General features: G+C 55.2%; 27 protein-coding genes (2 of these 27 cut by a window edge). 8 read left to right on the forward strand and 19 right to left on the reverse strand.

From position 1 onward, the window contains the following. Positions 1–8,375 carry the 5' portion of a Calx-beta domain-containing protein gene (locus B5D61_RS06255; protein ID WP_078812460.1) on the reverse strand. 370 nt of this gene lie to the left of the window's left edge, so 8,375 of the gene's 8,745 nt are visible here — the first part of the coding sequence; the start codon lies at positions 8,373–8,375; the stop codon falls past the left edge of the window. A 147-nt stretch (positions 8,376–8,522) separates the two neighbouring features. Here B5D61_RS06255 and B5D61_RS06260 point away from each other — a divergent pair, with 147 nt between their 5' ends. Continuing rightward, a complete protein-coding gene (locus tag B5D61_RS06260) occupies positions 8,523–8,717 on the forward strand; it encodes a hypothetical protein (protein WP_217698926.1) in 195 nt (64 codons plus the stop codon). Positions 8,718–8,815: 98 nt separating this feature from the next. Here B5D61_RS06260 and B5D61_RS06265 read toward each other — a convergent pair whose 3' ends face one another. The 4 genes from B5D61_RS06265 to B5D61_RS06280 form a co-directional block, all read right to left on the reverse strand. After that, positions 8,816–9,508: an SDR family oxidoreductase gene (locus B5D61_RS06265; RefSeq protein ID WP_245846481.1), complete on the reverse strand. Its 693-nt coding sequence runs from the start codon at positions 9,506–9,508 to the stop codon at positions 8,816–8,818. Positions 9,509–9,559: 51 nt separating this feature from the next. Beyond that, positions 9,560–10,852, reverse strand: a complete 1,293-nt coding sequence (locus tag B5D61_RS06270) for a YeiH family protein (RefSeq protein WP_078812462.1) — start codon at positions 10,850–10,852, stop codon at positions 9,560–9,562. A gap of 36 nt (positions 10,853–10,888) precedes the next feature. Continuing rightward, complete coding sequence (locus tag B5D61_RS06275) at positions 10,889–12,274, reverse strand: S41 family peptidase (RefSeq protein WP_078812463.1); 1,386 nt, start codon at positions 12,272–12,274, stop codon at positions 10,889–10,891. A 65-nt stretch (positions 12,275–12,339) separates the two neighbouring features. Beyond that, a complete protein-coding gene (locus B5D61_RS06280; protein WP_078812464.1) occupies positions 12,340–13,776 on the reverse strand; it encodes a protein kinase domain-containing protein in 1,437 nt (478 codons plus the stop codon). Positions 13,777–13,933: 157 nt separating this feature from the next. Here B5D61_RS06280 and B5D61_RS06285 point away from each other — a divergent pair, with 157 nt between their 5' ends. Next, the gene (locus B5D61_RS06285; protein ID WP_078812465.1) at positions 13,934–14,563 is read left to right on the forward strand and encodes a Pycsar system effector family protein; all 630 of its coding nucleotides are present in this window, start codon (positions 13,934–13,936) and stop codon (positions 14,561–14,563) included. A gap of 66 nt (positions 14,564–14,629) precedes the next feature. On the opposite strand, the gene B5D61_RS06290 is transcribed toward B5D61_RS06285, so the two are convergent. The 9 genes from B5D61_RS06290 to B5D61_RS06335 all read right to left on the reverse strand — a co-directional run bounded on the left by B5D61_RS06290 (position 14,630) and on the right by B5D61_RS06335 (position 27,627). Beyond that, on the reverse strand, positions 14,630–16,357 hold the full coding sequence (locus B5D61_RS06290) for an NADPH-dependent assimilatory sulfite reductase hemoprotein subunit (protein ID WP_078812466.1): 1,728 nt from the start codon (positions 16,355–16,357) through the stop codon (positions 14,630–14,632). A gap of 37 nt (positions 16,358–16,394) precedes the next feature. Beyond that, on the reverse strand, positions 16,395–18,191 hold the full coding sequence (locus B5D61_RS06295; protein WP_078812467.1) for an assimilatory sulfite reductase (NADPH) flavoprotein subunit: 1,797 nt from the start codon (positions 18,189–18,191) through the stop codon (positions 16,395–16,397). A 511-nt stretch (positions 18,192–18,702) separates the two neighbouring features. Continuing rightward, positions 18,703–20,694: a heavy metal translocating P-type ATPase gene (locus B5D61_RS06305; RefSeq protein WP_176159255.1), complete on the reverse strand. Its 1,992-nt coding sequence runs from the start codon at positions 20,692–20,694 to the stop codon at positions 18,703–18,705. Between the two features lie 70 nt (positions 20,695–20,764). Continuing rightward, positions 20,765–21,202, reverse strand: a complete 438-nt coding sequence (locus tag B5D61_RS06310; RefSeq protein WP_078812470.1) for a hypothetical protein — start codon at positions 21,200–21,202, stop codon at positions 20,765–20,767. 51 nt (positions 21,203–21,253) lie between these two features. Beyond that, complete coding sequence (locus tag B5D61_RS06315; protein WP_078812471.1) at positions 21,254–24,373, reverse strand: efflux RND transporter permease subunit; 3,120 nt, start codon at positions 24,371–24,373, stop codon at positions 21,254–21,256. Positions 24,374–24,376: 3 nt separating this feature from the next. Beyond that, on the reverse strand, positions 24,377–25,495 hold the full coding sequence (locus tag B5D61_RS06320; RefSeq protein ID WP_139373100.1) for an efflux RND transporter periplasmic adaptor subunit: 1,119 nt from the start codon (positions 25,493–25,495) through the stop codon (positions 24,377–24,379). Positions 25,496–25,510: 15 nt separating this feature from the next. Then, entirely contained in the window at positions 25,511–25,861 is a 351-nt protein-coding gene (locus B5D61_RS06325) for a DUF3147 family protein (protein WP_078812473.1), read from the reverse strand. 20 nt (positions 25,862–25,881) lie between these two features. Beyond that, positions 25,882–27,078: a TolC family protein gene (locus B5D61_RS06330; protein WP_176159256.1), complete on the reverse strand. Its 1,197-nt coding sequence runs from the start codon at positions 27,076–27,078 to the stop codon at positions 25,882–25,884. Between the two features lie 102 nt (positions 27,079–27,180). Next, a complete protein-coding gene (locus B5D61_RS06335; RefSeq protein WP_078812475.1) occupies positions 27,181–27,627 on the reverse strand; it encodes a hypothetical protein in 447 nt (148 codons plus the stop codon). A gap of 106 nt (positions 27,628–27,733) precedes the next feature. Here B5D61_RS06335 and B5D61_RS06340 point away from each other — a divergent pair, with 106 nt between their 5' ends. Beyond that, entirely contained in the window at positions 27,734–38,875 is an 11,142-nt protein-coding gene (locus B5D61_RS06340; RefSeq protein WP_078812476.1) for a tetratricopeptide repeat protein, read from the forward strand. Positions 38,876–38,884: 9 nt separating this feature from the next. Here the strand turns inward: B5D61_RS06340 and B5D61_RS06345 are convergent, their stop codons facing one another. From B5D61_RS06345 to B5D61_RS06365, 5 genes are all read right to left on the reverse strand, one after another. After that, entirely contained in the window at positions 38,885–43,915 is a 5,031-nt protein-coding gene (locus B5D61_RS06345) for a DNA repair ATPase (RefSeq protein ID WP_217698927.1), read from the reverse strand. Between the two features lie 85 nt (positions 43,916–44,000). Then, positions 44,001–46,097: a flotillin family protein gene (locus tag B5D61_RS06350; protein ID WP_078812478.1), complete on the reverse strand. Its 2,097-nt coding sequence runs from the start codon at positions 46,095–46,097 to the stop codon at positions 44,001–44,003. Then, complete coding sequence (locus B5D61_RS06355) at positions 46,094–46,774, reverse strand: hypothetical protein (protein WP_078812479.1); 681 nt, start codon at positions 46,772–46,774, stop codon at positions 46,094–46,096. Before B5D61_RS06355 ends, B5D61_RS06350 begins: the two co-directional genes overlap by 4 nt. A gap of 82 nt (positions 46,775–46,856) precedes the next feature. Beyond that, a complete protein-coding gene (locus B5D61_RS06360) occupies positions 46,857–49,976 on the reverse strand; it encodes a M64 family metallopeptidase (protein WP_176159257.1) in 3,120 nt (1,039 codons plus the stop codon). Positions 49,977–50,008: 32 nt separating this feature from the next. Then, positions 50,009–50,566, reverse strand: coding sequence for a hypothetical protein (locus tag B5D61_RS06365; RefSeq protein ID WP_176159258.1), 558 nt, complete (start codon positions 50,564–50,566; stop codon positions 50,009–50,011). A 265-nt stretch (positions 50,567–50,831) separates the two neighbouring features. Between B5D61_RS06365 and B5D61_RS06370 the strand changes: the two genes are divergently transcribed. From B5D61_RS06370 to B5D61_RS06390, 5 genes are all read left to right on the forward strand, one after another. Then, positions 50,832–51,365 carry an adenine phosphoribosyltransferase gene (locus tag B5D61_RS06370; protein ID WP_078812482.1) on the forward strand — a complete coding sequence of 178 codons (534 nt, stop codon included), beginning with the start codon at positions 50,832–50,834 and terminating at the stop codon, positions 51,363–51,365. Positions 51,366–51,377: 12 nt separating this feature from the next. Further along, positions 51,378–54,152, forward strand: a complete 2,775-nt coding sequence (gene glnD, locus B5D61_RS06375) for a [protein-PII] uridylyltransferase (protein ID WP_078812483.1) — start codon at positions 51,378–51,380, stop codon at positions 54,150–54,152. A 198-nt stretch (positions 54,153–54,350) separates the two neighbouring features. Further along, positions 54,351–55,244 carry a S1C family serine protease gene (locus B5D61_RS06380; protein ID WP_245846482.1) on the forward strand — a complete coding sequence of 298 codons (894 nt, stop codon included), beginning with the start codon at positions 54,351–54,353 and terminating at the stop codon, positions 55,242–55,244. Further along, positions 55,241–57,061, forward strand: a complete 1,821-nt coding sequence (locus B5D61_RS06385) for a hypothetical protein (protein WP_078812484.1) — start codon at positions 55,241–55,243, stop codon at positions 57,059–57,061. The genes B5D61_RS06380 and B5D61_RS06385 overlap by 4 nt, the downstream gene beginning before the upstream one ends. A 19-nt stretch (positions 57,062–57,080) precedes the next feature. Beyond that, positions 57,081–57,671, forward strand: partial view of an FG-GAP repeat domain-containing protein gene (locus tag B5D61_RS06390; RefSeq protein WP_078812485.1) — the start only. 1,692 nt of this gene lie beyond the right edge of the window; only the first 591 of its 2,283 coding nucleotides appear in the window; the start codon lies at positions 57,081–57,083; its stop codon lies beyond the right edge, outside the window.

A 57,671-nucleotide genomic window follows, 5' to 3' on the forward strand; every position in this document is an offset into this window, starting at 1 on the left:
GCCTGCCACAGCTCGAATGGACTACCTTCAACTTGCAGGAGCCAATCGCGGAAGCTGACCACACTTGAATCATCCGCCTGTAGGCGAATCCGATAGTTTCCCGAGGTGCCCAAGAAGGCTTGGGTATCCACAGCATTGGCATCCGTGAAAGTGACCGCAACAGGCCCTTCACGATGGCTCCACTGGGTGGTTAGCTGAGCAGGGAGCGGGAAACCATCGTCGGTGACCGTGGCGTCCAGAGGGTTGAAGCCAAAGGGATAGGTGGCGCTTGTGGCCATGCTGATCACAGGCGCTTTATTCAGCGGCACAATGCTCAGATTGCTGAACGTAACGGTGTTGTAGCCCACACCGCTGTTATTATTGACACTGAAACCCACCATGACGGGCGTTGTCATGATGACGGTCTGAGGCTGGCCAATCTGAGCCCAGGTGCCGGGAGAGCCCCCGACGTCAGGCGCATGAAAACCCGTGATCGTATTGCCACGCCGGATGAGGCGGACCCAACGCGTCGCCTGGGTGAAGCTCGGCACCCCGGTATTGCTTCCACCTGCAATGCTGGTCCAGAAATAGCCACTGTAGGCACTCGTTGGGATACGCCCCACCTGCACACGGGCTCCGCCATCATTCGACTCACGTATGCAGATCCCGCTTGTGGCGCTGCCCGCGCCGCTGGTGGCACTCGCATGCTTCGCGGTGACCATGAGATCGCCATTGAATTGCCAGCCATAAAACACGCCGGTTGGACTGCCCGCAATCGTATAGGTGCCGTTGCTCTCGCTGAAGGTGCCCGGCATGTTAGGTGAGACGTTGGATTCTTCCGCCATCAATGCAGGCCCTGAAGCGGTGGGCGTAAGAGTCATCTGCTCAAAGGTGGCTGTCGCAAGAGCTGATGAAGTATTGCTGGTTGTTGTTAGGCCAAGCGAGCTTCGTGGGGTCGTATAAAGCGCACTCGCTGTGCCTACAGGTACCCAGGCTCCTGGTGAACCTCCGACATCGGGCGCATAGCTGCCGGAAATGTTTCCCGTCGCAGCCTCACGCTCGAGCTTTAACCAGACAGGGGGCACGATACCCGGCACGGAGGCCGTGAGGGTATCGGACGTGCTCACCGTGCTCCGGGTTCGCATCTGCAAGCCCGTCCCACTGAGATAGCCCAAGACCACACGCTTAGAGCCTCGCATCAGCGTTTCACGCATGGTCACACCGGCCAATGGAGTCGTAGCACCGGTGAGCGCGGTTAACCGCACCACCACACTGCCATCCCCATCGGCCTGACGCACCATGACATGCGCGGTATCGTTATTCGTTGAGGCATAACCCGCCCCGGTGCCTTGCAGGGTAAAGACGCCGTCTTTTTCCAGGCCTGCCCCTCGCCGCGCTGTCGTTGGCCCCAGGTCTTGTGTGATCCAAGTCGCTCCGGCCAATGAGGCACCCACCACCACAGTGACCTGATCACTGACGGTGAATTGAGTGTCCGTGACGCTGCACCGCAGCACGTAGGTTCCGGGCTGCGTGAAACTCACTGCGGTGCTGAGAGCGGTGGGCGTTTCAAACGAAGCCTGGCCCGGTCCACTGACACAACTCCATGCATAAGCGAGCGCTGTTGGAAAGCCGTCATCGGTAGCGGTCGCGGTGACGACGATGCCATTGCCCTCAGCAATCAGCGGACCTTGCGCCGTGGGGCCTGAGATGAACACCACCGGAGGACTGTCATTGTCTTCAATAGACACATCATCATAGCCCTCACCTCCGATATCATAGCTCCCCGAAGCAAGCTGGAGCGTCACGACTTCACGCCCTTCCGTGATCGAATCGTCCACAGGCACGACAGCAATCGTTCGACTGCTTTGATTAGCGGTGAAGGTCACGGTGGAACCGATGGAGGTGTAATCCGTGCCATTGGTCGCTGTGCCCGTGCGCGTCAGGTTCACCGTCAAGGAACTGGTGATGGGGTCGGTTCGTGTGAGGGTAAATTCACCGGGATTTCCTGAAGTCTCTGAGGCATCGGGATCGCTCGCCACCAGCGTGACGGTGCTGCGATCGTCATCCGCGATGGTGACTGTTGCGGAAGATGGCGAGCCGACGATGTAAGCCGCATCGACACTTATCGTGAGGATCGTCGTTTCCGGACCTTCGTTCGCCGTGTCTTGGAGCGGCGTGACCAATCGACGCGTGTAATTGAATCCTGGCTGAAAGGTCACGCTCGTGCCGACTCCGGTGCGATCTGAATTCGTCGAAGCCGTGCCGCCCACGGTGTAATAAACGGTTAGCGAACTATCGGTTGGGCCGGTTCGATAAAAGGTAAACTCCCCAGGATCCAAATCAGCTTCTGATGCCAGCGGATCGGTGGCAACGAGAGTGATCACCGGCTTATCATCATCAATGATGGTGAAAGTATGAAGATCGAGGCTGCCCAGTCGAGCGCCTGTCGGGTTGGCAAGCGTCAGGGAGAAAGTCTCATCGGACTCGGCCAGACTGTCGTTCACCAGAGTCAGGGGAATGCTTTTCACCGTTTCCCCCGCTGCGAATTGCAGGGTGCCGGAAGCGGAGACGAAGTCCGCATTCGTCGCGATTCCCTCGGCCATGGTATAGCCCACACTGATGGCAGTCATGGCTGGCGAACTCAGCGTCACAAGGACCTGCTGCCCCACACTCGATTCAACTCCACTCGAAGCCGCTGAAGCAAAACCGACATACGGCACCGAAGACGGCGCATCGTTGTCCTCAATGGTGTAGGTAAACACGGTGTTGGCGCTGGCAAGCTGCGCTCCATAAGGATTCCTCAGCGCGATGTTCAGCTTCTCGGTGTCTTCGTGAATGGTATCATCGATAACGTTAAAAACGAGGTTCTTCGTTTGCTCACCGATGCCGAAATGCAACACGCCGTTGATCAAATCATGATCCAAGCCGCTGCCCGCCGCATCTGTCAGAGGACGTAGGCGATAGATGAACTCGCCGCCTTCATTGAGCTGAGACCCGCAATAAAACATGCGGCCATTCATGTGTGCGCTTTCGCGAGCCATGACACCCGCTTGAGCATTCCAGGTGCCGCCATCGTGGCTGGTCACGCGAGCGATCAACGTGAAGTCACCAGAGATCGGCATCGCCGCGAACTCGCATTCATCGACGTTTCCTCCGATGCTGGCTCCGCTGCCACTCAGAGCATGGGTGCCTCCATTCTGTTGATAGCTGCCTTCGGCCAACACAAAGCCGATGGAGCGCTTGACGAATCGAATGCCTCCCGGTGGTGCGGGTGTGAGGGAGACATTGTCAAACGTGGCGTCACTGACGGAACCATCCAAGCGTGCCGAGACGGCAAGGCCAACAAGCATCTCGGAAGATAAAGCGACGGTCTGACTGTTCCCCACGGTGGTCCAGCTTGAGCCATCATTCGACATGGAGGCCGTGAAGGTTTCCCCCACTCGCTGAAGCTGAACCCAAGCGGGCTTTTTCAGCATGGCAAATTGAGTGTGATACGTATTGTTAGACCCGGGGGTATTGCGTGAGTAAATGTAGAAGCGGTTGTCCAACGCCATCAGTGAGGCGTAGTAGCGCACACTCGCTCCGATGCTTTCACGGAACATCACGCCAGCGCGGGTCGAATTGCCGCCTCCGCTCATGGAGACGACACGTGCTGTGATCGTGCAGGTCGGTGAAGTGCCATTGATGGTGAAGTAAGCCGTGCGGATGTTATCGCTCGATTGGCTCGAGCTGAAACCCGGATTCCCCGCACTGAAGGTGTAGGTGCCATTACTCAGGCTGCTGGTCGAACCGGGATTGGTCGTGCCAATCGTCAAATGGGTGGGGCTCGCAGAGGCCGACGCGCCCAGTGCCAAGTTGGTGATGCTAACGTTGTCAAAAGTCACCGCCGCCGCTTGCCCGCTGGTGCCGGAACCCGCAACGAGAGCCACCAGATAATTGCTGGTGCTCATGTTATTGGTCACAGAACCCGCCACCTGCCGCCAAGTCGTGCCATCGAAGGATATAAAGCTCGTCATGCTGCTGCCATCACGCACGGCACGCACCCAATAGGGTGGAGCATTGACAAATGTGGTGCTGTTCATGCCGGAGCGGCTTGAACCGACAATACCTCCGTCGATTTCATAATCCACGGTCGTCGGTGTCGTGGCGGCGTTTGTGAGTGAAACCGGGATAGAAACTTGCCCGACATTTTCTGAGCCAACCGACCCCGAGCTATCAAAGCTAACCAGTTGGGTGCTCGTTTCATTGTCGGTGATGAGAATCTTCGCGCTGTCATTGCCGATGGCATAACTTCCAGCGCTGAGGTTGAGGATGATAGTCTCCGTGCCTTCAAAGGCGGAGTCATTGGTGATCACCACAGGCACATCCACTCCTTGCGTTCCGGATGGAATGACCACCGTCCCGCTCAAGGTGTTGTAATCCACGCCATTCGTGGCGGTGCCGCTCAGGGTGTAGTTCACTGTAACCGCCACATTTTGCGGTCCGTCACGACTGATCCAAAACTTGGTGGGGTTACTCGTCGTGCCTTCTGTCGCGGTATAGGCGTTGCCGGATGTACCGACCTGAGCATCCACAAACACCGTGGGTTGTTCATCATCGAGAATTCTCAAGGTGGCCGAACTCGTGGGTCCGAAACTTTGATACTGACTTGAAGGCGTAATCGTCAGCGTGACCGTCTCCCACTCTTCTGGCAAACTATCGGCGAGAGGCACTACCGAGAGGTTGCTCACGACCGGCACACCGTCGGCCAAAGTGAGCGTGGTGCTGCCGGAGAGAGCCGTGAAATCCACGCCACTGGTGGCTGTGCCAGTGATGGTGTAGTTGACCGTCAGGGTGCCCGTTCCAGCACCACGAGCCGTGATTCGGAAGTTCCCGTTCGTGGATGGCTCGGCTGCATTCGCGGTCTGGACCACATCCACTTGCGGTGTATCCCCTGGATGATCCAGAATCGTGATCACGGCACTGGAGGCCTCGCCGACTTGATACAGGGTGGAGCCTGAGCCCAGCCTGAGCAGCACGTTTTCAGTGCCTTCTCCCACTTCATCATATCGAGGGAGGATGGTGACACTGGCACGGGTTTGACCCGCAGGGATCACCAACGAACCTGGGAGCGCGTCATAATCGACACCATGGGTGGCAGGGACACCATTGTTGTGAGTGCCTGAGACGGAGTAATAAACGGTGAGATCCTTGCTGATATCGCCGCTGCGGGTGACGATGAAGGACGCTGTGTCCGCTTGAGTGTCTGGCAGAGCGAGATTCACCTCAGCACCTTGAGCATCACCCGCAGATACATTCACAATCTGGACATCATCATCGACGATGCTGACTGTGACAGCATTGGCGAGTGGGTCGGCCAGATGATTGACGCCGCTGGTGATCTTGACGATCACGGTTTCCAAAGCCTCCGCGACATTGTCATTCACCGGGGAGATTTGAAACGTCGTCGATTCGGCTCCAGCCGGAATCGTTATGGAGGGAATCAGCAGTGCATAGTCAGGCCCCATGCTCGCCGTGCCACTGCGTGCAATGGGAATGGATAAGGCCGCATCCACAGGACCACTGCGGGTCAGCTTCAGTACTGCAGGCTCACCCGATCCCTCAAGGGTCGAGGCGTTCACACTGGTTAGGCTGACTTTGGGCAAGGTGGTGTCGTTGTCGTGGATCACCAAAGTGCCACGCGTATTCGCTCCCAAGATGTAGGCGGTGCTCTGACCTAACTCCATCAGCACCGTTTCAGGACCTTCCTCGGCATTGTCGTCAATCGGCACCACATCCACCGCTAACGAAGCCTCCCCTGCAGGGATGGTGAAAGTGATGAAACCTTGGCTGCCAGCGACGTAATCGGGGGAGAACTGGTAATCCGCGCCACGCGTCGCTCCGCCCTGCACGGGGTTCATATTCACGATGAGATCCGCACTCAGATCACCCGTGCGAGTCAGGGTGAAACGCGCGGACACGGCGGCCACATTCTCCGCGGCCTCAGCCACATCCACCGTCAAAGTCACACCGGCAGAAGTGGAAGCATCGAAGTCCGCTCCGGTGAAGTTGGGCCCCACCGTCACGTTGTTGTTAAACAGCTCCGAAAACGAATAGCCATAGAGCAACGGCGTCATGGAATAGGTGGTGGCGGTCAGGTTCGGAATCGAATAGTAGCCGTCACTGTCGGTGATCACCCCATTGGCACTGTTGGCCGTGACCACCACATTGGCTAAGCCTTGTCCCCCCTGAGTCACCCGGCCTGAGATGATGAAACGACCATTGCCATTGCCGACGATGATCAATTGATGTCGGGTGGCCGTGCCGCCCTTCATGTCGCTGACCGTGCAAGCAACGAGATAGGAGCCTGCCGTGGCAAAGGTCCGTGTGATGACCGGCGCATTGGCGTCCACCACCTTGTAGTTGGCATCGCCGAAGTGCTGCCAGGAAAAGGCCAGTTCGTCTCCATCGGCATCGTTGGCCGTGGCGGTGAAGGTCACCGTAGCATTCACTGGAACCACTTCGGCGGAGGCCGCCAGGCTCAGAGTTGGTGCCTGGTTCGTGCTGAACTGTCCCAGATTCACCTGCACGTCCACGCTCTTCGGTGTGGTGTCAGTATTGACCGCGACGGTGGTGATGTGAATGCCGCTGTCGGTATCGCTAAAGGTGCGCCCGAGGGAAATCGCCGCATCATCTTTTCCAAACGGCGAGCCCGGAGTCGTGTCGATGCGTTGCAGGTTGCCGCCACTGCCGCTGGGATAGCGCCAGCCTAACAAGAGGCCCTTGTCGGCCCAGGGGCGTGTGGTGCTACCGGTATAGACCTGTCGCAGTTCCCCCCAATAAACGCGCTGAGCATCCTTGGTGATGTTCAAGGCATAACGCTTGGTCGGTTCCAGCGTCGGTTGGTCATAAGCATAGAGACGATACAGCCCAGTCTGTGTGATGTCTTCGATGTTCCCACGCGGCAGCCAGCGGATCTGGCTCTTGGCCTGCGAATTGTAATGCTCGTTAGGCACACCGCCCCCACCCATCACATCATAGACATCTCCATATTCCTGATTGGTCCCCGCCCCCACCGCACTGGTTCCGGCCGTGTCCCAGAAGTTCGAGTGGCCAAGCCCGAAAGCATGTCCGACTTCATGGGCTGTCAGCGCGGCTCCATCGCCACGAATCCACACCGTGCTGCCTCCACCAAGGCCACCGTAGGAGCCAGGGCCACCGTTGTGACGCATGACGGTGCAGTCAAAGTTGGTGTAGTCGTAGCCCAGCTTCTTTGCCTCTTCACGGGCGTGGGCCATGCTGACCCCTTCGCCATCGATGTCACCGCCGTTGGAGGTATCGCGCTGGATATACCAGTTTTCGGTATGTGGGAGCTTCACCGGAGGTGTGACCGTGGTGAGCAGCGTCAGCCGACCGTAGGAGTTGGTGGCGTAATAGTCACTCACATCCCGCATCATTTGGTAGGCCGTGGCCTCCGTGGCGGGCACGGCGCTTTGGTCGGCATAGGTGGTGGGGATGTAGATCACCCGGACCACCCCCATGGAGGGCGTGGGGGCAGAGGGGAGGATGCCGGTGAAAGCGGTGGGTCCCCCTGTGCTGCCTTCGGCCATGATCAGCGTCTCCCTATACAGCACCACATGGGTGCCATTGCAGAGATAGACGACTTCTTCAGCCGTCTCCACGACGGGCGTATCCTCCGGCACGGGCTCTGCCGCTTCTTCGGCTGCCACGGATTCTCTGCCGGAAACTGGGCAGACCGCGACGGCAGGCTTTTCTGGGTTTGGCACCTCCCCGGCCTCCAGAACACGCATAGGATCTTCGTTGATCGCGAAGTCCGAATCCAGGGCCACGCCGTTCAGGGAGGCGCTCGGTGTCCAAGTGAGCTTTTCCGCACGTCGTCCATACACATGGGCCGAGTAGGTCTTGCCGTTTTGCAATTCCGCCACGTGTTTGCTCACCGGCTCACCCGCCACGGTGCGCCCTCGATACACGCGCAGCACGCCGGTGTCGTTCACGCGATCCTCCAACTGCGCCAGGATGCTCGCAGGGAGTTTTTGCCGAACCACCATGGGCACTGCCTGAGCCAGGGCCTCGCGCGGATCATCGCGGATGAGTTGTTTAAACACCGGACGTCGTGCTGCCGCGAGAGCAAGGCCCTGCTCTTCCAATTGCTCCCGAAGCTGTGCATCCGCCCGCAGATAGCGCCCCGACCAATCCTGGAACTCAGCCACCGCCCCCAAGCGTGACGCAGGAACCGGCAGGGCCTGCCCTTGCCCACCGTTATTGGAAACCTGTTCAGGTCGGGGTGTTGCGCGAGGTGCCAAAGGCGAATCCCAGGGGGAAAAAGCAATCACTGCGACCACGGCCAACGCCAGCAGACCCATCCAGCCGAGGAAAGTGCGAGGATTGAAAAACATAAATAAGTTCCCGATTTGCCATCCTAAAACGCAAAAGGAGGGATCGGCATTGGATCAGATTTTTTTGCATCCTGTAAATGCTAAAGCGCTCCGTTGCGGAAAATCGTCCCTCGCCTGTTTCCCTTTCTCAAACCCCAGGATGTCTGCTTGGACACCCTCGATGTCTGCCCAAGCATCCTCAACAGCTACCTGCTCACTCTGGATGGTTCCATAGTCACTCTCGGTCGCTATTTACTCACTCTCGATCGCTTGCATGCGACCCTGGGTGGCTCGGTGGCCAGACTGGATCGCTGCTTGGCCAAACTCGATGGCTGTTTGGCCCGACTCGATGATCGAGTCTGAGACTGAAGCCACCTTTATTGAGAATGACTCACCCCGAATAAGACAAGATGCCATCTTTTGAAGGACTTTGAAGTCTGCAAGGCTGCACCGGGTGCCTGTTACCCCCAGCGATGAATCCGGCTGTCGAGTTGGAAGACCTGTCCGCTGACGTTTTCCAGCGTATGAAGGAAGGCGATGAAACGGGCCGCATCCTCGGCGGTGTTGAGCCTTCCGAGGGTGTGACGTGATTCCACCTCAGGCCGGTGCTTCGCCAGGAGATCTCGCGTCATTCGGGTATCGAGAAAACCGGGCAGGACGCAGTTGGCGCGAATATTTCGCGGGCCATACTCGGCGGCCAGACTTTGGGTGAAAGCGATGAGTCCGGCCTTGGCAGCGGCGTAGTTGGCCTGCCCGACAGGTCCTGAGAGGGCACTGAAGGAACCGATGGTGACAATGTGCCCTTGACGCTGTTTGACCATGAGCTTCAGGGCGGCCTGGGTGGTGAGAAAAGCCCCTTTCAAATGCACCTGGAGCACCTGCTGAAAGTCTGACTCGGTCATCTTCAGCATGGAGGCATCACTCAACACGCCGGCATTGTGAATCAGCAGATCCAGCCGAGGCAGAGCCCCCATGACCGCCTGCACCTGGGTCTTGTCCGTGACATCCATCTGTGTGCGAGTGGGCGCATGGACCTGCCAGCCTTGCGATTCCAACTCCAGACGAATAGCCTGCGCCAGATCACCCCCACCACCCGTGATGAGAGCGGTGGGAGGACAGGGGGCAGTTTTCAGCGGGCAGTTTTCAGTGTTCACTGGGAATTGCGCCTACTGAACATTGAATACCGCTCACTGAACACTGGCATTTTACTCGCCCATCAGCACGCCGCCGAAGAGCAGCCAAGCGAGGAGGAGTGTCCAGACGATGTTGAAAGCCTGCCCGCCCAGGAAAGCGAGGGCGGGGCGGCCCCCACCGAGCTTGAAGAGATCACCCAGACGAGTTTCCAGGCCGATGCAGACGAAAGCGGCGGTGAACCACAGCTCACGCAATCCCTTGAGGAATCCATTGGCGGCCTTGGCCTCCTCAGGAGACATGGCGAAGGAGAAGGCCAGGGAGGCAGCGATGAAACCGAGCACAAATTTGGGAAAGCGCTCCCAGATCACCCCCACACTGGGGCGCTCCGTCTGGGTGCCGTCTTTTCCTCCACGCATTGTCCACCAGATGGAAATGAAGAAGGCGGCAAACCCGATGAGCACGTTTTGGGAAAGCTTCACGATGGTGCCGGTCTTCGTAGCGGCTTCGCTGATCATTTCGGTAGCCGCGGCGACAGAACCGCTGGTATCCAGTGTGCCTCCGAGCCAAGCTCCGCCGACGGCGTCATTGAGCCCCATGGTCTTGATGAGCGGAGGCATGAGCACCATCATCGGCACGGCACAGAGCAGGACGATGGAGGTGACGTAGGAGAGCTTTTTCCGATCGCCTTGGATGGCGCCACAGGCAGCAATGGCCGCCGAAACCCCGCAAATGGAAACCGAGGTGGAGAGCATGACGCCGAACTCATCGTCCACCTTCAACCAACGGCAGAGGCGGAAGGTGATATGCCAGACCACAGGGATTACGAAAGCGGCCTGGATCAGCCCCGGCAGACCAGCTTTCAGCATCTCTTGAAACAGGATGGAGGCCCCGAGCATGACGATACCGACCTTGATGAAAAACTCCGTGCGCACGGCAGTCATCAGCCACGCAGGCGTGGGCAAGAGATGACTCCAGAGCAGCCCTAGAGCCAGAGCAAAGATCACATACTCAAGGCCCCAAGCCTTCACCGTGGATTGGCCGGAAAGGAACTGCGCCACCATGGCAAGAGCAAACACCACCGCTGCACCGCCGATAAAAGGGAGGACCTTCTTGCCCAAAGAAGCGGCCAAGACGATGGCGGACACTAAAATAAAGACCAAGCCGACGCTGGCCACGGCGGAGAAGTTACTGGCTGTGAAGACCTTGCTGAAGTCAGCACTCGTGGTCCAGCCGAGTTTCGGAATGGACGGGCTCCAGCCCGAGAGCACGGCGGCGATCAACGGCACGGCGGCGATGACAGCCAGCCAATCTTCATTTTGCCACCAAGAGGGTTTCGCGGGAGGGGGAGTCGTATCTTCTGCCATGGGAAAGAAGAGATAACGCGCCTCAACCCGGAATCTTCAATTCGCATCTTCTTTAAGAGGCAGGGCGCGCGGAACATCGGGGGGAGCCACTGGCGCAGCTTTGGCCTGAAAGGTGTCAAAAACCAGCACGCCCTTGAGGGCATCAACGGCGCGCTCCAGTTGCTTATCACCGAGATTGGCAATCTCAATGGCAGCCGCCTCGCCGGTGCCGTGGCTGTTGCGCCATTTGGCCACTTTCATCTCTTCATCGGTGGTCAGCACGGAGACGATGTTCGGCTCCACACCATGCTCGTGAATGGTGCGGTGGCTCGGCGTGTAATACTTAGCCGTGGTGAGACGCATAGCGGCCCCATTTTTCATGGGCAGAATGCTCTGCACGGAGCCCTTACCAAAGCTGGTCGTGCCGACCACGATGGCGCGCTTCAAATCCTGGAGCGCTCCGGCGGTAATCTCCGCCGCACTGGCACTGCCGTGATTGACGAGCACCGCCATGGGATAACGACGGGGCTTTTTGCCATCGCGCACCGGGGTGCGGTAGGGCGGCGGGTTTTGGGAAGCGATGCGTCCCTCCGTCGTTACCACCACAGTTCCCTCGGGTAAAAACTCGCCACAAACCGCAACCGCGCTATCGAGCAAACCACCGGGGTTATTGCGCAGATCCAGCACGAAGGCCTGCATGCCCGCTTTTTCCAGCTCATCCAGAGATTCGCTCAGATCTTTAGCAGTGGAATGGGTGTATTGAGAGATGCGAGCGTAACCAATTTTATAGTCACCGGCCAGTTTGGGCACCAGAAGCATGGAGTCATGCACCGAGGTTTCCGTCAGAGTCTCGCGGACAATGCTGAATTCCAGGAACTGCTTGGTGCCAGGACGGCGGACCGTCAGCTTCATGGTTTCGCCTGAACGGCCTTGCAGGAGCTGGATCGCCTCCGCTACGCCCACGCTATCGGTGAGCACCTCGCCGATGCGCACCATCTGATCCCCGGCCAGCACTCCTGCCCGGGCGGCAGGTCCATCCTCACGAACGGTGATGATGGTCAGGGTGCCTTCGCGCAAAGCGACTGTGATGCCCACGCCTTCGGAGGTATCCGCCTGCTCACGCTGCATGTCCTCAAACAAGGAGCGGCCCATGTATTCGCAATGGGGATCGAGCCGACGCAGCATGCCCTCCAGAGCCCCTTCCACCAGCTCCTCATAGGTGATCTTGGATTCATCCACGTAGTTTTGGCGGATGGTCTCCATGGCCCGGGTCAGCAGTTCCATCTGGCGGTAGGCATCCTCAGGTGGGGGCTTCAGCGCGGGTGGGGTCGCCTTAGACTTAGCGGCCGTTTTGTCGGGTGCTGCACCTGATTCATCCGGCGGAGCGGCACGCAGACCGTGACCAACGGCCAAACAAAGACTGAGGACCAGAACGAAACGCATGGCAAAGAGTGCATCAATCCTGCGGATGCAACAGGAGAAAAACGCAGTTTCGTATGGGAAACCTATCACCGAGTGATGCCGATGCGAGCCTCACGATAACGCTGACGCAGGGCCCTCAGGGTAGCGGGCAGGCCCGGCTCATCCACGTCGGGGATTTCACCGTTGTTTTGCAGCAATTGCAGTTCTTTCTGAAGATAAGGTAGATCATCCAGCCGCACGGTTTCCAGAGCCTGATTGGCCGCCTGCTGCACAGCGGTGACGTATTGAGCCCGAAGATCGGCCAAAGGGTCCTTCGGGGGGGCGGGGGGAGTCGGTGCGGGTTGGATCTCTCCCCCAGAGATTGGCTTAACAGGCGGTGGAGGCTCGGTGATCATAGGTGGGGCCTTCGCAGGCATCTCCATCACGGGCGATTCCATGGGGGGCTCAACCTGAATGGTTTCCACTGCCGCCACCTCATCTTCAGCCGCAGGTTGCTCGATCACAATCCTGTCTTTAAACAGCACGAGCAAAACAAGACTACCGATGCTGACCAGAGAAATCAAAAGATGCAGACCGGTGCTGAACGCCCGCCAGACAAAGGCATCCAGACGCTGGTAAAAGCTCGGCCGATGTTGCCGAACAATCGGGTCCATTTTCCCTGGCTTCAGCGGAGGTGATGTCGGTGGGGTTGGCGCGGACGACTCCACCTGGCTAGGCGACGCCTTAACGCCTGCGGCCACGATCATCTTAGCCTTTCCTCCAGGCTCACCCCGGGCTTGCTCCAGGCGCAAAGCCTCGTGGAGCGCCTCCGCCACCTCAGCCGGGTGATGCAGTTCTCGAGCCGGATCTTGTCCCAAACAGCGGCGTAAGACCGCAGCAAAGCTCGGTGGCAGATCCCTGGAGAGCCTGCCATCCGCATCCAACTCACAGCGTGCAAACATCCAGTGCAAGGTGATGCCTAAATCCCGCATATCTGCATGAGCACCGCCTTGAAAGGGTTCCAGCCACGACAGCTCGCCCTCTTCGGTGACGGCCATTCCCATGCAGGTCAGTTTGGCTCGACCTTCCTGATTGACCAAAACCGTTGCCGGAGAAAGGGCTCCATGAGCGAGTTCGTGATCATGAATCAACTGAAGAGCCTCGCAAATCTCGATCGCCAGAGGAAAAGCGTTCTTCGGTTTGATCTGCCTTTCGACAATCAGGGAGCCTAGCGAGCGCCCTTCCACATGCTCGGTCACGAGATACAGGAAGCCTGTGGGAGTCCGGCCAAAGTCATACACTGCGGAAATGCCCGGATGTACCAAGCGCGCCCGAGCTCGTAAACGATCCATCAACGACGTAATCTCCGCAGCCCCCGGCTCAGGGATCACCTCGATCACCACCATGCGGTCCAGAGCTGTCTGGTGGCCTAGATACAAGGCACTATCTCTCCCGGCATGCACCTGCCGCTCCACCTCATACAATGGCAGCCAGCCTCCCAGCTCAGACAGATCGGGGAAAGACGGAGCAAGAGACTCAGACATCGGTTCAGGAGAAAAGGAGGTTAAGATACCCCCAAACTCCCTAGAAGCCACACCTCAGTCCAGCTTTTTGCAATCCGACTCAACGAGATGCTGTGACGAACTCGTCACATGATTAACCCCTCGAATACATCCACATACAAGGCCGCGAATCCCTCCAATGGCCGACGTTTCCGCTCCCCCAGCGCCTGTTCACTCCAGCGCTCCAGCTCCAGTCACTTCCCTGACCTCAGTCAGTTCAACAGCGGTGGATCTCACCCGGTTGATCTACATGCTCTACCAGGACGTCGAGGCGCAAATCAACCGGGCCGATTTGAAGGCGCAAATCACCCTCAGCACCTCGGCTATTTTAGCCGCCATGGTGGCCAATTTGGGCTTGGGCCTCGCGTCCCCTCACCTTACCGATTGGCGTCTCACGGAGTGGTGTGTGTTAGTCGTTTACGGCGCTTTTCTGCTCAGCATCACCATGGCCATTGGGCATGCGCTTCTAGCCGCATTCCCACGTTCACTCGGCAAATCTCACGCTCCGAATCCCAATCCTAATCTCTACTTCACGGCGGACATCGTCAGCCTGGAGGCTGAGACTTATGTGCGGCTGTTCAGCGACCAATTGAATAGCGATGTGCGGGACAAAGTGCTGAAACAAATCCACGCCAAGGCCCGCGTGCTTGAGATGAAAATCGCTCACATCCGCACCGGATTGAGGTTTCTCAGCTTGGCCATGATGCTCTGGCTGCTGGCAAGAATTGTACTCGTGATTGGATATGCCCGCCTTCCGGCGCATGGGTAGCCCCAAATGAAAACCCTGACCAAGTCAGCTGAACTGATCCAGATCAGGGCTCAAGAAACAAAGGGGTTAGCCCTGCAAGGCTACCGCTTCCGGCTTGATGTTCTTGTGGAAGTCACCCCCTTGGATGGTTTTCTCCACATAACCGGCACGAATGACGAAATCACCGAAGTGCTCACCTTCCTGACGCTCTTTGGCGTAATGCTCAAGGATGGGGTCCAGGAGAGGCTTGATTTCGGAAGCGGGGACGTCTTTGCGATACAGCTTGCTCAGACGCTGGCCAGCGTGGCCACCACCGAGATAAACGTTGTAGCGGTTCGGACCGAAACCAACGAAACCGATCTCGGAGATGAACGGACGACCGCAGCCGTTCGGGCAGCCCGTCATACGCATGGTGATGGAGTCATGACGCAGCCCCACTTGCTCCAGCTTCTCTTCAAGCTGGGTGACGATCTCAGGCAGGAAACGCTCCGCTTCAGCCAGGGCCAGGGCACAGGTGGGCAGAGCCACGCAGGCGATGGTGGCCAAGCGCAACGCGCTGCGCTCATGACTCTTGGCCATGCCGTATTTCTCGAGCAGAGCTTCAATCTGCGGGCGCTTCTCCTTGCTGATCTTGGCGATCATCAGGTTCTGGTTGGCAGTCAGGCGGAAGTCGCCGTCATGGATCTTGGCGATCTCACGCAGACCGGTACGCATGGGGTAATCAGCCGTGTCGAGCACGCGGCCACCTTCCACAAAGAGGGTATAGTGAGAGTCGCCTGTTTCATCTTCCACCCAGCCGAAACGGTCGCCGTTGTCTGTGAATTTGTATTCACGCACAGGCTCCAGGTTGTAACCCAGGTATTCGTTCAGCTTGGCCAGGATCCACTCGGGGCCGTGATCATCTACGGTGTACTTGAAGCGGGAGTGTTTGCGGTCTGTGCGGTCACCGAAGTCACGCTGCACCATGACCACCTTCTCAGCGACATCGACGACCTGCTCCTTGGTGCAGTAGCCGATGACATCTGCAATACGCGGATAGGTGGCTTCATTGCCATGAGTCGAGCCCATGCCACCACCCACGGCGACGTTGTAGCCGACGAGTTTACCGTCTTCGACGATGGCGATGAAGGACAAGCAGTTGGCGAAGATATCCACGTCGTTGCTCGGCGGCACGGCGATGGTGATCTTGAACTTACGCGGCAGGTAGGTTTTGCCATAGATTGGCTCCTGCTCATCGTCTTCAGAGGTTTGCACCTTCTCACCGTCGAGCCAGATCTCGTGATAAGCACGAGTCGCTGGCGTGAGGTGAGCCGAGATGTCCTTGGCCGCTTGCAGCGCGTCGGCATGCACGCTGGAAAGGAACGGATTCGGATTGCACATCACGTTGCGGTTCACATCACCGCAGGCTGCGATGGTGTCCATGGCCACGTCGTTGATCTCCTTGATCGTGCGCTTCAGGTTGGTCTTGATGATGCCGTGAAGCTGGAAGGCCTGACGGGTGGTCAGCTTGATCGTGCCGTTGGCAAAGGTGTCGGCCAGCCAATCGGTCTTCAACCATTGCTCGGAGGTGGACACGCCGCCGGGGAGGCGGATGCGCAGCATGAAGGAGTAAGCCTTCTCCAAGCGGTGCTTGCGGCGGTCCGGGCGGAGGTCGCGGTCGTCCTGCTGATAGCTGCCGTGGAATTTGATGAGCTGCTGATCATCTTCAGACAAGCAGCCGGTGGAGAGGTCGGCCAGACCTTCGGCAATGGTGCCGCGCAGGTAGTTCGACCGAGTTTTGATGCCTTCGTTGGCGGAGAGTTTCTTTTCGCTCATAGGATTCAGGGGGGTTGGGTTTGCGAGCTGCCAGAGATTAATAAACGTCACGCTGATAGCGCTTGGCTTTCTTGAGGTCTTCCAGGTAGGCCTCTGCGGCTGCGTGTGATTTGCCGCCCTGTTTTTCGATGATGTGGAGAAGCGCATCGTTCACGTCGTGAGCCATGCGATTGGCATCGCCACACACATAGAAGTGAGCCCCGTCTTCCAGCCAAGCATAGAGTTCCTTGGCACGCTCCAGCATGCGCTGCTGCACGTAGATTTTCTCAGGTTGGTCGCGAGAGAAGGCGACGTCCAGCTTGGTCAGAGCTCCGCTGGCGAGGTGATCTTGCCACTCCACCTGATAGAGGAAGTCGAACATGTAGCGCTGATCACCGAAGAACAGCCAGGATTTACCCTTCTGCTCAAGCGCGGCTCGATGCTCCACAAACGCACGGAACGGGGCGACGCCCGTTCCTGGGCCAACCATGATGATGGGTGTATCACCGGAAGCCGGCAGACGGAAGTTTTTGTTATGCTGGATGTAAACCGGCACCTTGTCCTCAGTCTTCACCAAATCGGCCAGGTAGGTGGAGGCCACCCCTTTGCGCTTACGGCCATAGCTGTCATAGCGCACCGAAGCCACGGTGAGATGCACCTCATCCTGATGCGCCAGCGGGCTGGACGCGATGGAATACAAGCGAGGTGGCAGCGGACGCAGAATGGAAAGCAAGGTCTCAGGGGGAAGCCCCTTCGGCGCGAAGTCCTCCAGCGCATCCACGATCCCGCGACCATAAAGATACTCCTTCAGCTTATCTTTGGAACCGTCTTCCAGAAGCTTGGCCAGTTTCTTGGACTTGGTCACCTCCTGAAGCTTCACCAGCACGGAGCGGGACAGGGCGGTGATGTCCAAATTCTCTTCCAGGGCCAGCGAGAGTGCCTTGGCACCGACGTCTGGAACTTCGACCTTTTCAGAGCCATTGAGCTTGGCGGCTTTGAGGAAATCCTCGACCACATCGGGCCCGTTGCGGGGCACGATGCCGAGAGCATCCCCGGGTTCATAAGCGAGACCGGAGCCTTCGAGAGAGAACTCATAGTGCCAAGTCTCCTTGGCAGTGCCTTTGCCATTGAGCAACACGCGCTCCTTCAGCTCAGCCCCAAAAGGATTGGCCTTATCATACTGAGGGGCCACGGCCATGAAGGTCGGAATCGCAAAAGCCGGTGCGGCTGATGCCACTGGTTGTGCCGGTGTGAAAGCCGAGAGCGCGCCTTCCAGCCAAGTGCGGTGAGGCTTCTCATACTGCACATCGCAGTCCACACGATCATGGACACGCTTTGCACCGAGAGTCTCCAAGCGGACGTCGAAGTCTTTGCCCATCTGGCAAAACTTCTCATAGGAAGTGTCACCCAAAGCGCAGACCGAGTAGCTGAGCTTGGATAGATCCAGCGAAGCGCTCATGAAAGCCTTGTAAAAGGTCGCTGCTGTCTCTGGGGGTTCGCCATCACCCCAGGTGCTGATGATCACGAGCAGGTTCTCCAACTTGGCCAGCGCTGAAGGCTCAATGTCGGCCATGTTCTTCACCGTCGTCACCAAGCCGCGCTTTTTCGCTTCCTTCGCGGACAGGTCGGCCAGCTTCTCCGAGTTCCCAGATTCGGATCCATACAGAATGGTCAGCTTCACTGGCGCTGCCGATGCGGCAAGGGCAGGAGCCGCGCTGGGGAGCGTGCCTGCGCCGACATCTCCTGCAGAAAGATATCCCCCCAGCCAAAAGCGCTGGGCGGGGGTGAAGCTAGCGATCAAGCCATCAAGGGCCCGGCGCAGATCAGGGGAGAATGGAGCGTGCTCGGGAAGCATTTCGAGGGTGGTCTCTGGGGTGGTATAAAGGGTCAGCCAGCAACGCCGGAGCGAAGCGGGCGCATAGAGTAGCTAAAAACGGGCTGTCGTCGAGTAAACGTATGCAAATAGACGATCTTTCCCATGGGATTTAAGTAAATCCATAAAAAACGTTTTTTGTATGGCCAATTACCTTTCCTAACTCGCCCAGGCAACGAATTCTCAAACCATTGACAATCAATGCTTTAATCCAAATCCACTCGGTGGCTTTGGATGAATCCATAGAATGCGTTGTCACGCTGTTTGGGCGGCCTTGAGCTAAGCGTGCGGGCCCATCAGCAAGGAATTTTTTTCGGGCCGCAGATGATTTTGAATGGTTCCATCTCTCGCAAGGTGGTCTCCACGGAGGAATTCTCATGCGACGACGATCTCATGAGAAGCATTTCGCAGCCAGATGCAGATAGCCCCTTTTCCAAAGGATACAGACCTTAACAATCAGGCATGTTTTAAGTCCCGATTGGGAAATCAAATTTCAGATTCGCGCTTGGCTCCAGCGCCTCAGGCTTCCCGAGTCTTTGAGGAGGCGCAACGCATTCAAAATGACCAACAGAGTGGCCCCCGTGTCGGCAAGAATAGCCAGCCAAAGACTCGTATGTCCGGTGAAGGCTAGGATGAGAAAGAGCGCTTTCACGGAAAGCGCAAACCCAACGTTAAATTGAATGATCTTCAACGTGCGGCGCCCCAACAAGATAGCATCCGATACCCGAATCAAGTCATCCTTCATCAAAGCCACGTCGGCTGTCTCAATGGCGGTGTCGCTGCCGATGGTTCCCATTGCGATGCCTACACTGGCCAAAGCGAGAGCAGGCGCGTCATTGATCCCATCGCCGATCATGCCCACATGTTCATAACGTTCCTTCAGCCGACGAATGTGGGTGATCTTATCATCCGGCATCAGGTCTCCATATGCTTCATCGATACCCGCCTGCTTAGCGATCGCGCTCGCTGTTATCTGGTTGTCGCCACTGAGCATGACCACCTTCTCCACTCCCGCCTTATGCAACCGCTGGAGCGCTGATGGAGCTTCGGGTCGCAATGGATCTCCGATGCTCAGAATGCCTAACACCGCTCCGGGACAGTCGTCATGTGGAGCGTGGCCGACAATGACCAGGGATTCACCACGCTCTTCAATCTCATGTAACTTGGATTCGATGTCTGGGCTACACACTCCCATTTCGTGAGCCATCGCGTGATTTCCTGCAAAGTGGGGATGCCCTTCCAAAGTCGCTCGCATCCCACGTCCGGTGACAGATTGACTGTGCTCCGCTTCAGGCCACGACAATTTTCGCTCCCTTGCCTCGTTGATGACTGCCTGAGCTAAAGGATGGGAGGAAGTCGCATCCACGGCAGCAGCCCGTGCCAAGACGTCATTTTCTGTGAGGTCCGATTGAGGAAAAATACCCGTTACACGCGGCCGCCCCTGGGTGATGGTTCCTGTCTTATCCACCGCCAAAGCACGCAACCTGCCCAGGACCTCCAAATAGGCACCGCCTTTGACTAACACACCACGCCGAGCGAGAGCCGTCAGCCCTGAAACGATCGACACCGGAGTGGCAATGACCAAGGCACAGGGACAAGCAATGACCAGAAACACCAAGGAACGATATCCCCACTGCATCCAATCGCCTGAAACGACCAACGGCGGAATCAGCGCAACCAACAATGCAACCACAAAAACGGTAGGTGTATAGACACCAGCAAAACGATCCACAAAACGCTGAGCAGGTGCCTTTTGCCCTTCAGCCTCCTCAACGAGTCGAGTAATACGCGCCAACATCGAGTCATTCACCCGTTTGGTGACACGGATTTTCAAGGTGCCTTCTCCATTGATCGTGCCTGCGTAAACATGATCTCCCGGCTTTTTTTCCACCGGCATAGACTCGCCTGTAATCGGAGCTTGGTTGACGGAGGATGCGCCGCTAACGATCTCCCCATCGAGAGGAATGCGGTCTCCACTACGAACTTGAATTTCGATGCCTGCCTCGACCTTGCCGACAGGCATTTCTTTATAGCTGCCATCCGCCTGCCGGACATAAGCAACTTCGGGTGCTAGCTTGAGCAAAGACGCGATGGCTCGGCGCGCACGGCCGACGCTCCAGGACTCCAGCAACTCTGACAGCGCAAAGAGGAATACCACCGCCGCACCTTCAGCACCTTCACCCACCATCCAAGCGCCACTCACAGCCACCGTCATCAGCACATTCATATCCAGACGCCCATGAGTCAGCGCCTTCCACGCCGGAGGTACAACCAACAATGCCCCCACACCCGTGGCCGAGGCAAAGCAAAGTAGCGTGAGCGTGAAGCTCTGAGCCTGCAGCCATTGGAGCAGTAGCCCCAAGGCGAGAAGCACTCCTGACGCAGCTACCAGGAAATTCCTCGGCAATGAAGTTTCATCATGCCCGTGCTCGCAACCTCCGCACGCTTGCTTAGCCTCAGGATGGGAATGGGTTTCGGCACTCATAAGCAATAACATTCGAAGCTAGCCAGTCTGGAGCGCGTGATCATCGCGCCCCAGACCAGAAGCGACACGGTCACTCAGCCTTCTTGCACTCGCACACCCACTCGGCCTTGCCGCAACCGCTGCAGGTCTCGGTTTCATAGTGCATGCGAGCCGTGATGGACTTGCTATCCGCGGTGTCTTTGTACTGGACGATGAGCCACTGGCCTTCGGCGACAAGCGGCACGGTGAAGCCTTGGGCATCTTTGGAAACCTCAAGCTTGGTGGGCTTATCGCGATCACCTGTCAGGGCGACCAAGCTCTGTTTATCCACGGCCACAGGCTTCATGTCTTTATCCAGCAAGGCAATGTGGAACTTACCGTCTTTGACAGTGACCTCACCGTGCATGGTTTCGTTTTTGCTGAACTCGAGAATACGGCCTTTATTAGGCCCGAGTTCGACGCCTCCGTGGGCCAGCAGCAAACTTGTGGTTGCGATAAGGAAGAGTGACGTAATCAGTTTGGTTTTCATGGATTAGGTTTGGGTTGGATGGATGGAACACTTGGGTTATTCAGGCCATTTTTAATGCGCTGCAGGGGCCTGATTCCTCACAGCAGATTCAGCGGCCTTGCGGCCAAAGACGGAGAATACAGCGGGTGTGACGGCAAAGTCTAACAAGGTGCTGCTGACCAGACCGCCGACGATACACACCGCCACCGGATGTAAGATCTCTTTACCAGGTTCACCGGCAGCCAACACAAGCGGGATCAGGGCGATACCCGCGCTCAATGCCGTCATGGTCACCGGAACCAAACGCTCCAGCGTGCCTCGCTCGATCATGGCACGGCTGAAACCTTCGCCCTCATGTTTCATCAGATGAAGGTAATGACTGAGCATCATAATACCGTTGCGCGCAGCCACTCCACCGACCGCAATGAAGCCTACCAACGTGGCAATGCTGATGTTATTCACCAGCAACCAAGTGAGGACCAGACTGCCCATCAAGGCCAGAGGTAGATTTAGCATGACCTGGAGAGCCAGCATGAGGCTGCGGAAATACCCCCACAGCAGCATGACAATAACGACGACCACGACTGTAAACAGGAGCACGATGCGAGTCGTCGCCTCCTGTTGTGCCTGGAACTCCCCCTCATAACTGATGTAGTAACCTTCAGGCAGCTTGACGTTTTCAGTCACCTTTTGCTGGAGCTGAGTAACGAGCACACCAACATCTCGTGCGGTGGGTTTGATGCTGATCACGAAACGACGTTGGGTGCCTTCACGCTGGATGGCATTCGGCCCCTTGGCTTCACGCACCTTTGCCACCAGTCGCAGGGGCACCCGCTGCCCGCGGACGGTTTCAATCGGGAGTTCCGCAATCTTTTCGGGTGAATTGCGCAAGGATTCTGGCAAGCGGATGGCAAGTCCCACCGAACGCTGACCTTCCCGCAATTCGCCCACATTTTGACCACCGATCAGAGCGGACAAAACTTCATTCAACCGCCCCGGAGTTACTCCGTAGGCCGCAGCACGCTCACGGTCGGCCTCGATTCGAAGTTGCGGGATCAGCGACTGTTGGTCGAGCTTAGCATCTTGAAATCCAGGAATCTTTTTGGCTTGGCCTTGAACCTGTTCGCCCAGGCTACGCAGCTTCTCCAAATCAGGCCCAAAAATCTTGATCGCCACAGGGGCGGAAACGCCACTCAACATGTGCCCGATACGATCTGCCAACGGCCCTGTAAGCACACTGAAGGTCCCGGGAACGTTGCGGATGCAAGAACGAATATCCTCCAAGATTTCGCTGCGGCTACGCCCACCTCCGTCTGCACTTCGGAAATCGATATCGAACTCCGCTGTACTCACAGGCACGACGTGATCGCCGCGCTCAGCACGTCCTAACCGTCGGCCGACTTGTCTGACTTCCGGGATTTCCGAAATCAAAGACTCCACGATATCCGCTAAACGATTCGTTTCATCCAAGGAAGTACCAGGAGCCGTCGTCATAGAGACCAACGCCGTTTCCTCCTGAAATGCGGGCAAGAAATCTTTGCCCATGCGAGGATAAAGCGTCCCCGCAGCGAGCAATAATACCATGGTGATGCCCAACACTAAATAAGGCTGACTGAGGCTGAACCGCAGGATGGTATTTTTCAGCAGCCACTTGAAGGCACGCGTAAACCGCCCGTCATGATGCGCTCCCGGTTTCGTCTTTAAAAGCAATGAGCAGAGCACCGGAATCACCGTGAGGGACACCACAAACGAGGCCAGCATGGAAATGATGGTCGCGAGTGCAATCGGGCCAAAAAGCCTTCCTTCAACACCCGTCAGGCCTAACAAAGGAAGAAACACCAGGATGATCAACACGGTCGCATAGAGGATTGAGTTCCGCACCTCCCCTGAGGCTTGAGCAATCACCTGCACACGCTCTGTCATAGTGGTAGCACTGCTCTCCCGCAGACGTCGCCAGACATTTTCCACATCCACAATCGCATCATCCACGACCATGCCTATAGCCACCGCCAGCCCCCCCAGCGTCATACTATTGACACTGATCCCAAAAAGCTGAAACACCAGCACTGTGATAGCAAACGACAAGGGCATAGCCATTAGAGTGATGAACGTGGTGCGCGCATTCAGCAAAAAGAGGAAGATGACCACCACCACCATGATCGCTCCGTCTCGAATGGCTTCTTGAAGATTGCCGATGGCATGCTCGATAAAATCTCCTTGTCGAAAGAGCACGCGCGTTTCCACACCCTCCGGCAACGTTAGTTTGAGATCCTCCAAGGCTTTTTCGATCTGGCGAGTCAAGGTCAGCGAATCAAATCCCGGAGCCTTAGTGACACTCATGATCACACCACGCTTACCATTGACACTGGCATCCCCACGCATCGGTTCCACTCCCCAATCCACTTTGGCCACGTCACCGATGGTTACAATGCGATCATCATCATGACGAATCACCGTGCGTGAGAAGTCGTCCAGATTGACCGTCATCGCCAGATTTCGCACCATAATTTCACGCGTTCCCGCTTCGAGAAATCCTCCCGTAGTGTTCGTGGCAGATTCACGCGCAGCTCGTTCCAGATCCTCAAAGGTGACATTGAGGGCTTGCATCTTCATGGGTTCAGGCTGGATCTGCACCTGCTTCACACCACCGCCCATATTCAGCACCTCAGCCACACCCGGGATAGCCTGCAACCGCCGTCGGATGGTCCAATCAGCAAGACTACGAACTTCCATCGCTGGCACTTTGCCATCTGGGCTACTGACGCCGACCAGCAGGATTTCTCCCATCAATGACGCCACAGGAGTCAGAAATGGCTGAACGTCGGGAGGCAGGCTTCCACGGGCTCCTGCGAGACGCTCCTGTACAAACTGACGCGCCCGATAGATATCCGTGCCCCAAGCAAACTCGGCAAAGACCAAAGACAAGGAAATGTCCGAAGTACTGCGCAGACGAGTCAAGCCAGCCACTCCCATAACCGCACTTTCGATAGGTTGGGTGACCAAAGCTTCTACCTCCTCAGGAGCGAGGCCCGGGGCCTCGGTGAGGATGGTCACCGTTGGTTTGGTAAGATCCGGTAGCACCTCAACAGGAAGCTGGGTGACCGTGCGTGCCCCCATGACCAACACCAGCAATGCCACACCAATGATGATGGCCCTGTGATGCAGGGACCCAAGAATGAGACGATTGAGCATGGGTTAGTCACGTGAGGGGTTGCGTTTCCAAGAAACCAAAGCTAGCAGCACAAGCAGGATACCCGTGCTGAGCGCAAAAAGCGTCGTCAGCTCGGTCCATCCGTTGGCTGTGACTTTACCTTCACCTTCATGCTCATGATCGTGGTCATCCTCACCACCTTTGGCATCCTTCTTTTCAGAGCCATCGGCATTGTGCTCATGACCGTGTGCGGCATCCAGTGCTTCTTTCAGACTGGTGGTGCCTCCACCCGCAAAAGACAGTGCATAGGCCCCTTCGCTGACAACTTCATCCCCTGGCAGCAAACCGCTAACCACTTCCACATACTTGTCGTTAGACTCGCCAATCACGACAGCAGCTTTGACAAAGGCATTCGGCAGCTCGAAATCTTTGACAAAGACAAACCGATTTCCCCCTTCCCCTTGCAGGGCAGCCTTCGGAACCACCGGTACATTTTCTCGACTTGCCGTCACGATGCTGAACTCAGCTCGCATGCCAGGACGCAGACTGAGTTGATCATCATTGGGAATGTGAAAGGCAGCTTCCACCGTGCCGCTCTTCTCATCGGCATAAGCTCCCATGTGCGCGAGCTTAGCTTCAATGACCTTCCCTGGAAAACCTGGCAGACGAATGCGTGCCGTCTGACCTTTCTGAAGCCTTCCCGCCAGATGTTCCGGCACTTGAGCCGAGGCTTCGAGCTGTGTCAGATCCACAATTTCAATCAGGGCCTGCTCTGGTGAAATAGGTTGGCCCTGTGCGATGTCCACCTTGGCGATCAGCCCACTCATTGGCGCGGGCAGCATGATCGTCGGTGGTGGATCGCCAGGCTGGCGGCTTTCCACCCAAACGAGTTCATCTCCCTCATCCACCTGTTGATCGGGCAGAGCTAACACACTGAAAGCACGGCCCGCAATACGGCTGCTCACCACAGCCTTGCGGCCTGGCAAGATGTCCAGATGCCCAAGAGCGAAAATCGTTTCCTCAAAGGTGGTTTCCTCAGTCTCTGCGGTTTCCAGATGCAAGTTCTTGACACTATTTTCATCCAGAATGACACGCGCCTCCTCAGCATAAGACACGCATCCCAAAACTGACACGATGCATAATAAAAGTAGCCAATTTTTCATGAGTTCAGGCGTCAATTAAAGTTCCACGCCAGCCATCTTCAGCAGGCGCATGGTGAGAAGATAGAGGAGGACCGTTCCGACGATTCCCACCCCGAAGGCAGGCCAGAATCCACCGAGCTTCTTGATCAGCCAGGGCATCACCAAGAACATCGGCAAGGTTGGCAGAACGAACCAGAAGGTGCCAAAGGCATGTCGGCCAATCAGCCCAGAGTCCTTGGTCTCGACATAAAGCCAGATGAAGGCCAGCAAAGAGGTCAACGGCAGCGAATGGATGATGCTAGCGGCCGCATTGTTGCGTTTGGCGATTTCGGTCACGGTGACGATGACGCCCGCGCTGAGGAAGAGTTTGATCAAATAGTAAGTCATAAACGAGAGGTTTGGGAAAATCAGTAAGCTTTGCCCACCGCGGCTTCGTAACGGATGCGCGCGAGGTGGAAATCACGGATGGCGTCGAGCAACGCGGCCTCGAGTTCGAGGCGCTGATCACGTGCACGCAAGATCGTGAGCAGATCCGTCTGACCGGCTTCATAGGCTTTCTCGAGCCGATCGGTCTGCGTTTTCATCAAGGGTAGCAGCTTATCCCGCGTGTCTCGCACGAGCGTCGCATTGGCTTCCATCTCCTGATGTGCCGTTTGGGCCTCGTGGCTGATCTGTGAAGCCAGCGCTTTCGACTCCAACTGCGCCCGCTCCACACTTGCCCTTTTTTCGGCAATCTCACCCTGGTTACGATTCCAGAACGGTAGCGGCAGGGAGAAACGAATGCCCGCGTAGCCGGTATGCTCGGCGTCCTGTTTCTCACGAGCGGCAAAGACGCCCACGCTCAGATCCTGCCATCGCTTAGCATGAGCGAGATCCGCATCCGTTTGGGCCGCCACGACCTTGGTTTGGGCCAGCTGATAGTCGGAGCGCTTTTGCCAGGAAGCCTGAGCTGGAAAGGTCAGCGGAGGCAAGTTTCCTTGCAGAGTCAGCGACTCCTCCACCGCTAGGCCTAACATCGCTTTGAGCCTGCCTTTCAGACTCACCGACTCCGCTTCGATACGGCGGCTATCCGAGAGTAAACGCTGGGCATCCACCTGGGCCTGCACCGCGTCCAGGGCAGACAACTCCCCAGCCTCAGCACGAGTGGCCGCAAATTCTGAGAGCTTGCGTGCGAGAGCCGTTTGTTGCTCCCGGAGGGCTCGTTGTTTATCCAGAGCCAAGAGCTTGACCCCAAGCTCTAGAGCTTCGCCAATCAGCCGACGCTGCACCTCCATCACCTCATATTCAGCGGCCATGACCAGCTGCGAAGTTAACTGCTTCTCCAGCCGGAGCCGACGCGTGAGGGGAAAGTTTTGATCAATCGAAAAAGTCACTGAGCCAGGACTGACTCGACTTTCATACTGAGCTTCGAGTCCCGCTGTGGGATTCGACAGGCGTCCCGCGCCAAGCTGGCGTCCCTTAGCCTCATCCACCGCCAAACGAGCGGCTTTGAGGCTGGGATGGTGGGACTTCACGCGTCGTGGGATACTCTCCAGATTAAGCGTGAGAGCCGGGGCAGACGCAGCCCCTGAAAATAACAAAAGGAAGATGAATAAACGTGACATAAACAGCGAAACAAATGAAAAGGTCGAACACAGAAAATCCGTGCTTTGATGCGTAAGCATACCAGCACCGCCATCATCGTGGACGGCAGTGTTTCACCTGTCTCAAATCACCAACGCAATGGTGCGTGTCAGCACCTGCGGCCAACTTCGACCCACACCGCCATCTTCACGCGGCGGAATGTACTCGGAGGCCCGATCCTCACTCAGTGAAAGCTGCGGAGTCAGGGGCTCAAGCAAGGCCACAACGACCAAGGCCGGGATCACCACGTGAGCGACCTGACCCAACTGCTTCTGAGCCTGCACCGACTCCTTGTAAGGCTGATGTTCCTGGGAATCATCGCTCTCAGGATGATCCTCCTGATCATGCGCGGATGACAACCCGAGATGGCAGGTCGTTCCATGTGGGCCATGGCAGTGGTCGAATACCGTGATCTCAACCTCACCCCCACAATCACAAATGAATCCTCGATTCATCCCGAAGACTTGAGCCCAACCCAGCGCCAGCAGCGCGAGGCAGACAAAAGTAAAGCGGGTGACGTTTGAGCGCATTCCAGAGCAATTACGTCTATGACATCGGTCTTTGTCAAATGTTCATCTTCAGCGATGACACGCTTGGTGCTTGAAGTTTCCCCTCAATTTCACCTAAAACGAAGCTATGTACCGACGACTTGTTTTTCTCTCATGGCTCGTCACCAGCACTCTTAACGGTCAAGCGCCAGAGATACCCGCCGAGGCTAAACGTTATCATGACCTTTTGAAACGGCGGCCCCAGGCTGGCACTCTCTTTGATCGTTTCCATGATACTTGGTTAGAATCCGCCTCTGCAGATTCCCTGCTCGAGTTTCTCAAAAACCAAGCGGCACGCTCTGATGCCTCGGCTTCAGACCACCGTTTACTTGCCCTTCTACAGTCGCGACGCGGGCAGGACGCCGACGCTCTCCTTTCCTTGGAGACAGCGATCAAACTCTCTCCCATGGATGCTGAGGCCTGGTTCGAAAAAAGCCAACTGCAAGCCCGAGCTCTCGACTTCGACGCCGCGTTACAGAGCTTAAAACAAGCGATGGAGGCCGGTCCGAAAGACCTCCTTCGGGTCGAGATCGCACGTGAACAAGGCAAGTTTTTACTCCGGCTCAATCGCACAACCGAGGCATTACAAACATGGATAGAACTCACCAAACAGCACCCTGACGACCTCGACCTCACTGAAGATGTGATCGAACTCATGGCCGAGGAGGGTCTTTACTCCGAAGCCTCCAGCGAGGCCCAGCACCTGGTCGAACTCACTCGCAATGCCTCGGAAAAACTGACGCGCCAACTGCGCTGGGCCGATCTCCTTCTCCGAGCCGAAAAGCGAGACGAGTCTCTGAAAGTTCTGGAAACCTGCTTGGCTCAAAGTGGGCAGGACTCATGGGTCGAAGCTGATGTACTGGCACGCCTGGATCAAATGTTTCGTCGTGAAGATGATCTCGAAGGACTCAAAACTCGTTTGGAAGCCCTGAGCCAAACCCACCCACAACGTTCTCAAGTGGGCAAGGCCTATGCCAATGCCTTGGCTGAACTCGGGGAAGCCACTGAGGCCGCAAAAATCTTTCGCGACTTGCTGGCTCGTAATCCTGGCAAGCGTAACCTTCAGGAAGATTACATCGCTCTTCTTGAGCAGATGGAGCTTATCCCCGAAGCTGCTGAACAAGCTCAGATTATCGTCAGCCAATACCCCGAAGATAAGGAACTTTTGATCCGGCTGGCTGGACTACAACATCGCCAAAAAGACAACGATGCAGCCGCTCAAGCCACTCTCGACGCCTATCTGGGAAAGAGCCAGGTCAATGGGAAGACTCCTGAAACGGATCAACTGCGGGTGGCTCGGCTGTTAGAAGCTTGGCAATTGCCTGAAGCCACTCGGAAAGCCTATGAAACCCTCGCTTCCGCGTATCCCGAAAGCATCTCAGCCCAGGAGGCTCTGGCTCACTATCTTCATCGCGCCAAAGATCATCCTGCTGCATTGAAAGTCTGGACGGAGCTTGCCAAAAACGGTCAAGTGGAAGACCTGCTTCGTATCGGGCAGGCCCTGCTATCCCATGGACTTACCGTGGAGGCAGAAAAAATCCTCAGCGAGAAAGAACAAGCCTTCGCTCAAGAGCCTCGTTTCCTCACCTTGCTGGCTCAGCTTGCTTTCGCTAACAAAAAGCCTGATCAGGCAGTTCGACTCCATCGAGCCCGACTAGACCTCGGTCCAGATGCCGCACCTCTTCAAGAGTCGGTCCGGCAAGCAGCTCAAGCGATCCGTGATGCTCACGCCTCTGAGAAAACCATCTCCGAACTGCAAACTCATACGGATCGTTTGACGCTACCTTACCGTTGTCTGCTCTCTCAACTTCTCGATGAGGCCGGACAGGAGGACGCGGCTCTGGCAGCCCTGGAAATGCCTCAGGCGTCCCCCAGCGACTCGCTCGCGCTCGGCCTTCAGAAGGTCCGGCTCCTAGAAATGCGCCAAGACTTTACCCGAGCCCAAGAGACTTTAGCCGAAGTCATGCGACTCCCCACCGGCCTAACGAGTGATCACACTCGACAAATGGTCAAACTATGCCGTCTCTCTCAGAGCTATGACCAAGCCATGGTGGCCATCGCCGACTGGAAAAAGCTATCCCCAGGAGCCGTGCAACCCTGGCTCGAAGAAGCCGGCATCCTGATGGAGCAAGCCAACCAGAATGCCGCTTTGGACGTTCTCCGCACCGCCTCGCGCAAGTTCAGTGACAACCTCGAGGTGATGGAGGCTCTAGCCAACGAACTGGCTAATGGCGGGAAAACCCAAGAAGCCTACAGCGCCTACATGGCCCTCTATGAGCAAACGGAAGACCCCATTGCTCGCCTCCGCCTCTTGTATCCGCTCGCACAGATGTCTTCGGTCACCGGAGGCCTGCCTCGTCTTCTCGAGGAGTTTCAGAAACGCCAGCGGCAAAACCGAGCGAGCGCTCTGCCATGGATGGCCTTAGCGGCCATTCATGCGGCGACGAATAATGATGAAGAGCGTCGCCGTTGCCTTTATGAAGCTTCTCGTCTGAGGCCCAAAGATCTCCCCCTGCTAACCGAGATTGCCCGTATCGAGGAGGAAAGCGGCCTGTATCCCGAAGCTCTGCGCACACTTCAAGCTGCAGCTTCTCTGGACAGTACGAATGCCACCAAGAGCAAGATGGCATCGCTCTTGATTGAGACTGGCGATGAGGAAGCCGGTTACCAGCTCATGTTCGAACTCATGAACACCGATCAGGCGGATGCACGAGTCATCGAAAAAACGGCTGATACTTTAGCCGCCAACGGTCGATGGGATCTCACGATCTCTTTTCTGACGCCCCTGCTCGAGCGCTTTCCGAATGACTATCGACTGCATTATCTCCACGCCGTCGCCCTGGAGGAGGATGGCCAGCAAACCAAAGCGATTACGGCCTTCATTCATATGCTTGGCATGCATGAGGAGATTCCATCGATGATCTCTGCGCAAGCTAACTCGAACGCTCAATGGCAAACCTACAGTGGAGAAATACCCGATCTACCTGAAGGCACGTCTGAATGGTCAAAGCTCCCTCAAGTCGCGCAATTAGCCTATCAACACCATCAGAAACAAAGAGGCTATCCTCCATCGACCTTTTCGACAGTGGCACCAGGAGGACAATCCGCACTCACTAATGGGTGGGTCCTGCAGCCAACGAATGTGACGAATCTTTCCGCCATGGCTCTCTATCACTTGGTGGAGATCGGCCAGGGAATGAATGCAGATGAAAAGGCCGCTCTGGCCCGTCGTTTAGAGACCGCTGGCATCCGAGACAGCTCCCTACTCCTGGAGATTCCCATGTTTGAGGGTGCCATAGGTATTCCGCCAGACCTCTTGGCTGCTTATCCTGACCATGCGGCACTCCATGCCATCTGGCTCATGAACATCAATCAGTTTGAAGGGGATGTAGTCCCAGGACTGAAACGTTGCATGTCTTTGTTCAAGGATCGCTACCCTCGTCTGGCAGTGCAAGCAGCGATGGCCGCTCTTCGATTCGAAGACGACAACGCTGCCCAACTTGTCCAAGAGGGACTCAGGATCGCCGAGTCCATACCCAAGGCAGACGCCGTCTTAGTGAACAATGTCTTGAGCGCTCTGATCGTCCATAGTCAGCGTCAAAAGAACGCAAAGCTCCACCCTCTCTTGGATCGCATCACCACACTCGCAATCAAGTGGTCCAAAGATCTTCTCGATGAACCGGTCTCGCCACAATCTTTCTGGAGTGCCTACTCGTTGATTTTGCACCTGGGATTGGTGAATCGCTGGAATGAACTCCCCTCTCTACTAGAACAGGAAAACAGTCGGCAGCTTCAAAACTCTGCGCATCTAATGCTGCAATCCAGTGCTTACGGTCAAGCCTACTTACAGCCGAATTTTCTACAGCCCATCTGGAGCCAAACGGATGTCTCGCCAAATCTCGCCAACATTATTCTTCAACTCGGCTACGCCCGCAACAGCTACCACCCTTTTCGAGGCACCTTAGAAAAAAATTCTCCCGAGGTTCAAGCGGGTCTTCAGAAGGTGCTCGATGGTCTAACCACTCCAGGTTTAAGAACACTGATCCAACTGAGGTTGAATACCGAACCCAAACTCATCATTGAGTCTCTTCAGAAAACACTGACGGACTCCACACTGAGTGCCGATCACTGGATATTCGCCGCATGGGTAGCTCAACAACTTAAAGAGTGGCACCAAACTCTCGCATGGCTCGGCGAAGCGTCTCGACGACACCCGCCGGCACATGTCCAGAAGATGATAGATAACGCCATCTTCATGGCGGGGCAGAACCATAGAACACTTTCCAGCGATGAACAACGCATTGTCCGAGATGCTTTCAGGCGGGCTAAAGCCAACTATTCAGCAAGCCCCCAACGAGACACATTGATTGCCCTCGCAGCAGGCCTTGACCTCCAAGATGAAGCGGAAGATCTCCGACAAGCCCCCCAGAGATCGACATCTGCTCGACAACGCACAAGGGGAGTAAATCCTTATTCACGCCAATTCTCCCAGGCACAGCGATCAGCCTCCCCGACACTGGTCAAACTCCTATCGAAAGAGAATCATGCAGCCGCTTTCAGGGAATTCCGTCGCTCCGTTAAAGCCATCGGTCAATCCTGGTTGAGCCCCTATTCGGGCAACGCGCCCAGCCTGGCGGAGGAATTGAGACGCACGCTGGATAAGCAGCAAGTCACCGCGCGCTTTTTGGAACAACTGCAAAACGAACCGAAATCCAACGGCAAGGAACTGCAAGAACGTGGAGCTTTCTTCGAGCTGTTCGGCCAAACAGACGCAGCGATCCAGTCCTACTCGGCGGCTCTTTCGTTAGCACCTCGAGCATGGGATGTCCGCGCCCGATTGGCCATCTTAACTTCAGAATCCGCACCCCGTGAAGCGCTGACGCACCTGAGCGCCATACCATCCTTCGAGTTACGCCAGATTTTACAGAGATTGAGCAACGATATCAGCTCGGGCTCCGGTCAAGGCAGGACCTTTGCGAAGAGACTCGCCACTATCCGCCTACTCACCGCCTACGTCTCCCAAAAGGCGGACTCGAAAAGGCGCATGGATCCCATGTTGGCGGGTATCTTGGCTCAGATGCCTTATCAAATTCAGCAAGGTGAATACGATCCCCTCCGCTTTCCAAGCCTTTATGAGTCGTCCCTGTCAGAATCTTTGACGGAGGATGCCGTGCACGCTCGGGAGCAACTTCGCGCAGCCTACAAAGAGTTCTGTCTGGCACTCATGAAGGTACCGATGCTGTGCATGAGCGGCTTTGCCCCCTATGCCGGATTGGCGCTAAAAGAGGGTCAGCCCATGCAGACACTCGAACCCGTTGCCCTGGAAGTGCTGGACCGTCAGGCTCTCGCCCTACGTTACACGCCCGCTATGCGCCATTGGTTAGGCCGCTCTCACAACCGCTTCATCACCCAAGGAGATCAAATCACAGCTCCCCAACCCGAGGACATCTTGGTTCGACTCTATGCTGAAAGGGGGCAACTGGCCCCCCTCGAAAACACAGTAATGCCTCTCTTGAAAAAAGCCTACGGTGATTTCGCCGAACAACAAGCCCGTGCCTACGCTCGCCTTTACCTATGCCCTGAGTCCGAGTTTCTCAAAGCTGCTCGCGATTGGCTTCAAAGCCAGTCAACGGGAGCCGATCCAGGTAGCGGTCAAGAAATAGCCCGCATTTGGTCTCACCGGAAGCTTCAGACGCCCATTCATGAAATTTATCTCGAGCGGATACGGGAAGCCAGTTTCAGCACGCCTAGCAGTGAGCTTCAAAGCTACCTGAATATCTTGACTCTAGCTGGACGGGACCAAGATGCACGCACCTTCATCCAACAAGTGCGTTCAGAGTGGCTTGGCAATAGCCCAGAAGAGCGGACGAAAACTGTGGACGCATTTGTCCAACGTCAGATGTCGCAAAACCGGGGTAACCACCTATGGATGGGGTATAGCAATGATGAAGCATTGATGAAAGTGAATGCCTACCTAGCTTTGCTTCGTGAGATGATGGAAAAACAACCTCGTTTCTTGGCGCTCAGTTTGATCAAAGATGACGGGTTGCTTGAAAAACCGTATGTCTCCGAACAGATCAGCTATGCCTTGACCAGTTCCAACGTAGCCCAGAGCTCGCTTCCGGAACTGCTTCAAGTCATGGAAGCGCTCAATTTCCTGGCTCCAGCCAAGTCATTCCGGACCTGGAAATCCCCCACTCGTCAACAGGAGAGCTTTTTGAAAAGTTACTTAGCCGCATTTCGCTCGGATTCCTCGTCTTCCTTGATCGAGTCTCTGGCAAAGCGTCAGCCTTTAGAGTTTGGTGCGGAGTTTCTGATGGCTGTGCTTCAGCCGGACAGTGAAAAGCGACTCTCGGCGATCAATGACTTCTTCAAAAAGCGGGGTCCTGAGTTACCCGAAATGAGCGAAACGGCTCGTTGCGAATTCAGCGCTTTTCTCAAACAGCGTTTACCCGGCTTCCCATGGAGTCTTTCCGCTGAAGCTCAAGCCACACTCAGCCCAATCAAAGAGGCCGAAAGGGCTCAATCCAACCAAATGGCCGATACAGTCCTAGCCGCAAAAACATGGGATGCTCTAGCGATTGAAAATTATGACTTCCAATCCTCCCTTGTGGCGGTCATTGACGACGTTTCCAGCCAGCATCCAGAGAAAGCACTCCAACTTCTAAAGCATGCCGTGACCTTGCTCAAGGGTAGCCGAGAGCAACTCCAAGCAAGCTCCGTCTCATCAAGCCCGATTTACCGATTGATAACGGACATGGGGCGGGTTCCTGCCTTGATGAAAGGCGTCTTGGACATTGCACGCGCCGAAAACTTTCCTCCTGAATGGATTGATCAGTACAGAAGTGCCATGACTCGGAGTGATCTTTTGCAAAGACCTGACTATGCACTCACGCTCTTCAAAGGCACGCCATTCGTGGCTGAAGCCGAAGATTTCAGTTCGATCGCCTTGAATGATCGGTATGAGGGCAGCCTTCTTGCGAGTATCTTGTCCAGGCTGAAAAATAATCAAGGTATCGCATCCAGTGAGAAATTGATGGCGGATCTGCATCAACGGCAACCTCGGACATTCGGAGAAGATTTGACTTTGGCACTGATGACGGGCCTGCCTATTGAACTCGAATCCTTCATCCTTAAACGAGCCGACGACTTCCCCAAACTTGCCCCGGCAGAAGCCAACAGCTTATTGGCCACCTTCATCGCCAAAGACCGCAAGTATAACGTTCCAGCACAGCTCGAGGACAGGCTGAAAACCTCTCTAGCTTTTCTCTACCAAGCGCGAGATCAGGCCGACGAAGCAACGATTGATCGATTATTGAACGCTCCATCCCTACAGGACGCAGGTCGCAGTTTAGGAAGCGTGGACGAGTTAGCGTCTCTCCTCCGGCGCGTATCGAAAGTCCACCCTGAACGAAGCTCAGTGCTTTTTGGGAAAATCACCCTGCTCATCTCTTCCGCAGATCGTCAGCAAAACAGTTCTTCTCGTCTGGCCACGAGTGCGCTGGGACAGTGGCTGGCTCAATGCGCCGGCATTCCCCAGACCTTCACTCTAGCTCTCCAAAGAGCTGAAAACGAAGGTATTCTCGATGAGGAGGATTGGATACGTCAAGTAGCACAAAACATCGGCTACAACAATGGTCTCTTGAGTGGCCTGGAGATGATTGAACTCCTGAAACACTCGTCATTCATCGCAGATCTTGAAACCTTCCGTTCCTACCCCATCAAAAACGATCCACGAGGCTCTTGTTTCAGCTATGTGACACACGGAGTTAGAAATGGAAACGCCTCACTCCCCGAAGTGGAAGAATGGCTTGAGCAACAGCCTGAAACTTTTGGTCGGGATCTGTTTTTATGGGTGATCCAGCAGAAATCCAAGAACGATCTCCTAGATCTGCTCTCCAAATATGAAAAAGCAATCAGCCAGCTCTCTGTCGAAAAACGGCAAGAGGTCACCCCCGTGATCGAGTCCCTACTCTCCCCACTCGCGATTTACCTTCAAGACCGACCCTCGCTACAACCCTTGTTAGCCCATCAACGGCAACAGGCTAAGGATGCCAAGGAAACGCTTCTCGCCATTCAAGATTATGGCACGCTCCAGCAGAGTTATTCAGACCGTGATCAGCTTGCTGCCATCCTGGTCAAAATCGTCCAGTGCGATCCGGCGGGTGCGGATCAAGTGATTCAACATCTGCTATCTCATTTCGATCTTGCAGACCGAAGAAACTCGGGCACTCCGAACCCTGCATACACTGAGTCTGCTTATTTTCTGGCAAGCCTCAAGAGGGATCCTGGCTTATGGCCGCTGATGTCCCGTGAAGCTCTTGCACGAGACCTGCACCAAAACAAAGACTGGCAGCAAAACGCGAGCTGCATCCATTACTTTTCTACCGCAGGCATGGATCCTCGACTGGCCGAAGATGCATTGACTCGTTGCGGCCTATTCAACGATGCTGCGGATTTCAATCCCCTCGTTGGCTTAGGCCTACCGGGAGATGTGAGTCTCTTGCATTACCTTTCCGAACGACTGATCAAGCTAAGCTTTGCCAAACCAGTTCAGGAAGCGCTGCAACGAAGAAAACATGCTTCATTCGGATCCGACCTCATCCAGACTTTTTTAGCCGGTGACCGAGACAAAGCGCTCAATCAGTTTGCCATCCAACATGGTGCTGATTTTCAGAAAATGCCGGTGGAGATTCAGCGCACCCTTGTGGCTTCGATCCAGAATCAGTGGCCGTCTTTAGATAAAACCAAGTCACTGCCAGCCGAGACTCAAAAACAATTACAACCGATCCTCGACATTCGAGAAGAAGAGAAGCGGCAATTCGCTGAGGACATCCTCAAAGCTAAGGCGTTTTCAGACTTCAAAATGAGCGAAAGCCGTTTCGCTGAGGCATGCAAACGACAGATCCTTGAAACTCTGCAAGCCGGAAACGCCGAGCGCGCTGTCGGCCTATTCCATCAAGCCACGAGCATCATTGTCAATCAAGACACCCAAGGTGGTTGGAATCTGTTTCGTTCGTCAGAGGGGCTATCGCTGAAAAGCACCTTTTTTCTCAGGTGGTTGACATCCACAGATTTCACGACACTGGCTTTCGGTCTCAAAGTCCTCAATGAAGATCAAACAGGGCAACTAGTCCATACAGGATGGCATGGAGACTATGGCTGGGGGTTCACACTCTTCCAAAAATGGCGTCAGCACTTGGGCTTAGCAGACCCTGCTCATGCGCTGGAGCAGACATTGAATGAGTTAGCTCAAAAAACGGAAGATCAGCCTGTTGCCTTATTAGGCCTCGCTTTCCATCAGATGATTCTGCGCATGACAGGGTCTGACGTTCGACTCGCCAGTGATTGGGCTCTTAAGCTCCCTGCGGAACATTCGCTCAAGGCACTGGCTCAAGAATTCCACTGCGCCGCCAAGTTGTATTTAGAATCCCACCCGGATGGAGTCGGTGACGATGGCACCTGCATTCTTGCCCATACCGACAGCCAAAAGAAACTGTGGGCACACTATCGCCAGACGATCTTCAATGAGAAGCTCTCTCCGCAGGTTAGGATCGCCGTCGGTTATCATCTTTGCATGAATTATCCTTGGGTGGTTCCTGCAGATCTCGTCCTGCCGCTAGCCAAGCTGATTGCCGACGAAAACCTTCAGATGCATTCGGTGCGAATGACTTCGATTGCAGCCGTGATACGCTGCATGGCTCGACTCCCCGTCACGACGGAATTTCGGAAAATCGCAGAATCCTTGTGGGAAGGTTGGATGAAACGTCAACGGTTGGCGAGTAGTTCATCGACAGCTCAGTTCAGCGTCGGCCTCAACGACACCCACCTCTTTGCAATGCTGCAATTAGCTGGACAATTGCAGCGTGATGAATGGATCGACATACTCTTCGGCAAAGCCAAGCACCTCCAACAAAATCGCTCGACCATCGCAGTTCTCACCTACTCGGGCTATCCTGAAAAGGCGGCTGAGTTACTGCAACGATTTCACTTGGAGATGACCTCCTGGCAATCTGGCATCTACTCATGGCACCCAGACTTGCGCAAACATCTCCCTGCCCTCAAAGCAGCCTGCAAAGACGCTGGTGTTGCTTTGTTGGCTGAGATGATTGTCCTCCAAGCCAGTGATCCAGCTCCTCAGCTCCTCCGGGCTTTTGGCGAAAAAGAGACCCTAGACCAACGCATCGGAAGCCTGGCCTCCAAGGTTGTTTCCACATCATTCTCTGATGATCGCGTGCAACTTCATGCGGCAAGCATAGTAGCCAATTACGCTCCAGAGCAGGCCATGACTCACCTCGCCGATTTCTTCATGGAAAACAGTTCCAGGTTTTCGATCGAGCGAATCACACCACTTCAGAGCGGTGGAGACCGTGCCATGATGGCCTATCTCAATGCGACGTATATCGTGATCCAAGCCGCGAAGGGTAACACGACCCCTTGGCAGCTCACTTTTAAAACTCCTCGCAGTTCCTCCTCAAGTGACGACTATCTGATGCGCACCATCGCTCACTACGCCACCGATCAAATCACCACGCTCTGGCAACAGGGGCAAGCGAGAGAGGCTAAGATCTGGTTGCCTATTTTCGAAACGACGCTTTCGCGTTTTGGAAAGAGATTCTACCCGGAGAAGCTCGTCGGAGCAGCCTATATTATGGCCACGCAGACTCCCGACGGATTAGCAGCTTGGAAAGCACGTCTTCCAATCGACCAACGTCTTCAAGCTGAGGAAAGTCTTCGGTCCTACAGCCTCATTTTAGAGAAAGCGGCTGCCATCTGCGGTTCCTCTGGCGATCCGAACCGTCTCAGCGATGCAAAGCGCATCGACCTGGTCATGCAGCTTCTTCATGACAAGCATTTCTCAAACCCCTTCGAACTGCTCGTAAATATCATCCATAAACACAAGCTATTGAGTGTGGATGAAGCCTTGACTCATGGGGAGTCGATCTATCAGACGACACCCAACAACATGGATAAAATTTTACAACTCGTCTCCTGCGGTGTGGACCGGGGTCGCTTGAAGGAAACCCTGACTTTAATCGAAGCGTTGGAGAGGTCGTTCCAGGGTCGAAATCTGAACTATGTCACCTTGCTGAAAGCCCAAGTGCTTGTCCGCATGAGCGACAAAGCGCAAGCGAGCAGCGCACTCAGCCAACTCACCCCTTCGAACCTTGACGAATCGCAACGCAATCAGGTGACAGAGCTCCAAAAGCTCATCCAGGTCATCAAGTGAAATCGACCTCTATTCCTTTTGCGTGACTTGCCCTTTCACGGCGACGGGCAGTTCATCTTCTGCCTCTTTCTCGACAGGTTGGACCTTGATCTCCACCTGCACAGGAACTGCGCGCAGGCTTTCGATAATCTTCTGCAATCGCTCCACCGTGATCTCGGATAGGGTGGGATTGGCTACCGCTTGTTCGATCTTCTCTAGGCCAGCCGTGAAGGCATTCATTTGGCCGGTGATGCGGCTGATCGGATCGTTTTCTCCTGCGCCGCCAGCCAACAGGTTGCGGCCAAATGTGCGCTTGATCTCCGTCCAACGAATCAGGTCAGCTTCTGAAGCCTTCCCATTGATCTCACGCCATTTCAGGAGGTTTGCTTCCGCTGCCTTGCTAAGGGTCTGAGACTCGCCTCGGTAGTGGTCTTCGATGATGGATTGCACTTCGGCGTCCGTCATCAAAGGCTGAATCTTTTCCGCAATCTTATTCATGTTGCGATAGCTTCCTTGCAGCTTGAAGGGCGGTTCCGTGCGATAGGCATCTTCCATGGCTGCGCTCCGGATGTATTCCTGATTTACGCGCAGGATGACTTCTCTCACCCTGAGCAGTTTTTCCATTACGGTCACACAATCGTTGATGTCTTCCACACTTTGATTGCCTTCAAACTCGATGCCCTCACGGCTTCCGGTCATGGCAATTTTTAAGGTCGCTAGAGCATCACGGTGGCTGCGCGCTGCCACTCGTGCCAGAGAGGCATTGCTGGTGAGACAATTCTCGATGTAGCTGTCTTTGAAGGCGGCTTCATGACCTCCCAGAATGTCTCCGAGGTTGTAGGTGTCCGCACGGTTAGCCAGCATGTCCGGCACCTGAAACTTGCCTCCGACCTCGGTGTAGGGGTTACCTGCCATGACCACGGCAACCTTGCGCCCGCGCAGATCATAGGTCTTGGCTTGACCTCGAAACACACCTTCGATTTTTCGCGTGCCGTCACACAAGGAAATGAACTTCTGCAGAAACTCAGGATTGGTATGCTGGATATCGTCGAGATAAATCATCACATTATCTCCCATCTCGAGTGCCAAGTTCAGCTTCTCGACTTCATCCCGCGCACTCGCATTCGGCGCTTCCGCAGGATCCAACGACGTCACCTGATGTCCAATCGCGGGACCATTGATTTTGACCAAGGTGATACCCAACCGACTGGCCACATACTCCATGAGAGTGGTCTTACCATAACCCGGAGGAGAGATTAGCAGAAGCAACCCCATGCGATCCGTCCGAGTATCATTCCCGACCGCTCCAATCTGCTTGGCCAAATTGGCTCCGATGATCGGCAGATAAACCTGATCGATGAGGCGATTACGCACGAACGAACTCAAGACGCCGGCTTTGAATTGATCCAAACGGAGTTGATCACGACGCTGCGTCGTTAGCTCATGCTTGAGCGTCTGAAATCTTTCGTAATCTGGCACGACCTTGGACTCATAGGCTTGCAAACGGGCCACGAACTCATGGAAGTCCAAACTCAGTCTGCCTCCTTCTTGAATGCGCGCGTGGGAGCCAGTCAACTCCGTCAACGTGATGTGGCTTGCAGGAGCCGAAGGTAACGTGGCAGGAGGTTGATCCTTTAACACAAGCAGCGCCGCAGCTTCCGCCAAGATGCCTACATTTGCGCTTGGATTCAAAGCACGGAACCAATCCACCGCGATTTCGAATGCCAGCCATGGCTGATTGGATAAAGCTTCCAGACTTTCTTCCAGATCCTTGATCCCACGCCTCACGGTCAATTCTTTTCGGAAGCCTTTAAGCATCTCCACAGCTTCCCCAGATCGTGTGACAGGCAGGGCCGGATGTTTGACCGAAAGATGCTGCAACTCATCCACCAAACACAGGGCTACCGCCCGGATGATCGCGGTTGATTCCGCCCCGAGCCAAGCAGGCGCACGGCGGCACTCCCGGGAGACATGCTCCAGCAAGGAGGAGTCCACTTCTACTTCGCTATGACCTAACAAATCACGCATCCTGCCTTTGGCCATCATGCGCACTCGAAGAGCCTGTTTTTCAGCAGAGTCCTCCCAAGCATGCCAGACCATGACAGCCAGGCCTCGAACCAAGGCAGAATGCCTCAGCAGCCCCAAAGCCTTCTTCATTTCAAGCAAGGGCTGCAAAATCAAGGCCGCATCATGATCATGAACGCCTTTAGTATAACCTTCATGATAACGCTGAGCCATGAAGTCACTCACCGCCTGAGGGCTGAACTCCAGCTCGCTTTGCATGAACTTCCAAGCCAGGAATTCAGCTCGATACACTTGATCATTTTCAGACACCACGGCCTGTTCCCAGATGGGTTTTAAAGGCATCAGCTCAGGATGATCCAGTCGCTCAAAATAGCGCGTGCCAGTCAAATGGAAAGCAAGGCCCTCATCACGTGGGAGAATGGTCAGCTCCAGCGGTTGCCGATTGACGCTGAACTTGTGCTTACCCAGTTGGATCAGATCTCCTCCCTCAACGAAAAGCTCTGCCTTATCTCGGATCTGTTTCAGCGAATCCTGCTGAAGAGTCTTCAGCTTCGTTTGCAGTTCGTCCGCACGAACGCTGTCTCCCAGCTTGCGCAGCTCTTCGATCAGGTCGCGCAGTTTTCCGACCATCGCATCTCCAGCTAACCAGGAGTGAACTTCCTCGGGCTTCGCAAAGGCCGCGAGCCGATTGCGGACGCTGGTCAAAATTCGTTCCGCCGATTGTCCTAAAGACTGACAACGGCGATTGCGTGCATCAACGAGTGACTGACGGCGACCCTCAAAGGCCGCATGAATCTCTTCACGTTTCGAGGTTAACTCGACGGCGTAGTCATCGAACTCGGAAAAGCGGCTTTCCAGTTCTTCAATCTGCACCATGACCCGGGTAAGGGATTCGTCACACTTCTCCGGGGTCGTAGCGACCTCCAAGTAGTTCAGGACACTCTGATTCAGCAAGCTGAGCTGGGCTTGGAACTGAGCCGCGCCTTCTGATTTGGCTAAATCATTGCGCCGGTTACGCAGGACTGAACGCACCTGATTCAGTTGTGCGAACAGGGTCGAGATAGCCTCGATGATGCGTGTGGTCTCGGTGGCGTCTTTGATTTTCAGTCCGCTGACAATCCCAGTCAGCATCTCGAGTTCACCGCTGGATTTCACCAGGGCCTCTTCCACTTCGGCCGCTTCCGTCACTTTAGACAAGCTAGGCACTCGGGCTTGCTGCTCGGTGATCTGCTGACGATAAGGGTCCAGGGCTTCCGGCTTCAAAAGAAATGCCACACATTTCTCGGAGAGTTTGTCACTGGATTCAGCGACTCCGCTCTCCAGCTTCGTCAGCTCATCCAGATCCACGTAGCGCACATCTCTCAAGGCGATGATCTGACCCCGAGATTCACGCAGGCTCGCCAAAAGATTCACATAGCCAAGGATATCACTCGGTTCGGTTCCATTTGCCGCACTCAGCAGCTTTTGAGTCTTATCACGCAGAGCCTCGGTCTGCTCTTGAGCGGCCTTGCGCATCCGGCGCACTTTCTCAAACTCACCGAGGGCGGCCTCTGCAGCCCCTTTCACCTCGATCAATGTCTCCTTCAGCTTGTGGCTCTCCTCTCGGTCAATCCAAAAGTAAGAGTCTGCAATATCGCCAGAGGCCCGAGCGAGTTCAACATAGAGGCCCGAGAAGGAGTCGTCTTTGGCCAATAAAGTGAGAATGCCTCGGCACTCTGCCATGCAGCGCACAATCTCTGCGTTGCCGATCTTCCCGAGAAAGCTCTGGCTCTGCGCATGTCCATCCAGGTCAGCCGTCACAAAAGGGGTGCGCCACGCCTGCACCACATGATGTTTACGAGGCTCTTCGTCTCCCTGAAAAAGAATCAACTCACCTGAAGGGAAAAGACTGTAGCCCTGACAGATGATCGGTGTCGCTACGGACTGAGTAATCAGGTTGTAGCTCAGCAACAAATAAGAACCACTCTCCACGTGGCCGAAGACAAACAAGGTATCCTCCCCATTGGCAGCCGTCACACGCCGCTCGAAACGCATGGGCGGCAGCCCGGTATCGAAACGCTTCAACTCTCCCGTCTGTAAAACATAACCGTGAGGGAAAATGAGTCCGTGATCGTCAGGCAGAAGAACGCATGACTCGGCAATGCTATCCACACGATGCGCCTCCCGCGTGCGTTCATTGAAGACCAGATACCTCCAAGTCTTCTCTTGATAAGGCAGCACCTTCATCAGCACCAGATTGCCGAGAATGGCGTAGTGAACTTCGGCGTCATCCAGGGTCTGATCGGCATTGTCCACAGGCTCACTGTAGATGCCACGACCCGTCTCGGTGTTGTTCTCCACCTTAACCGTCAAATCACCCCCGATGGTTTCCACGAAGACGCGATCCTCAATGCTGATGTGCGGGTGCAGGCCATGCCGATACATCTCACGCCGGGCTCGTTTCCACTCAAATTCTTGATGCGTTGGGAAAACGAACTCGTGATCAAAACGATTGCCCAGGTACTGCAACGTCCCCGCCTCGTCATTGACCAGCCACTTGAAGGCTTTGATCTCCGTCGCCCCACGTCCCACCTGCATCCCCATGTAAAGATGCGGTCCGACCCGGTGAAACTTCAGGAAGGAGGCGTTCTTGTAGTAGCGATAGAGATAATCGAAGTCTTCCGCAAAAGCCTTGTCACTCAGTAAGCTGTCCTTATTCGGATGGAAACTGTGATCGTCGGTTTGATAATCATAAACCGAAAACACATCTTCAATGTGCATTTGCGCGCGCAAACCCAGATGCACATTGTAGCCGAACAAAAAGCGTTTCGCACCGACGGCTACCATGTCCCGCGGCACGCAGTTGTTATCCGTCGTGAGCCTTGTCGTTGCCAGCAAAGCCGTATCGATACCCCCGAATTCTTTCTTTCGGTCTTCATTCAGCGACTCCAGCCGCCGCTGTAACTCAGCCCCGTGTTTATCGAGCCGCTGACGAATCACTTCGTAAGCGCCAGCTTCGAGCTGAGGTGGGGCAGAAGATGAAGGTGTTTCAGCCATCGGACTCTGAGATAAAACAATGCAGGGGAGAGCTGCGGCCCTCGTCATTCAAAACCAAGAGCCGCAGCGAGGATGACAAATCGGGTCAGGCCTTGCGTTTAGCCGACAAAAGGTGACTCACGGGTTCTTCCGCCAGCCCGAAACGGTTGGCCGCACCGATGAACCCGGTCAGCTTGTTCAGCGTCGAGGAATCGGGATTCAAACCGATGAGCTTCGCAAAGAGAGCACTCAGAGTCAGATTTTTCGTATCCTCAGCCGTTAGGCCAAACTGATCCACCATTGATTTCAGCTGCGCTTTGAAATACTCAGGATCACCATTGAAGAACGTCTCCTTCACGTCTGTCAGCGTGCGGCTTCCCTCCACCATTCGGTCCACCGCACGTGCAGTGCCGATGGCATTGGTGATCTTATCGAAGAACTGGCTTTCGCCTCCGACAATTTCGATCTTGGCCGACTTCATGGCCTCGCCAAGCACGACCGCCTGCTGGGTAGCGATGTCTTTCTGAATGTTGATCTGAGCCAGCTCGACCGCTTTCTGTTTATCCAGCGTCAGCTTGAACTCTTCGTGAGCACGGCCCGCGTCTTCCAGCAGCTTCATGGCTTCGGCTTTCTTGGTGATGCCATCCGCTTCCGCAGCCAGTTTCAGCTGGGTCACCTCCGCGTCCACCATCCCTTGTTTCTGAGAAGCTTCGGCTTTTGCGAGCAAGACTTGAGCCTCACCCAAGCCCTCTGCGGCGGCCTGAGCCGCCTTAGCCTCGGCCAAGGCTTTTTCCGCCGTGGCCTCACGCGTAGCAGATTCTTGTTTAGCCTCAGCCAGCGTCAGCATTTCCTGAGCCCGGAGTTGAGCCGCCTCTTTCGCTGCATCCGCAGCTTTGACAGCGGTGAAGGCTTCCTGCTCAGCGTTAAGGCGAGCAGCTTCTTTGGCCGCTTCGGCTTCTTTGATCTTCTGAATGAGCTGCTCCTGAGCGGCTTTTTCCGCCAAGGTCAGCGCCACCTGCTTCTCACGATCCGCCGTCGCAAAGGCCTCGGTGTCTTTGATCTTCTGCTGTTCAACGACCACGGTTTTCTCCAGAGCGACGCGGTCTTTGATGACCTCCTGGATGTTCTTCTTCTCCACTTCGACCGCTTTATCCTTCTCGATCGACTTCAGGGTGGTGATGCGCTCACGCTCAATCACCTCGAGATCACGATCACGAGTGACACGCTCCACTTCCACCGCATCCGTGCGTTCTTTATTACGCTGAGCCACGAGCACCTGACGCTCTTTATTCTCAGTCGCGACGGCAATTTCTTCATCCGTAGCAATTTTGGCGCGCTCAGATTTCAGGCGCTCTTCAGACTGAATTTTCAGCGTCTCTGCTTCCTCACGCGCCTTTACACTTTCCACGTCACGCTTCTGCTTCGCTTCGGTTTCAGCGAGTTGCCGCTCAAGTTCCAGGATCGCCTCACGAGCCTGGACGTCCTGTTGTTTGATGACCTTTTCTTTATCGCGCTGAATGCTGTTGGCCAGCTTGGCCTGGGCAGCCGTCAGCTCCGTGATCTTTTTGATCCCTTCCGCGTCTAGAATGTTATCCGGGTCCAGGTTAGCCAATTGGGTCTGCTCCAGGAAGTCAATGGCACAATCGTCCAGAGTATAACCATTTAAGTCGGTGCCAATGACCTTGAGGATCTCGGTTTTGAAGTGATCCCGCTCATTGTAAAGCTGCACGAAATCAAACCGCTTACCCACAGTTTTCAGACCCTCAGAGAACTTCGCGTCAAAGAGAGAACGCATGGTATCTGAGGACGAAGCCCGTTGGCAACCGATGGACTGAGCCACACGCTTGACATCCTCTTTGTTACTATTGATACGCACAAAGAAAGCGACCTTGATATCGGCACGGATGTTGTCTTTACAGATCAAGCCCTCGGTGGCGCGACGCTCGATCTCAATCCTCTTCACGGAAATGTCCATGAACTCGACATGGTGCATGATCGGAATGACAAACATACCGTTGAAAGACACCTGAGTATCTCCTTTCCCGTTTCGCACAATGGCCTGCCCTTGTTGCACCTTGTGGAAGAAACGAGCGAAGAGCGTCAATAGTGCGACGCCAAAAATCAGTGAGCCAAGAAGGATGACAGTCACAAGACCAAATTCAAAGCCAAACGCAGCGATCAGAGGAGGCGGTATTGCATTCATGGATGGGTTTCAGGAGGTTGAGGTTCAACAAAATAAAGGCTGCGATCAGGAGAGGCCTTGATGACCCGAACTCGGTCCCCTTTGCCAAGCGCAGGACCGGGCTTAGTCAACCGCGCCATGACAAGCGCAGGAGCTCCGTGAGACGGGTCCACTTGGACCTGACCAAAGGTGTCGGTCAGTTCCGTGGTCAACACGACCCCTAGGCGACCTTCAATCTGCGAGGACTCATCACTCACTTGAGAAAAAGCCCCGAAAATTTTAGCCACTGGCCATGTCGCAAGCCGAGTCAGGACGACGCTACCTACAAGATTAGGTAGCAGAAGAAAAGCCGCCCGCGTCAGGTCCCGATCTCCAGCTTCGCCATTGAAGCGATAATTCAAGATCAATGCCCCCGCCCAGATAAACAACACGAAGAAACTCGCCCAAATCGCCAGCGGCACCTGAGAGATCCCCAAAAGACGCCCTGCATTGAAAACAAGGCCACCCAATGCGGCCCCCGAAGGATGCGACGAGACATCGGAGACATCAGCCCCCACATCCACGTCTCCACCAATATCAAAAACATCCAGATCCAGCCCGCCGATCAACACGAGTAACCAGTACGCTAAGATGACTCCCAACAATAAAGTCAGCGGGAGATTAGGTAAAGCCAGGGCTTCTTGGATAAGCTCATTCATGGCGGAATAAGCCCGGATTTAAGCAGAGCAACTCGGAGAACACATTACAATTTTATTCCCCGTTTCTCTGATTGGGTTTCCACTATGGGATCAACCTAACCAAACCCGACTGAATGGGGCTGTTCTTGGAAGCCGTCACAAACGGAATCGGAAGATCGGGTAACAGGAAGAATCCCTCTCCAGACATGCTGCCACCGTTGTTGGTGATGATACCCTGATACGTCACGCTACGTAGAAGCTCATCATCCAGCAGACTGAATTTTCCCGTCAGGGTCCCGAGCTTCGGATTGATGGATAAGGTCAATTTTGTTTCGGGAGAATCAGGAACCACCGTGGCCTTGCTCTTGGCTTGAATGATCACATCAGCGTTTGGTGAAAAAGCCGCTGCATTGAGGCTCGCTCCCCAAAAAGTGATGGCCGCATTGGCCGCATCGCTCGTCGCAGCCGGTATATTAAACACCACCCACGACGGATCCGTCAAAGACGGGTCATTATAACGCGATCCCGTGATACCCAGTGGAACAATGCCGAGACCCGAGGCATAGACGCGAGCTTTGGAATCCGTGCTCGCAGGTTTCCACCAACTCAACAAATCTTCATCGCCTACTATCGTGTTGTTGGCATCAATGAGGTCCTCATGATCATTGATTGAAAACCGCCCGACGACGGACCCTTGCGGTTTACCTTTCTGCAACGAATAGATCATCAACTCTCCCCCAGAGCCCACATGGCAGGCGCTGGTAAAAGTCTCTCCGTCCGCTGTGCGTCCAGACAGTTTCACTTTACCATCGGCACCCACGGTGAACGATCCAAAACCTTTCCCTTCGAGCCCATCGACCGGGGGAGTCAGAGTATTCAAATGGAAGGTATAATATCCCTTCCAGGCATCGGCTTTGTTGGTCTTACTCCAGGGATTTCGCCAGCCGGTGAAGTTCTGCTCATCCTCTGAATCGATAAGGATACCTTCGATCTGCTGAGTGCCACCTTGAATCGAAAAACTCAGCTCCAGCGGTGGGGGCGCCGGTTTTCCAGACCGAGCTATGATGGCGGTTCCTTGAAGAGTGGATGACCCCATCGAAGAGTTTAAAATGCCTTTAAAGCTCGATGAGGTTGTTCCTAGAACGAGCTTGCCACTGAATGCACCATTGGCCGAGGTCACGAGATCCACGCGCCCTCCTAACCCCTTATTGAGTCCTTCAACTCCACTTCGATCCACGACCGCCACAAACGACCCTACCGTGCCCGCAGGGAGAGGTTGCACCAACAGGTTGCGGGTGATGCTCACTTTACCTATTCCATTCACAGCCGTGAGTGTCACGAGATAGGCAATGACATCCCCATTCTTAGCCGCTTTATGAGCCGTCGGACGTCCACTGATGATTCCCGTTTTGGAATCTATTTTGAGTCCTGGAGGTAAACCGCTGGCGCTGAAGCTAGCCACAGGTCTCCCCAGTAAAGCTTGAGTTTTCACCTGATAACCCAAGCCGTCCAGGCCATAGACGGCTCCGACTCTGCCCTCGGGTAAAAGAGTGTCTTCATCCCAGACTGGAGGTTTGTTGAAAACACTCACACGGTGAGTGTCATAAGTCTCCGTTCCCGCTGGGGTTGTGAGACGAATGCTATACAGCCCCTCGTGAACTCCCACCGTTGGTGTCGAGATCGCCAGCTTGGCGGTGTTCATGCCCGAGAACCCTTCCGTTCCTGGCTCAATTTCATCATCACCGAAGAACCATTGATACCCGGTTACCGAGCCCACGACATTGGCGGTCAATGTCACGGCTTTGCCTTCGCCACAGATCACATTTTGAGTTTGTCCATCGACTACCACAACGTCTGCTGAAAAAGTAGCCTTGTAATCCCCCCCCGTCACTTGCACCGCATAAGCTCCGCCGTCGCTCAGCTTCGCCGCTGGAATATTAAGCACACTCGATTTGGCATTCGCGATGGGCTTGCCGTTCTTAGACCATTGAAAGCCCACCTGCCCAGGAACGGGTCCGGTAGCGTCCATGACCAGATTGATTTCCTCCCCTACTTCAACCAACAAGGAATCAGGAGTGTCGTTGATAGCAGGGTCCACCTCCTGATTATCTAGAGTCACATTCCAAGTGACTTTTTCAGTGAGCAACCCTGTGGGATCACGCCTCACCCAGGGGGTAGGGTCCTTCACTTCAGCGATAATGGTATGCTTACCATCAAACCCAACGTTTTGACTTGCGATATTGAATGTTAGCCCACTCCCCACAGGATAACCATCAATCTTCCAAATGACATCCAAGGGAGGCCCTTCTGAGGGCACTTTGACGGTGACCGAAAACGACAATGGCGTGCGCTCAGTGACGGACAACGTCAAGCCCTGGGGTGAGTGCCCCTCCAAGGGAGAAACACGATTGTAAAAGTTCAGGACGAATGCCTCACGAGTCACTGCCCCAGGAGGCAATCCTAACCACTTCATCAGAGCATTGTCATGCGGCCGATACCAACCACGTGAGCGATAGTTGGCGCCTTCAAACAAACCCACAACTTCGGAAAATTCAAAATCCGGTCCTTCAGGGGTGGGCAGACTTGTTTCCGGCTCAATCCAATCTTTCCATCGGATTTGGGATCGCTGAGTCTTAGCTGTCGCGTTCGGATACTCAATGGCTGGGTAGCCTGGGGTATCAAAGTCATATTCATCAGCGAGTTTGGCAAAGGAATGTCCGACTTCATGCTCCACCAATTGGGCTGAAAGTGAGTGCAGGGAAGCCACCGCTATCGGTCCGCCGGAGCCACCGTAAGTCTCATCATTGACCAAAACGATTGGAATATCGTACTCTGGTACATGAGTCGCTAAAAGCGTATTGGCCCGGCTGCTGCCCTGAGAGGATATCACCAGCAATCGATCAATCACGGGATGGAATCCTGAACCAAAATAAGTATCCCGACTGTAAGCTGGAACCGCGTAGGGGTTGTCCGTTCCGGATTCATTGGAAGCAATTTCAATTCGGAAGATATTGAAATAAGATCGATAGCGATTCCAGGGTTCCTTGGAAAAAAGATAATCAACGACCGCATCCACGCTGTCCGCAAATTTACCGTTGTTCAACTCGGCTTGAGTGAACCCTTCCGATAAAAAGACCATGTTCAGTCTTTGACTGCGCGGACCTGTGCTACCCACAGCATGCAGTGTCGCCACCTGTGCCTGAAGGGCCTGCAGGGAAGTCACCAGGACCGCTAATGTTAAGATGATAGACCTCATTATTCGTTCAGCGAAATGTTTCCTAACCATTGATCGTGGGCCAAATTACCAGGACCTTGAATGCGAAAGACTTCGAGTTGATGCGCGCCGACGACTCTTGGCATCCGCACCTGAAAAATGACCGGGCCAGGAATGGCCAGTTTTACAGGCTTCGATGGTCCGTCGTGTGAGTCCAAAACCGTGCAAAGCTGATCTGGGGCAGCAATGATTTCCTCTGCAAGCGTCTGGCCATCCGCATCCATCAAACGGCAACGCAGCATACCACTCCACTCCTCCGGTTGGCGTCTTCTTGCGGCGAAGTCACCCTCGATATCTTGAACGCTTTCCATGCTCAATCGATTGCCGTCCAGCGAGAGCATGTAGGCGCGCTTGTAGTGCGCAGGGTCAGCCGTAAAAGTTGGGGTTCGAGCAGTCTGAGAACGGCTCTTCTCAGCCTGTGAGTTCACTCCTACAACAGACCGCTTTGGATCGTGGGGAGAGTGCTCTGGAAAAGCCACCTTTGAAGAACTCTCCTTGATTGGCGCGTCGGTCTGCCAAAGGAACACCACCGTTGCCACCAGCAGTAGAAACAGAAGCACGAGCAGAGGTGTAAAGGTGCGCCTCATGTGAGCAGAGAAAAACCTATAGCCTGAACAACTCAGACTGTCACGCCTTCGATTGACCTGACTTCCTAGATGTCAGCAAAGATTACTCCCATTGCCCGCTCGGGTTACTCAAAGGCATTTCGATACCAAAAACTTGTGCCTCCTACCTGTTGTGCCTGGATCAAACCGCTAACCTTCCCCCTTGCATCTGCTCTGGTGTCCCGCACACTGGCGGGCCATGTCTCCCGAATCCCTCGAACGCCTCCGGTCAACCATTCGCGATGTGCCAGACTTTCCGCAGCCTGGCATCCTCTTTAAGGACATCACCCCCGTTTTGGCTGATCCGGAACTGCTCAATGAGGCGATTGAAGGCATGACCGAGGCTTTTGCAGGCCAAAAGGTGGACAAGGTTGTGGGCATCGACGCCCGTGGTTTCATTTTCGGAGCTCTCATCGCTCAGCGCCTCGGGGCAGGGTTCATCCCGGTGCGCAAAAAGGGGAAACTGCCTTGGCAGACACGTGGGGTGGATTACAGCCTGGAGTATGGGAAAAACAGCGTGGAGATGCATGTGGACGCTCTGGCCCCGAGAGAAAAGGTGGTTCTGGCGGATGACCTCTTAGCGACGGGAGGCACCGCAGGTGCTGCTCTCCAGCTCATTCAGGAATCGGGAGCCGATCTCCTGGGCTCCGTCTTTTTCATTGAGTTGGCGTTTCTCAACGGACGTGAAAAACTGGCCGAAACAGGCCCTGTGCATGCATTGCTGACTTTTTGATCCTGGCATCCCATGACCGAGGCTGAGTATCAACGCCGTCTGGAAGCTGCCGGACAAAAAGTTTTTGGCAAAGATGTCACCCTGCCGCGTGGCCGCACTGAGACGCTGAAGCTGTGTAAACGCTTCTTAAAGCTCAAAGAGCAGCGTATCAAGCAGCGGCACCGTGCAGGAGCGGGCGGCATGGAAATCTGCCGAATGCGGTCTGACGTGATGGACTACCTAGTGCGTCTCATCTGGGAGGAAAGCATGGCCTCTCTGACCCCCGAGATCCGCCGTAAAATTCACGTCAGTGTCGTGGCCCACGGCGGCTACGGGCGCCGGGTGATGAGTCCAGGCAGCGATGTGGACCTCACGTTCATGATTCCTGGCAATAGCTCCAACGTCTCCCCTGAGCTGGCCAAGCTGATCGGAGACTACCTTCTGTTTCTATATGATATGAAACTCAAGGTCGGGCATGGCACACGCAGTGTGGGAGATTGCCTGAAGCTGGCCAATGAAAGCATGGAGACCAAAACCGCGCTCATGGAGGCGCGTTACTTGTGCGGTGAGGAAGAGGCCATTCAAGAGTTTCGCCAACGCTTCGATCAAGAATGCATGGCGGGTCGAGAAGCTGAATTCCTCAAGCTGCGGCAGGAAGACCTCGCCAACCGTCATGGCAAATACGGAGGCACGAACTGCGTGCAGGAGCCGAATGTCAAAAACGGTTGCGGCGGCCTGCGAGATTACCAAAACCTGATCTGGATGACCTATGCCAAGCTAGGCACCCTCAATCCACAGGACTTGGTGAAAAAAGGCCTTCTCAGCCCTGCCGGGTGGAAAGAAATCGAGCAGGCGTATGACTTCATTTTGCGCACACGCAATGAAATGCACTACACCGAGAAGCGGGCGACAGATATCCTGACCTTACGGCTTCAGGGCTTCGTGGCCACGAACCTCGGTTATCGTCACAAACGGATTCTTCGCCGCATCGAGGCCTTCATGCGTGACTACTACATGGCCACACGAAACGTCCTCCAGCGCAGCAGTGAGGTGATGGATCGCTTCCATCTCCAGGCCCTGGAAGACGAAAGCACACGCAAAGGGCTTTTGAGCTTCATGGTGCGGCGAAAAGTAGCCTTGAACCGCCCCGAAAAGTTCGACGGTTTCATCGCTAAAAATGATCGGTTGTTTGCTGAGGATAGCACGATCTTCAAAGACGACCCAACACGGCTGATGCGCGCCTTTCAGCACACTCAGCAGCGGCATCTGCGGCTGAGTCCGGAACTCTTCCAGCTCATGCAGGAGAGTTTCCGAATGGTCAATGTCAGCTACCGGTATAACAAGAGTGTGCGCGAGACTTTTGAGGCCATTCTTTCTCGCAAAGGCGATGTGGCCCGCGTCATGAGGCAGATGCATCGCGTCGGTTTCTTAGGCCGTTACATGCCTGAGTTTGGTGCCCTAACCTGCTTGGTACAACATGAGTTTTTTCATCGCTACACTGCGGATGAGCACACACTGCGCACACTTGATAAACTGGATGAACTGAGTGGCCCGCCCAAACCCGGCCTGGGACTCTATCAGAAGCTCTTCCACGATCTGCACCAGCCGGAGATGCTCTATTTGGCCTTGCTGCTCCACGATGCAGGCCGCGCTGCCAACACCAAGGCTCATGATGCCGTCAGCACCCTGCTGGCAGACGCCGTCTGCCGTCGCCTCCAGATCAAGGGCGAGCGACGTAAGCTCCTGCTCTTCCTGGTGGATAACCACTTGTTGATGTATCGCACAGCGACCACGACCAACCTCGATGATCCTAAGGTCATCGGTGAGTTTGCCAGCATCGTGCGGACGAAGGAGTATCTGGATACCCTGCTGGTGATGACCTACTCCGATTCCAAGGGCACCAGTGAAGCCAGTTGGTCGGGCTATAAAGAGGCTTCCATCCGGCAGCTTTACCACAACACCCTTCAGTATCTCGACGCGCCGTCCGACTTCATGCGCCGAGCCGCCGTGCCGCTGGATGAAGTACGTGCCGCCGTGACCAAAGAACTGGGCGCGGAATACGATCTGGAAATCAGCGCCCACTTCCAGCACATGCCCCGGAGTTATTTCAACTTCCGCGAGCCCACGCAGATTGCCATGCACATCCGGCAATTCCGTCTATTCTTTACCCAACTCATGGAGGAAGAAGCCGAGGCGGGGTTGCTCCCAGTCATGACCTGGACAGATCATGTGGAGCAGGGCTACAGCGAGCTGACAGTGACCTGCTGGGACCGCCATCTGCTCCTGGCCAGAATCTCAGGCGCACTCTCCGCAGAGAGCATTAACGTTCTCAGTGCCGACCTTTACCAACGTGGGGATAACGTGGTGCTGGATATCTTCCGAGTCTGCAATACCAACTTCGCCGCCGTGACGAGCAAAACCGGACGCCAGCGGGTGGAAGCCTCCGTTCGCCAAGCGTTCCTCGCGCAGAAGTTCGACTTCGGTCCAGCGATTGCGCAATCCCGGAAAGCGATGCCGGGCTATGATGAAGTCATGGCGGAGATCCCACAGCGGGTGCACATCAACAACGATCTCTCTCCTGATCAAACCATCATTGAACTTCAAGTCGTGGACCGACTTGGGCTTCTTTATGATGTGTTCATCTCCATCGGCAAGCTGAGTTTGAACGTCACCCACGCACGGATCGGCACCGAGAAAGGAGTCGCCATCGACTCCATCTATGTCCAAGACTCCAACGGGCGTAAGCTCACGAATCGTGAAGATCTGGATCTGCTGCAAAAGAAGATCGAAGAAGCTGTCTTCGGCTAAACTGTTCTCTTTCCCGGCTGCTCTCAGAATCCTTGCCACGAAATAATCTGCATTTACCGCATAAAATTCTCGTAACTTGAAGCAGCCTGGATAGTCTCCCCCTCCGTGATTAATCAACGGACCAGGGGCATTTATAGTGCGCTGATTTTAGGCGTGGCAGGTGGGGTTCTTCCCACTCAAGCGGAGTCAATCAACCTCATGCTCAAAAACGGGGCTCAGGTGCAAGGTGAATTGCTTCGCGAGAGAGATGATGTGGTGATGCTGGACCTCGGATTCACCGTGCTGAATGTGCCACGCACGGAGATCGCCAGCCTGGATAAGACGCAGGATCAGCAGCCGAAGCAAGGCAGTCCTGTCGCCATGGAAGAAGACATGTACTACATCGAGCCTGGACGCGAAGCTCTACCCGTGGATAAAAACGTCCTGCGCGTGGGAGAAGCTGTCGTGCAAATCCAGACCGCATCAGGTCTCGGATCGGGCTTCATTGTGAACAAGCTAGGTCATGTGGTGACCAATCAACACGTGATCTCCGGCGAGCGTGAAATCTCCGTCGTGGTGTATCGCAAAAAAGCGGGTGGCTTGGAAAAACAGGTCTTCCCCAAGATCAAGATCATCGCCATGAATGGCTTTCTGGATCTGGCCATCCTCCAGATCGACGACTCCGCTGTGGAGTCCCTGCCCTATGTGCCGATTGGCGATTCGGATTTACTGACGCAAGGCCAAGCTGTCTTTGCCATCGGCAGCCCGCTAGGACTGGAACGCTCCGTCTCCCAAGGCATCGTCAGTGTGCGTGCGAGAGAAACTCGTGGAGCTTGGTCCATCCAGAGCACCACACAAATCAATCCCGGTAACTCCGGAGGCCCGTTGTTCAATGCACGTGGAGAAGTCATTGGCGTGAACAACATGAAGCTCGCCGGTGTCGGAGTGGAAGGGCTCGGTTTCTCCATTCCTTCGAATCTTTTGAAACTCTTCCTCAAAAACCGGGATGCATTTGCATTCGATCCTCGCAATCCCAACAGCGGGTTTCGCTACCTCAGCCCTCCGGCTCCGACTGAAAATCCTGTCTCCACCCCCACTTCCACACAACCATGAAACGCCCCACTTTCTTTTCTTTACTCACGGCGCTCTGCCTAACAGGCAGTTTGACCGCGCACGCCGAGAAGCTTGATGAATGGTTCAAGATCCTCCCCAAAAACACCGTTGGCGTCATCGCCATCAAAAACACACCTGAACTGCTCGCAGACTGGGAAAAAAGCAGCTTTACCAAACTCATGGCCGATGAGGAGTTCAAGAAATGGACGGCCCCCATGATTAAAGAAGGCGAGACGCCCTGGGACAAAACCTTCAAAGAAAGCCATGGCGAAGGACTTTACGACAGCTTGAAACACTATCCAGGTGCCAGCATCGCCGTTTTTCGTGGTGATAGCCCCGAGGACTTCTCGGGAGACGAACCGCCCATCTGTGGCCTCAGTGATGCCGCTGGCCAGGAAAAAGCTCTGGAAGACATGAAGGCGCGAGAAATCGAACTCGCCATCAAAAAAGATGAGAGCCTGAAGCAACGCACGGTCGAAGTCGAGGGCATCACGGTTCACATCCTTTCGAACTCTGACGATGCTGATGAAGGCTGGGAAGACGGATATGCCTTTGTCGATGGCACCTTGGTGGAGGGATCGTCGCTGGAAGACATGACCTATTTCATCACTGCCCTGAAAAGTGGTGCTGGCGAAAGCTCCGCTGTCGTGGCCGATCACATGGGCCGGATCGCCCAGCTCACCGAAGGGCATACCGATCTCCTGATTTACATCAATGGCGAGACTCTCGTCCAGTGGGGAGTCGCCGCAGCCAATGCCGCCGCGCAAAACAGTGCTCAATCGATGCCCATTGCTCCTGATGCCATTATTGATGCGCTGGGTGCGAATGAGATTCAGGCCCTCGCGCTGACGGTGGACTTCACCGATAGCCAATCTCGCATGGACTTTGCCCTGCTGCATCCTGCCAAACCCACAGGCTTCGTAAGCCTGCTGCGTGGCACCAATAGCGAGGTCATCTTGCCCGCCTTCATCCCTGCCGACGTCCTGAGCGGCAGTGTCACACGCTATAGCATGGTCGATCTTTGGGATAAGCTCATGACCATGATCAACAAGCTGGGGCCTATGGCAGCCATGGCCACCATGCAGCTCGGCGGTATCGAAGCTCAGCTTGGCGTCAAGCTGCGGGATGATTTCTTCGCAAGCTTGGACGACGAATACATCGAAATCACCGATGGCTCGTTAGAGAAACAAAGCCAGGTACTGGCCTTCAAAGTGAAAGATCACCCCCGTCTCGGAGGCGCTTTAGACGGTATTCAGCGTTTTGTCGGTGCCGGATTTGCCGCTTTCGAAGAGTCCGAATTTCTCGGTTATAAAATCAATCAGATCAAAGCCATGAATGCCCAGCCTGACGCTGCTGAGATGGCCTTCTGTCTGACGGATGACTACCTCCTTTTCAGCACCGGGCCCCAAGCCTTGCTGAAGAAGGTCCTCGCCCGCATGAAAGAGCCTTCGGGCCCGAGCATCTGGGACAATGACCGCGCCCAAGATCTCTTGGCACGTCTGCCCGCTGGTTATTCCGGCGCAGGCATTTCCGATGGCGGTAAAGTCATGAAGGTGCTGACGGATGCCATGACCCTGGTGCAGAACCAAGCCGCCAAGAGCAGCAAGAAAAAGACGAAGGGCAAAAAGAGCAAAGGTCCCGATATCACCGGAGGTCTCCAAGATGCGGGTAACACAGCCGAGACCTGGTTTGATCCCGCAGCCGTGCCTTCTGACACCATGTGGGAGCGCTACTTCGGCACCAGCTCCAGTGGCATCTACAATCCCGCAGACGCCATTCATTACCGCACGGTGACCACACCAGTGGAAGCTCAGTAACGCGTAACCTCTTGTTTTCATGCGCAGCCGTCTTGCTCTCCTCGCAGCCCTGCCTCTGCTTTCCTTAGAGGGAGCAGACTCTTCCGGCCTTTATTTCGATGGACCTGAAGTGATCAAGCTGGACTGGAATACCTCATGCCCGCGTGCCGGGGATTTCAATGGCGATGGATTGCAAGATCTCGTGCTGCTAAATCAAGACCGTGCGCGCATAGAATTCCTTCTGCAACGAAAGGAGGGGCTCAAGCTCGGAGAGCCCGAGCGAACGTCGCGCACCGATCGTTGGAATCCTATTCTGGAAATCTCACGCTTGGAGAAGCAGCCTCTGGTCATCGGCCATAGCACGTGGTCTTTGACCGTGGGAGATTGGAATGGTGATGGCCGCCCTGACATCGCTTATACGACCGACGAGGATAAACTCGTCCTGCGGACACAGGGTAAGCCTGGAGATTGGAGCCAAAAGAAAGAGTTCCCTCTGGACTCCACCAGTGAAGATCCTGATGTTCTCCTGGCTGTGGATCTCGATGGCGACAAGCGAGACGACCTTGCTCTGCTCACCTCCACCCGACTCATGGTCTGGCTCCAAAAAAGCCCCGACTCTTGGAGTGACCCT

Origin of the sequence: Prosthecobacter debontii (assembly GCF_900167535.1) — a bacterium.
Classification (GTDB): domain Bacteria; phylum Verrucomicrobiota; class Verrucomicrobiia; order Verrucomicrobiales; family Verrucomicrobiaceae; genus Prosthecobacter; species Prosthecobacter debontii.

Bases quoted from the DNA above. Each gene is read 5' to 3' on its own strand.
- B5D61_RS06270 (WP_078812462.1), bottom strand. From the start codon at position 10,852: ATGGCAGAAGATACGACTCCCCCTCCCGCGAAACCCTCTTGGTGGCAA.
- B5D61_RS06275 (WP_078812463.1), bottom strand. From the start codon at position 12,274: ATGCGTTTCGTTCTGGTCCTCAGTCTTTGTTTGGCCGTTGGTCACGGT.
- B5D61_RS06280 (WP_078812464.1), bottom strand. From the start codon at position 13,776: ATGTCTGAGTCTCTTGCTCCGTCTTTCCCCGATCTGTCTGAGCTGGGA.
- B5D61_RS06285 (WP_078812465.1), top strand. From the start codon at position 13,934: ATGGCCGACGTTTCCGCTCCCCCAGCGCCTGTTCACTCCAGCGCTCCA.
- B5D61_RS06290 (WP_078812466.1), bottom strand. From the start codon at position 16,357: ATGAGCGAAAAGAAACTCTCCGCCAACGAAGGCATCAAAACTCGGTCG.
- B5D61_RS06295 (WP_078812467.1), bottom strand. From the start codon at position 18,191: ATGCTTCCCGAGCACGCTCCATTCTCCCCTGATCTGCGCCGGGCCCTT.
- B5D61_RS06305 (WP_176159255.1), bottom strand. From the start codon at position 20,694: ATGAGTGCCGAAACCCATTCCCATCCTGAGGCTAAGCAAGCGTGCGGA.
- B5D61_RS06310 (WP_078812470.1), bottom strand. From the start codon at position 21,202: ATGAAAACCAAACTGATTACGTCACTCTTCCTTATCGCAACCACAAGT.
- B5D61_RS06315 (WP_078812471.1), bottom strand. From the start codon at position 24,373: ATGCTCAATCGTCTCATTCTTGGGTCCCTGCATCACAGGGCCATCATC.
- B5D61_RS06320 (WP_139373100.1), bottom strand. From the start codon at position 25,495: ATGAAAAATTGGCTACTTTTATTATGCATCGTGTCAGTTTTGGGATGC.
- B5D61_RS06325 (WP_078812473.1), bottom strand. From the start codon at position 25,861: ATGACTTACTATTTGATCAAACTCTTCCTCAGCGCGGGCGTCATCGTC.
- B5D61_RS06330 (WP_176159256.1), bottom strand. From the start codon at position 27,078: ATGTCACGTTTATTCATCTTCCTTTTGTTATTTTCAGGGGCTGCGTCT.
- B5D61_RS06335 (WP_078812475.1), bottom strand. From the start codon at position 27,627: ATGCGCTCAAACGTCACCCGCTTTACTTTTGTCTGCCTCGCGCTGCTG.
- B5D61_RS06340 (WP_078812476.1), top strand. From the start codon at position 27,734: ATGTACCGACGACTTGTTTTTCTCTCATGGCTCGTCACCAGCACTCTT.
- B5D61_RS06345 (WP_217698927.1), bottom strand. From the start codon at position 43,915: ATGGCTGAAACACCTTCATCTTCTGCCCCACCTCAGCTCGAAGCTGGC.
- B5D61_RS06350 (WP_078812478.1), bottom strand. From the start codon at position 46,097: ATGAATGCAATACCGCCTCCTCTGATCGCTGCGTTTGGCTTTGAATTT.
- B5D61_RS06355 (WP_078812479.1), bottom strand. From the start codon at position 46,774: ATGAATGAGCTTATCCAAGAAGCCCTGGCTTTACCTAATCTCCCGCTG.
- B5D61_RS06370 (WP_078812482.1), top strand. From the start codon at position 50,832: ATGTCTCCCGAATCCCTCGAACGCCTCCGGTCAACCATTCGCGATGTG.
- glnD (WP_078812483.1), top strand. From the start codon at position 51,378: ATGACCGAGGCTGAGTATCAACGCCGTCTGGAAGCTGCCGGACAAAAA.
- B5D61_RS06380 (WP_245846482.1), top strand. From the start codon at position 54,351: ATGCTCAAAAACGGGGCTCAGGTGCAAGGTGAATTGCTTCGCGAGAGA.
- B5D61_RS06385 (WP_078812484.1), top strand. From the start codon at position 55,241: ATGAAACGCCCCACTTTCTTTTCTTTACTCACGGCGCTCTGCCTAACA.